Genomic DNA, 56,881 nt, shown 5'->3' with positions numbered 1-56,881 from the left:
AGGTTTGTTCCCCACGCCAGGTTAAGAGTGTAATGCCTGCTGGTGAAGGCTGTTCTGGCAGAGCCACATCAAACACACGACCTACAGCCTGGATGCGATCGGTTATGATATTGTCACTACGAAAGTGCCGTCCAATCAGCATTCCTTCACCTTGTAGATAAATATCTTCAAAACTGCTATTCGGAAGTTCTGTTAGTACAGTGATGAGGTAGGAAGGGATCAATTGTATTAGACTTCGTTGAAGTGCAGCACTTTCCTGTTCATTATCAGTGAAAGCAATGATATTCAGTATCAATGTATGAGGTTGATCGGGTTGAGGGTGCATTAACCCAATCATGATTTGAATTCGAGGATCCCAAGTTTGACCTTCAATTACTTCCAATAATATGCTTAGTGCATTATAAGGTAATTGATATACGTGGTTGGCAATTGCTTTTGGCATGGGGTGGCATTTAAGGTAAAAACGAACGACAACGAAAAAAGCATTAGGCCCTGCACCACGTGCAGCCCAAAAAAGATCAATGTTTTCTTCCGCGCTAGCATGACATAATTGCCCATCAGCGGTGATCAAATCCACCGCTTCAATATTAAACACGCTCATACCTCCCCAGGCTGTAGTGTTAATACCCATCCCACCGCCGAGGAGAAACCCACTAAGCGCGACCTGACCCGCATGCCCGGTGGGAAACGCCAATCCATAGCGTTTTAATTGATGGCTAAGTTCACGTGCAGTGACGCCAGGACCTATCTGAGCCAAAGAATTATCAGGGTCAACCTGGATTTCACGTAATGCTGAAATATCCAACAGAATACTATTATTACGTAGAAAGCAACCCGAATAGCTGTGCCCTCCTGCACTCACACTGAGCGGATGACGATGTTGATACGCAAAATTTATCGTATCAACGACATCTTCTACGGATTGGGCCCGTACAATCATTTCGGGCATACGTCCAAAATTTCGTTTATTCCAGGCCGATTGTCGCAACCACCCAGGATACTCAGGATGATAGCGTGAACGTACTCGTCCGGCCAGTTGGAGAGTAAAACTACGGTAGGAATCGGCATAACAGTTTGTCTCTTTCATAGATAGCTCCTGTCATGAATTAAATGGATCTTTTCAGCTATTACAATGGAATAGCTTTATTCAGCCGCCCGCTCGTGAGGGTATATAATCGTTCAGGTTGTAGTCCTAACCGTGTTTTGATTTTGGCATTGAGACGACCCGCTTCCAGGCGCTTTAACTGATGAGAAAAGGCATAGCGATAGGCATTGGCAAAAGCCAGTGTATAGGGACTAAACTCCACGTCGTCATAACGCATACCTGCCGACCATAAATGCAAAGTATCCTGTTGTTGGAAACAAATCATTCCCGCTATCAATTCTCCTTCCCGTTCAATCAAATTAAGACGGATAAGATCACCGCAGATTCGAATAAATCGGGCCAGGAGGTCAGCAGGAAAATACCCTGGAGTTCCATGACGAGCTGTTGTTTCCTGGCAAAGTACTGCAAGTTTTTCTAATCGTTTATCAAATGGTGGTGCCAACATCGACAAAGTAGCACCACTACTTTCAAACTTACGGATTTGTCGGCGCATTTCATTCCGGCCTTTATAGGGCAGGTTTTCAATAAAATTTTCAAAATCAATAAAATCAGAGAGTTCTGCATGCCAACGATCTAACATGAAATTGACATTTAAATCGAATGCCCCTGCATGCTGGATTAAAAATGGTTCTTGCACGTTTAGTAAGCCGAAATATCTGGCTCCCTCTATCATTGCCAGGTTGCGCCATCGACAAAATAATGCGTCATACAACTCCAATGAGAGTTTACTACTCGGAATAGTGCTATCAAAACAATGCATCGTATGACTGAAAATCCCATATTCATCACCATGGTCAATAATTCCTGAATTTTCAGCAAAGACTTTAAACGGATCTACAATTGATAACCTTTGTAAATAGGCAGGAACAACCGCGAGTAATTGTCCATGCGTACGAGCAACCAGATAATAAGTTTTTTTTACAGGTAATAACGATGCATTTTCAGAGGCGTTGAGAAATCGCCAATCATAAAATAGCGTTCCATTCCGGCATTGATGAAACTGGTCATATTCAGACTTTGATAACTGACTCAATGATGAATAAACTTCAATAGTTATTTCCATAGTCCTCCACACCATGTATGAATATTTAATGGTTGATTTTATTTCTTGTTGCCCGTGTAACGCCCCTCAACCAGCATCGTATGTGGCTTATCAATATATGATTTCAAATTCATTGTGGATGAAAAATTTTGCGGGTGAGGGACTGTCCATCGAATGTCGGTTAGCCCGGCCATTTCAAAGGCCTCATTCATGCTAGCTTGAGACCAATACCAGGCTGTAATCGTAGTTTTTTTATCACCTTGGGGTAAATGTAAGTAAACCTCACAACCATCTTGATAAGGAATGTCAGCAGAGAGGTTAAAACCATAAGGTACATAATAATCGTGATCGGTAGCATATTGTGGATTTAACGGCAATGTTATTAATCGCCCTTCGGGACGAACTAGCTTAACCATACTATTTGCCATAACATGCAATTGCTCACGATTGCAAGCATAAGGAAGAACATAAATCCCCAATACCAAATCAAACTGATGTTCTAACCCGGGCAATGTTGAAATGTATTCCACGCCTTGAGGATCCATTAATTCCCTTTCCCTCGCATGATCCAACATACCGCCAGCCACGTCGTATCCGACGACGCGTTTAGCCCCAAGAGACTTTAATAATCTGGCGTAATAGCCAGAACCACAACCGAAGTCAAGAACACTTAATCCGGATACATCACCAATATTTTCTAATACCGCAGGTATTTCGATTTCTTTTCTGAATGGCCAATTCATCATATCATCATACAAAGTGGCCAAAGCATCAAATTGGGATATGTGATTACTCATAGGATGTTTAGTACCTCTTACATTTAATCTTTTATCAGGTATAGGTAAAGAACAAAAAAAATACAAATATAAAATTAAATTAAGTATCTAACACGAGAAAAAATATCAAGGGAATTACTTTCATGATAACAGCTTCAATTGAATTAATATTTACTATAAACAATTAATATATAAACATTTAATGATGGCATTACTCTGCATCTTAGTCCACGGCGTGACGGGATGACCAAAAGGTCATTTTAGCAAGGGCGTTATTCCTTCACGGTGCAAGAGTCTGTGAGTAGAGGAGAGTTAAGAGCGTTTAATGAAGAGTAATTATTTGATTTTAAAATAAGTAGCCATTTAGATTGGCTATTTAACGGCGTTTTGAGTTCCGTTGCTCCTCAAACCCCCGTATTCGGCGCCTATTCAAACGGCAGGATCGTTGGGGTCATGGTATTCAAACAGGCCGAGGGCATTAAAGATGCGCATAAGGCCTCACTGACCGGGGTATTTGTTGAACCCGAATTCAGAGGCCAGGGGATCGCCAATGCGCTGCTAAAAGCGGTTATTGATCATGGCTCCAACCAGGTTGAGCAGATACTGCTTACCGTTGTAGCAGACAACGATGCCGCAATTAGCCTCTATAAGCGGTTCGGTTTCGAACCTTATGGCGTGGAGCCTCGTGCGTTGAAGACCGAGCAGGGCTATCTCGACGAAATGCTTATGGTACTTATTTTTCGCCGGTAACGAGCATTAAAACCCCTTGCCCTTCGCTCACCCAGAATTTGGGATCGTGCTATGGTGTTAACGGATTTCAGTAAGGAGTGGCCGATGCCGAGATTTCTCTCTTTGCGCGCAGTACGGCGCGTTGCCCTGACAGGAGTTGTTATGAGCCTTATGTTAAGCAGCACTACCTTGGCCAATTCACTGCCCCTGCTGGCCCCCTCTGCGCTAAAGGGCCACTGGCAATTGAATGACGCCGAAAACAAAGCCGCCGCCTGCGAGGTTGAGTTAAGCGATGAATTGATCGAAGGCACTAACGCCTACCGGTTTACCGCCTCTGCACAATGTCTGCAGCCGCTGGCCCTAGCCGAACTGCCGGTTGCCTGGCGCCCAACGCCGGACGGCATGACGCTGACCAACGCCGACGGCAGCATGGTCGCGTTCCTGGCGCTGACGGCCCCCAAACACTACGAAGTGATAAATCATCATGGCAAGCCGCGCTTTACGCTGACGCCACGCCAATAGTCGGCTTTTCTGGCGTGACGACAGCGTAAAAACCTGTCGTCACGCCACCAACAACCCCATTAACGCACCGCCCGCCAGCACCCACAACGGATGAATACGCTTGCTCATGCTCACCACCGTGGCCAGCAGAATAATCGCTGCCAACGGCCAGCTTGGCGCGGAAGCTTTGGCGATCAGCACTCCACTCGCCGCGACCAAACCGACGGTAACCGGCACCAGGCCACTCTGCACTCTGCGCCGCCAGGGTTTATCCTTGAAGCGTCGCCAGGCCCCCATCACCAGCAGGGTGACTATCGACGACGGGCCGAACTTGGCAACCGAAGAGACCAGCAGCCCGGACCAGCCGGCCACGTGCCAGCCTATCAGCGGCACGATCATCATATTCGGCCCCGGCGCGGCCTGAGCCATAGCGAACAGCGCACTGAACTCCTGCGCGTTCATCCATTGATGAACCTCCACCACCTGGCGCTGCATCTCCGGCAGAATGGTCATGCCGCCACCGAACGCCAGCAGCGACAACTCGGTGAAAATCAATGCCAGTGAGAGCAAGATGGCAATCATGATGGGTTCCTCCACCACAGCAACAGAATGCTCAGCGGTGCCAGCACCAGCATAGTCGGTAATAACGGCAGACGCAGCCAGGCGATGGCAATCAGACTGATCGCCACAATCGCCAGCGACAGCCATTTACCACGCAGCGGTAACAGCATTTTTATCCCGGTGGACAACAGCAAACCGGCCGCCGCCGCTGCCAGCCCGGCAAACACGTGTTGCACATGCGCATCGTTCTGAAAACGGGCGTAGACCACACCTAACCCAACCACAATCGCCGTTGGCGCGCTGATCAGCCCCAGCAACGCGCACAAGGCACCGCGTACCCCGCGAAACTCCATGCCCACGGCCACCGAAAGATTGATCACGTTACCACCTGGCAAAAACTGACACAGGCCCAGCAATTCGGTGAACTGTTCACCGCTTAACCAGCGACGGTCTTCGACCAGCATGTTACGTGCCAGCGGCAGCACGCCGCCAAAACCGATCAGCCCCAGCATCAGAAAGCCCCAAAATAGCTCACCGTTGCCCGGTGGGGACGCCAGTTCGCGGTTTTTTACTGCATCAGATTCAGACATTGCCGCTTCCACATTGCTTTTTATGATGGCTGGTATGATGCGCGCCGCTATGTCATGCTGTCTAATGCATTTCATAAGCAAAAAAGATACCTTTGAGGTATAGCTATGATCGAACTTCGTCGCCTGCGGGCATTCGTTATCGTGGTGGAAGAAGGCAATATCACCCGCGCCGCCGAACGGCTGTTTATTCAGCAGCCCCCGTTAACCCGCCTGTTGCAAGGGCTGGAAGATGAGCTGGGGGTAAAGCTGTTGCAGCGCCTGCCACGCGGCGTGCGCGTCACCGAAGCCGGCAATGTGCTGTTCAATGAAGCTCGTGCCCTGTTGGCACGGGCAGAACATCTGACCGAGGCGGTGCACCGTGCCGCACGGGGCGAACAAGGGCATATCGCCATCGGCTTCACCAGTTCTGCCGCTCTGCACCCGTTTGTGCCCAATCTGCTGCGCTGCTACCGCGAGATCCTGCCGGGTATTACCACCCAGTTGGAAGAGGCAGGCAGCGGTGAGCTATTGGAGGCATTGGTGGATGAGCGCCTTGACGTGGCCTTTGTGCGCTCACCGGTGGGTGGCATTCCAGGGTTGACGATTGAACCGGTGCTGCGTGAATCGATGCTGGTCGCCCTGCCTGTCGGCCACCCGCTGGCCGCCACCAGTGAGCCCCCCCTGCCGCTGGAGGCATTAATCCACGAAGCCTTTATCCTTTATCGTCGGCCTGCGGGTCAGGGTTTATACGACGCTATTCTGGCAGCCTGCCACCGTGCCGGTTTCAGCCCACGCGTGATTCAGGAAGCCCCGCGCCTGCCCGCGACCCTCAGCCTGGTGGGTGCCGGTTTAGGGTTGTCCATCGTGCCTGCCTCGATGCGCCGTTTGGGGGGCGACGGCATTGTCTACCGGGCGATTAACGATCGGGCCCAGCTCAGTGCGCCGCTTTATCTTGCGCTGCGCAACAACCGAACATCGGCCATCATCACGCGTTTTCGCGATTTGGTGGCTGAAGCGGTCAGTGAGCAGCCGTCCGGCTAATCGTTAATCCGCCCATTGAGCTGGCGATTTGATCATCCTCGGCGAAACTTTTTCGGCAAAGCGCTCGATATAAGACATCAGCCAGACGGTGAAAATAATCGGCAGCACCGAACCGGCATAGTCGACCATTCGCCCCACTTTAGCCCATTGATTGAATTAACCGATTAAAATAACACTGACAAAAAAACCTGCCTAAATAAATTAATTCTGTTTATTATTTATTGAACAAAAAACAAAATTAAATTGATACCGCCTGATTATTATTTAACAGTAAAACCAATAATTACAGCCTCTCTCAATTGGTAACAAAAACAAATAAATTATTCGCAACGATCGAAAACTAACAAACTATGATTTAACCGTCGCCAAACATTTTCAACGCGGCAATAACACACCTGCAGTCAATAAAACCAACAGATAAATCCTGCCGGCCTTGCGGCAGGTATTCTATATATTGGAGAAAGTTATATGTTATCGCGTCGTGATATATTAAAGGCCTCTGCGGTCAGCGCAGCAGCAGCCAGCGTAATGGGCGGTATGATTAAATCCGCCAGCGCTGACGATCATCGCAATATTGTCCCGTCCAGTACTTTCCAACCCGCCGCCGATGCACAAAACCTTTATAAATATGTCTTTGCCAACAGCAAAAAACGCAGTCTGCCCAGCGGCTGGGCCAGAGAGGCTACTGTCGAACAATTCCCGATTTCTGAAGGCGTTGCCGGGGTGGATATGACGCTGGAACCGGGCGGCGTACGCGAGCTGCACTGGCACGCCATTGCCGCCGAATGGGCATTTATGCTGGAAGGTCATGCCCGTATCACCATCATCGACCCGGAAGGAAAGTGCGAAATGGCGGACTTCGCCGCCGGGGACGTTTGGTATTTCCCCAAAGGCTACGGGCACTCGATCCAGGCATTGGCGGACGGCGCGCACTTTGTCTTGACCTTTGATAACGGCCATTTTTCCGAGTTTGGTACTTTCAGCATTACCGACTGGGTGGCGCACATGCCCAAAGAAGTGTTGGAAAAAAGCGTCAATATGCCTGCATCAGTATTTTCCAAAGCCAAACAGGGTGAGGCCTATATTGTCGGCGGTGCGGTTCCCCCGCCTCTGCCCCTGCCCAGCAACGACGGCGGTTTGAATAATGCCCCGCTGGCTCACCGTTATGAATTAATGAAACAAAAACCTTTTTTTGAAAATGATGCAGGCAGCGTTCATTTGGTTTCCTCAAAAGAATTCCCCATTTCAACCACCATGACCGGCATTATCGAAATCGTCAAACCCGGTGCCGTGCGGGAATTGCACTGGCATCCCAACGCCAATGAGTGGCAATACTATATTTCCGGTCAGGGCCGCATGACGGTATTCAGTTCACACGGCCATGCGCAGACATCAGAATATGCGCCGACAGACGTCGGTTATGTCCCGCAGGGGTTTGGTCATTACATTGAGAATATGGGCGATGAGGATCTCAAGGTGTTAATCGTACTGGACAACGGTATTTACCAGGATATTTCGCTGTCTGACTGGCTGGCGAAAACCCCGGCCTATCTGCTGGCAGATAACTTCAATAATCAGATTGCCGACTGGCAAGCTCGCCCCAGAGATAAACTGGTGATGTCCCGACGCAAAAGCTGATGGCTAGCGAGGGGGCGTTAACCCCCTCGCCAAAGGTTACTGCTTACGCTGCTCCGCCACCTGTTTGGCGGTCACCTTGCCCTGTTTTTCACCAAACTGGCCCACCACGTAGTTGGCTACCGCAGCCACTTCTTCGTCCGAGTATTGGCTACCAAAGTCCGGCATAAACTCGTGCTGCTCACCAATGCTGATACGCGTACCTTTGAGGATTGCCTGCACCACGCTACGGCCCTGCGGATCGTTAACTGCGGTGCTGCCGACCAGCGAAGCATATTTGCTCTGGCGGCCGGTGCCGTTCCACTGGTGACACCCGCTACAGTCTCCGGCGAACAGCCTGCGGCCCAGTGAGTCTTCCTGCCCACCCGGCAATATCGCACTGGATGACGCCGCACCTTTCGGTTGCAAATTCACCGCACTGGCACTGTCGGTGGCGATCGGCTCGATATTGCGCAGATATTTCACCAGCGCCTGATTGTCCTCCGGCGTCAGGTACTGCAGGCTGTTTTCCACCGCTTCCGCCATCGGGCCGGAAGCGCTGCTGCGCCCTTCCGCATGGCCGGTGGCCAGATATTGCGACAGTTGCTGCTCGCTCCAGCCACCAATACCGGTCTGAGAGTCCGGGGTAATATTGCCGGCGAACCAGCCCTGGATCACTTCACCGCTGAGGTTTTTACTCTGATTAATGCCGAAGCCCAAATTGCGCGGGGTATGGCACTCGCTGCAGTGGCCCAGTGCGGTCGCCAGATAGGCCCCACGGTTCCATTGCTCATCCTGATTGAGGTTCGGCTCGAAGCGTTTTTCGTTGAAGAACGCCAAATTCCAGAATTTCATGCCCCAGCGCTGGTTGAAAGGGAACGACAGGTCGTTTTCCAGATTGGCCTGCTTCACCGGCGGCAGGCTGAACAGGTAGGCCTTGATCGCCAATACGTCGTCACGGCTTAACGCAGTGTAGGAAGTATATGGCATTGCCGGATACAGATTCCCCTGTGGGCCGACGCCTTCACGCACCGCACTCACAAACTGATCGTCACTCCAGTCACCGATCCCGGTTTCCGGGTCGGCAGTAATGTTGGTGCCATAAATGGTTCCGAATGGCAGTTTAAAAGCAAAACCCCCGGCGAAAGGTTTACCGCCAGGTGCGGTGTGGCAGGCCACGCAGTCGGCGGCACGGGCTAGATATTCACCACGGGCCAGCTTATCGTTAATGCTCGCCGGGGCCCCGGCGATAGGGGCCGTCGGCTCGGGGCCGACCGGGCGTAACAGGGTATAAAGCGCGTAGCCTCCCGCTAACACCACTATTGCGACAATCAGCCATAACAGCCATCTCAGGGCGTAGTTCATGGGTTTCTCCCTTAATCCAACGCCTTGGCGGCCTGGTGAATGGCGGCGCGAATGCGCACGTAGGTAGCACAGCGGCAAACGTTGCCACTCATCGCCGCGTCAATATCTGCATCGCTCGGGTTTTTGCTCTGAGCCAGCAGCGCGCTGGCGCTCATGATCTGGCCTGACTGACAGTAGCCGCATTGCACCACGTCCAGATTGACCCAAGCCGCCTGCACCGCTTTGCCCGCCGGCGTCTCGCCAATCGCTTCAATGGTGGTGATTTTCTTGCCCTCGGCGGCAGAGACCGGCGTCATGCAAGAACGCACCGGCACGCCGTCCAGATGGACGGTACAAGCGCCGCACATCGCGATACCACAGCCAAATTTGGTGCCGGTCAGCCCGGCTTCATCACGCAGAAACCACAACAGCGGCATATGCGGGTCGCCATCAAACGTCAGCGGTTGGTCGTTCACGGTTAAAGTTATCATGCTGTTCTCCTTGTCAGACGCTGGCGTCACTGTTGGAACGGTGTAAAGGCAAGCTCAGCGAACTACGGGGCCGCCCGAGCAGTGCCAGAGCATTCCCGACCGCCGGGGCAATGGTCGGCACACCCAGTTCACCCACGCCGGTCGGGGCCTCGGTGGAAGGCACGATAATCACCTCTATTTCCGGCATTTCATCGATACGCAGTGGACGGAAATTGTTGAAGTTGGACTGCTCAACCACCCCGTCTTTTAGCGTAATGTTGCCGTACAGTGCGATGTTCAAACCATAGCCGATGCCGCCTTCAATCTGCGCACGTATCACATCCGGATTGACCGCTACGCCGCAGTCCACCGCACACCACACCTTGTGCACCCGCGGAATGCCCCCTTCGCCGAGCGAGACCTCGGCAATCTGCGCCACCCGGGTATTAAAGGCCTTGGCGACGCCAACCCCCCGCGCCCGGCCATCCACCACCTTCGCGCCCTGCCAGTTGGCCGCTTTCGCCACCGCCCGCAATACGCCGGCCTCACGCGGCGCATCCCCCATCAGGGCCAATCGCCCCTCTACCGGATCCTGCCCGGTTTCCTGCAACAGTTGGTCGATAAAGCTTTCCACCGCGTGACCGGTGTGGGTACTGGCGACCGATCTCAGTGAGGTAGTGGGTACCTTGCCCGGTACGATATGGGTGTCGCAGCGGAAGCTCTCAAAGGTATAAGGAACGTCGCTGGCGCCTTCGATCATCATCTGATCGACACCGTTGGCCACCAATGCCGTCATCGCACTGTTGAGCGCCCAGGAATGGCCGACGACGGTATCGCTCCAGCCTACCACCTTGCCGCCACGGATCGCCCCGCGTAGCCGGTGCAGGATCATCGGTCGATACCAGCCGTTGCGAATATCATCTTCACGCGTCCACACCACCTTAACCCCATGCCCTGGTCCAATCGCCTTGGCGGCCGCCGCCATGTCTGCGATCAGATCCGGCCCCAGCTTCGGGTTGCCAAGATCGATACGGCGACCAAAGCTGCCACCGGCTAAAATGGTTTCAATTTCTACCTTCTCCGGCGGCAATTGGAACAGGTTGCACAGTTGTTGGTGATCGAGGGTTTGGATCTGGCAGCCATAACGCGCCTTGACGCTTTCACCGTCCCAGAACAGATAGCCGTCCAACGGCTCCATCGGCGCATGGGCCACATACGGGAAGGTGTATTCCGCTTCGATCACTTTGTCGGCTTTATCAAAAACTTCGTCCGGCTGACCGTGGCTTTTCGCCACCGCACCGGGCTTTTGCGCCACCTGGCGGAACTCGGCGAAAATCTGCTCGGTGTTGCGCCGCTCGGCCTGCGAGTCGTCCCACTCCACCTGTAATTTTTCACGCCCCTGGATCGCCGCCCAGGTATTTTTGGCGTACACCGCCACGCCGGTATCGGTCTGCTTCACCGCCACCACGCCCGGCACCGTCAGCGCCCGGCTGGCATCAAATGACGCCACCTTGCCGCCGAAACGCGGCGGTTTTTTGATGGTCACGGTCAGCATATCCGGCTCATGAATGTCCTGAGTGAATTGCGCCGAGCCGTTAGTCTTTGCCAGTGAATCCACCCGGTGCAGGCCGCTGGCCTTACCGATCAGCGTAAAATTGGCGGGATCTTTCAGTGTCAGGGTCGCGGGGTCGGGCGGTGGCAACTGGCTGGCTAACACGGCAAACTCACCGAAGCCTGCTTCACGCCCACTGGCCGCGTGGCGGATCTTACCCGCCTGCACGGTAATTTCCTGCGCCGAGGTTTTCCAGCTTTGCGCGGCGGCCTGAACCAGCATCGCACGCGCCATGGCCCCCATACGACGCATCTGCTCATAGGCATTGGCCACCGAACTGGAACCACCGGTGCCCTGGAAACCGAACGACAGATTTTTATAGACGTTGGTATCAACCGGCGCGGCAACCACCCGCACCTGCAACCAATCGGCGTCCAGCTCTTCGGCGACCAAGGTCGCCATGCCGGTATACACCCCCTGGCCCACCTCGGTATGTTTACTGAGCACCGTGACAATGCCTTCCCGGTCAATCTGCACGAAGGCATTGGCTGCATGAGGATTGTTTTCAGGCGCAGTGGCGGTGTTTGCGCGGGCCAGCGCACCGGTGGACGGCAGATAGGCACCGATCACCAGCGCACTGGCGCCGACGATAAAACGCCGCCGGGTAAGCGGGACTTCGGGTAGATTCATTGCTTATAGCTCCAAAATGCCGATCAACTTTAATCAATGCGGCGAAATCATTCTTTTTATGCCCACCGTCTGCATACACCAGCGCGACGGGCTAATAGTTAGAGTAGCCTATTATTTTCTCTTTCTGGCATTCAGGCGAGGTTTTCCGTTACCGATTCGTGCGGTGTGGTTTGATAGGCAACCCTGGTCAAAGTTGCTCCGTCACGGCCCATAGATTGCACCAAATTGCATCAGGCGGCTGCCTGAACCCGCATCAGCGGCCGGTTTGCGGACTGGTATGGAAATTGCTTCTTCCGAGCATGGCTATAAGGGAGAAGCAGATGAAAGCAATTATTATTGGTGGGGGTATCGGCGGTCTGTGTAGCGCCATCGCATTGCAGCGGGTCGGTATCGACACCGAGGTTTTTGAAGCGGTCAAAACAATCAAACCGGTCGGGGCCGCGATTTCCATCTGGCCCAACGGCGTAAAATGTATTAATTATCTGGGGATGAAAGAACCGCTGCGCGCGCTTGGCGGCCCAATGAACTACATGGCCTATCAGGAATACCTGCACGGCCAGACACTGACCCGCTTTAGCCTGGATCCGCTGATTGCCAGCGTCGGCGAGCGGCCTTACCCGGTGGCCCGTGCCGAGCTACAGGCGATGTTGCTGGACACCTATGGCCGCGACCAGGTGCGCTTTGGCAAACGCGTCAGCGGCATTGAAGAAACGCCGCAAGGCGTGACCGCCTGGTTTGCAGATGGCAGCCAGGCCAGCGGTGATTTTCTGATCGCCGCCGACGGCACTCATTCCGCCATTCGCCCTTATGTGCTGGGCCATGGGGTAGATCGCCGCTACGCCGGTTACGTCAACTGGAACGGGCTAGTAACCATTGACGAGTCCATCGCCCCCGCCGACCAGTGGACCACCTTTGTGGGTGAAGGCAAGCGGGTGTCGTTGATGCCGGTTTCCGATAACCGTTTCTACTATTTCTTCGATGTCCCGCTGCCCACCGGGCTGGCGGAAGACCGCAACAGCGCCCGTGCCGATCTGCAACGTTACTTTGCCGGCTGGGCCGAACCGGTGCAAAAACTGATTGCCGCACTCGATCCCGAAACCATCAACCGCATTGAGATCCATGATATCGAACCTTTTGAACAGCTGGTGCGCGGGCGCGTGGCATTACTGGGCGATGCCGGGCACAGCACCACGCCAGATATTGGCCAGGGCGGCTGTGCGGCGATGGAGGACGCGGTAGTGCTGGCGATTGCCTTACAAACCAACTCGCTCGGCATTGAAGACGCGCTGTTGCGCTATCAGGAAAAACGCAGCCACCGGGTGAAGGATTTGGTGCTGAAGGCGCGCAAGCGCTGTGATGTCACCCACGGTAAAGAGATGGCGATCACCCATGGCTGGTACGAAGAACTGAAAAGTGAAACCGGCGAGCGAATTCTCTCCGGCATGAAAGAAACCATTATGGGCGGGCCGCTGGCCTGACTCTTCCCTTCTTCTGCGGCAAGGCCAGGCTTTGCCGTCAAACACTCAAAAAGAGGCGTAATTTCTTACGCCCCTTGCCATTGCAGTTAACACCGTAGCCTATTACTGGTCTTTGAGGCCGCGGTTAATCAGCATCGGTTCAATGCTTGGTGCTTTGCCACGCCAGTCGACGTACAGTTTTTCCAGATCCTGGCTGTTGCCACGCGACAGCACCATGTCGCGGAAGCGCTGGCCGTTCTCCGCCGTCAGGCCGCCATGTTCGGTAAACCACTGGAAGGCGTCATCCGCCAGCATTTCGGTCCACAGGTAGGCATAGTAACCGGCAGCATAGCCGTTACCCCAGATATGCTTGAAGTAGCTGGAGCGATAGCGCGGCGGTACATAGCTGAGGTCGATCTTGTCCTTCATCAGCGATTCGGCCTCGAACTTGTCCACGTCCTGCTGCGGCTGGTCGGCGCTCAACATATGCCAGTGCATATCCAACAGCGCGGCAGACAGCAGCTCGGTCATGTCATAACCTTTGTTGAACTTGTCGGCTTTTTTGATTTTGTCGACCAGTGCCTGCGGCATGGCTTCACCGGTTTTGTAATGCCTGGCGAAGTGGGCAAAGACTTTCGGATCGCTGGCCCAGTGTTCGTTGAACTGCGAGGGGAACTCAACAAAGTCGCGTGCGGTATTGGTGCCGGACAGACTTGGATACTCCTGATCGGCAAACATGCCGTGCAACGCATGACCAAATTCGTGGAACATGGTGATCACGTCGTCGTATGACAACAGCGCAGGCTGGCCCGCTGCCGGTTTGGTGAAGTTGGCGACGTTGTAAATCACCGGCTTGGTGCCTTTCAGCTTCGATTGTTCGACAAAGTTGCTCATCCAGGCACCACCGCCCTTGTTGTCGCGTTTAAAGAAGTCGGTATAGAACAGCGCCAACGATTTGCCGTCTTTATCGAAGACTTCATACACGCGAACGTCCGGTTGGTAGACCGGGATGTCCTTGCGCTCTTTAAAACTGATGCCATACAGCAGGTTGGCGGCATAAAACACGCCGTTGTTCAGCACGTTATCCAGCTCAAAGTAAGGTTTTATCTGCGATTCATCCAAATCGTATTTGGCTTTGCGCACCTGTTCGGCGTAGAACTGCCAGTCCCAGGCCTCAACCTTGAAACCGCCTTTCTGTTGATCAATCACCCCCTGAATGTCTTTGGCTTCGCGTTCGGCGCGCGCGGTGGCCGCCGGAACGATATTGCGCATAAAGCTCAGCGCCGCATCCGGGGTTTTGGCCATCTGGTTTTGTAGCTTCCAAGCGGCGTAGTTCGGGAAGCCGAGCAACCTGGCCTGCTCGGCGCGAATTTTGGCCAAGCGAGCAATGGTCTGGCGGGTGTCGTTAGCGTCGCCCTTTTCTGCACGGTTCCACGAGGCATCAAACAGCGCTTTGCGAGTTTCGCGGTCTTTCAGACTCTGCAATTCGGGTTGCTGGGTGGTATTTTGCAGCACCAGCAGCCACTGTTTGTCCAGCTTGCGCTCACTGGCCGCCTGGGCCGCCGCCGCCAGCTCACTTTCCGACAGGCCGTCCAGCTTGCCTTTGTCAGCGATCGCCAGTGCGCCATCTTTGGTCGCCGCCAACAGTTTGTTGGAGAACTGGGTGCTCAGCGTTGCCGCTTCCTGGTTCAGGGCCTTGAGTTTGGTTTTATCGGCGTCGGACAGATTGGCCCCCGCCAGCTCAAAGTTCTTATAGGTCACTTCTACCAGTCGGCGAGATTCCGCATCCAGTTTTAACGCATCGCGCTGTTGATAAACCGCCTTGATACGGGCAAACAGCTTGCTGTTGAGCATGATGGCGTCATCCAGCGCCGCCAGTTTCGGCGAGCTTTGCTCATCAAGTTTTTGCAACCCGTCGCTGGTATTGGCCGAGGTCATGGCGCCAAAGACGTTCATCACTCGCGACAGCAACGCGCCGCTTTGTTCCATGGCCACAAAGGTATTTTTAAAATCAGGCTTGGCCGGGTTATTGGCGATCTTCTCCACCTCCTCCAGCTTTTGCTTGATGCCGGCGTCGATCGCCGGGGCGTAGTCGCTTTCTTTGATCAGATTGAACGGCGGCGCCTGGAATGGCAGACGGCTCTGATAGAAGAATGGGTTCTCGTTCTTTTTGTTCTCGTGCTGGTTGGCTTCACCGGTCACGTTAGCCTCCTTAGCCTGGCCGCTTGGCAACGCGCTATGACTCGCGTGCGAGTTGGTTTCTGCTGCCTGTGCCTGCGTGCCCAGCGCCATGCCGATCGCCAGCACCAATGTAGATAAACGCATCAAATCGAAACTCCTCCATGTCCACAGAATAATGTCGCGGAGAGCTCATCTCCCCTTGAGTCACATCCTAGCTTAGGCGCAGTTGGCAGTTTGAGCAAAAACAAGTGATTAACCAGACTTAGTGCAACTCATAGATAAGATTAGCCGCCATAACAGGCAATGATCTCCCCGGCCACCGCTACCGCGATCTCCGCAGGCAGTTTGCCTTTCACGTCCGGCAAACCCAGCGGGCAGCGCATGGCGGCGATCGCCGCTTCGCTGATGCCGCGCTGGCCGAGTTTATATTCAAAACGTTTGCGCTTGGTCAGCGAGCCGATCAGGCCGAAGTAACCGGCATCGCCACGGCGCAAAATCCGTTCCGCCAGCACCAGATCCAGCGCGTGGTCGTGGGTCATGACGATGAAATAACTGCCCGGCGGCATCGCATCGACGATCTCCAGCGGCTCATCGCAAATCTCTTGCCGCACGCCCGGCGGCATCGCCGCAGGGAACTCCGCCGCACGCCCATCGACCCAACGTACCCGGCACGGCAGCGTAGCGAGGATATTCACCAGCGCACGGCCCACATGCCCGGCACCAAACAGGGCAATTTCCGGGCGTGGCGGGATCAAGGATTCGAACAGCACGCTGGTAGTACCGCCACAGCACTGGCCCAACCGCGCCGCCAGCGGGAAACGCTCCAACCGCAGCGTGGCGCTACCCTGTTGCAACATCTCACGCGCAATCGCCAGCGCCTGGAACTCCAGGTGACCGCCGCCAATGGTGTTAACTGCCCGTTCGACAGTCACCAACATTTTGGTGCCACGATTGCGCGGCGTGGAGCCCAACTCATCCACCAGCGTCACCAGTACGCAGGGCTCTCCGCGCCGTCGCAAGTCGGCAAGTGCCTCAATCCACTCGTCCATCGTCGTTCTCCCCCGCCACTTCAGTGACAATGTCACTTGATAGCATCTGCTGTACGCCCCACAGCACCCGCTCCGGCGTGGCCGGTGCATCGATATTGGGCTGCAAACGGTAGTCCGCCAGGCTGGCGACCGCATCCTTGATCGCGCACCAAACCGAAATCCCCAGCATAAACGGCGGCTCGCCCACCGCTTTGGAATGGAACACCGTATCTTCCGGGTTTTTGCGGTTCTCCAACAACGTGACACGCAGATCGGCAGGCACATCGCCAATCGCCGGGATTTTGTAGCTGGCCGGGCCGTTGGTCAGCAGCTTCCCCTGTTCATCCCACACCAGTTCTTCGCAGGTCAGCCAGCCCATGCCCTGCACAAAACCGCCCTCTACCTGGCCGATGTCGATTGCCGGGTTCAGCGAATCGCCCACGTCATGCAGAATATCGGCGCGCAGCAGTTTGTACTCACCGGTCAGGGTGTCGATCAACACTTCTGCGCAGGCTGCACCATAAGCGAAATAATAGAACGGATGACCGCTGGCCTTGTCGCGATCGTAAAAGATCTTCGGTGTGCGGTAGTAACCGGTACTGGCGAGTGAAATTTGGTTGAAATAGGCCTGTTCAACCACCTGTTCGAAGCTGAAATAGCGCTCACCCACCCTGACCTGGCCGTTACTGAAGACAATTTGATCGGCGCGGACCTGGTGCTGTTTGGAAAGCATGTCGATCAGCCGTTGTTTAATGATTAGCGCTGCATTCTCCGCCGCCTTGCCGTTCAAATCGGTGCCGGATGACGCCGCCGTCGGTGACGTGTTCGGCACCTTGCCGGTATCGGTGGCGGTGATCTGAATGCGTTCAATATCCACCTGGAACACTTCGGCGACTATCTGCGCCACCTTGGTGTTCAGCCCCTGGCCCATCTCGGTGCCGCCGTGGTTGAGCTGAATGCTGCCGTCGGTGTAAACCAGCACCAGCGCGCCGGCCTGGTTGAGGAAGCCGGCGGTAAAGGAGATGCCGAATTTCACCGGTGTCAGCGCCAGCCCTTTCTTCAGAATCGGGTTCTCGGCGTTGAAACGGCGGACAGCCTCGCGCCGAGCCGGATAATCCGCGCTGTGTTCCAATTCGGCGGTCATTTCCTGCAGCAGGTTCTGCTCCACCGGCTGATGGTAATGGGTGACGTTGCGTTGCTCCTTGCCGTAATAATTGGTCTTGCGCACCGCCAGCGGATCGAGCGCCAGATAACGCGCGATATGGTCCATTATCTGCTCGATCGCCATCATGCCCTGCGGCCCGCCAAAGCCACGATAAGCGGTGTTGGAAGCGATATGGGTTTTACAGCGGTGGCCGGTTATCAAGACATCTTGCAGGAAATAGGCATTATCGGCGTGAAACATGGCGCGATCGACAATCGAACCGGACAGATCGAGCGAGTAGCCACAGTTACCGGCCAGGCTGATTTTCACCCCATTCAACAGCCCCTGGTCATCAAAACCGACGTCATACTCAATATAAAACGGATGGCGTTTGCCGGTGATCAGCATATCGTCGCGGCGGTTAAGCCGCATTTTGACCGGTCGTCCGGTAAGATGCGCCACCACCGCACACAGGCACGCCGGGCCGGCGGCCTGAGTCTCTTTGCCACCAAAGCCACCGCCCATGCGCCGCGTGTCGATAGTTACCTTGTGCATCGGCAAATTAAGCACCGAGGCCACCAGCTTTTGAATCTCGGTGGGGTTCTGGGTCGATGAATACACCAGCATACCGCCGTCCTCGGCCGGTAGCACCGAGGCAATCTGGGTCTCCAGATAAAAATGCTCCTGGCCACCGACGTGCAGCTCGCCCTGAATGCGGTGCAACGCCTTCGCCAGTGCGCCGTCGGCGTCGCCGCGTCGATGGTAGTGCGCTTCCTGCACCACGAAGCCTTCCCGCAGCGATTGTGCGACGTCCAGCTGTACAGGCAGCTCCTGATAGCTCACTTTGACGGCCTGCGCGGCACGCCAGGCGATCTCCGGATCCGCCGCAGCCACCACCGCAATCACCTGCCCGACGTATTCCACTTGGTCTTTCGCCAGCAGCGGATCGCCGTAGGTTAACGGCGCAATATCCAGTTCACCCGGCACGTCCTGCCAGGTGATCACCCGTACCACACCAGGAAAAACGTAGCAGGCGGACAGATCAAGTTTTACGATGCGCGCATGCGCTTTCTCGCTCAGTTTTGCCGCCAAGTGCAACTGGTTGGGAAACTCCAGCCGGTCGTCGATGTATTGCGCTTCACCGCTGACGTGCTTATCGGCGCTTTCGTGTTTGCGGCTACGGCCCACACCGCTGGTTAGCGATTGACGAAAGCGTTCGGCCAACTGCTGCTGGGTGTATTCGGTGTGTTTGCCATTACTCATGCGTGGTCACCTCGATCGCCAGTTGTGGCGCGGTCAGCGCAATGAAATAGCGGCGCAACAGATTCTGCGCCACCAGCAGGCGATAAGCGCTGCTGGCACGGAAATCACTCAGCGGAGTAAAATCCTGCGCCAACGCCTGAACCGCAAGCTCAACGGTCGCCCGCCGCCACGGCCGCCCTACCAATAGCTGTTCACACAGCTTTGCGCGTTTAGGCGTCGCGGCCATGCCGCCAAAAGCCAAGCGGGCATCGCGGATCGTCCCTTGTTCGAGGGTCAGGTTGAAAGCACCACACACCGCAGAAATATCATCTTCCAGCCGCTTGGAGACTTTCCAGGCACGGAAATCCGCCGGTGCCTGGGCCGGCAGCACGATGTTTTCAATAAACTCCCCCGGCTGCAGCGCGGTCTGGCGATAGTCCAGGAAGAAGTCGCTTAGCGGCAGTTCACGCCGCACGGCACCACAACGCAGCATCAGGCACGCATCCAACGCCAGCAACAGCGGCGCTGCGTCACCAATCGGCGAGGCATTGGCGATATTGCCCCCCAGCGTGCCCTGATTGCGGATCTGCTGCGAAGCAAAACGCGCCAGTAATTCGCCAAAGGCCGGGTGGTAATTGGCCAGCAGCGGATAAAGATCGCTCAATATGACACCGGCCCCCATGATCAGACGGTCGCCTTGCCGGCTCACCTGCTTTAATGCCTCAATCTGGCCAATAGCGATCATCAAGGGTAAATCCTGATGGCGCTGAGTGACTTCCAGTGCCAAATCTGTTCCCCCGGCCAACAGTCTGGCCTGCGGATACTGTTGATAAAGCGCCGCCAGTTCCTCCAGGGTCTGTGGCAACAGACAGCGTTTGCCCGCCGCCGCTAACGGGGTGGCGGCAGGTATTGCCAGCAGGCGTTGGAGCGTTTGCTGTTGATGGTGGTCGAAACTGTCTGGCATTTTGCTGTCGCACGCCTGCTGCGCCGCTGCCAAAATCGGCCGGTAGCCGGTACAGCGGCACAGATTACCGGCCAGTGCCTGCTGTGCCTGTTCGCGATGATAGCTTTCGACGTTCTTTTGCAGGCAAAACATCGACATCACGAAGCCCGGAGTGCAAAAACCGCACTGCGAGCCGTGGCAGTCGACCACCGCCTGCTGTACGCTGTGCAATTCCCCCTGCTGTTTCAGGTCCTCTACGCTGATCAACTGCTTGCCATGCAGCGCGCTGACAAACGTCAGACAGGCATTAACACTGCGATAGCGCAACTGGTCGCCATCCGGCTCTGCCAGCACCACGGTGCAGGCGCCACAATCACCAGAAGCGCAGCCTTCTTTGGTGCCACAGCGACCAAGCTCGCGGCGCAGATAATTAAGCACCGTGGTATTGGGGTCGAGCGCACTTTCATTTTTCAGCGTTTGATTAAGCAGGAACTGGATCATGCGGCCTCCTGCTGCGTAGCCGGTCGATACACCACTTTGCCGTCGACGTAAGTTCGGTAAACGTTGCGGTCATCACCCAGCGTCATCAGCACAAACAGTTGCTCCGCCAGCTCACGGCTGTTTTCATGGCGCAGTTTCTGTAACGGCGATACCGCCGGATCCAGCACCACAAAATCCGCCTCTTTGCCGACCGCGAAATTACCGATTTTGTCATCCAGCGACAGCGCCCGCGCCCCACCCAATGTGGCGTGGTAGAAGGCTTCGCAGGCCGAAAGCTGATAGCGTTGCAGTTGAGCGACCTTGTAGGCCTCACCCAGCGTTTGCAGCATGTTGAAAGTAGTACCTGCGCCAACGTCGGTCCCAATGCCCAGCTTGACCTGCTTGTGCCAGGCCTTTTGCAGATTGAACAGACCGCTGCCAAGGAAAAGGTTGGAGGTCGGGCAAAAAGCGATGGCCGAACCGGAGTGGTGCAGGCAATCCCACTCTTGCTCTTCCAGATGCAGGCAGTGAGCAAACACGCTTCTCTCTCCGGTCAATCCATATTGGTGGTAGACATCCAGGTAACTGCGGTTGTCCGGGAACAGCTCTTTCACCCAGGCGACTTCTTCTAGGTTCTCGCTCAGGTGGGTGTGCAGATAGGTATCCGGAAACTCTTCACGCAACCTTTGTACCTGAGTCAACAGCGCCGGGGTGCAGGTGGGCGCAAAGCGCGGCGTGATGGCATAGCTGAGCCGCTTCCTGCCATGCCAGCGATCGATCAGTTCGCGGGTTTGGCGGTAGCTCTGCTCTGGGGTTTCCAACAGTTCGTCCGGCGCGTTGCGGTCCATCATCACCTTGCCAGCAATCAGTCGCATATTCAGCGCTGCCGCCTGAGCGAACAGTGCTTCAACCGACTGCGGATGTACGGTGCCGAACACCAGCGCCGTGGTGGTGCCGTTGCTTAACAGTTGCTGCAAAAAGAACGCCGACATCTTACCGGAGTGCTGCTCGCAGCAGAATTGGCTTTCCGTCGGGAAGGTGTAATGCTTCAGCCATGCCAGTAGCCGATCGCCGTAGGCACCGATCATTTCGGTTTGCGGATAGTGAATATGGGTATCGATAAAGCCCGGCACGATCAGCTTGTCTGGATAGTGGGTAACCTCAAAATCCGGTGGCAACCACGGTTCCCCCTGCTGCCAAGGGCCAAACCAGACAATGCGGCCTTCATCGAGCAGCAGCAATCCGTCAGGAATCTGTCGCAATTGCTGCTCCAACTGCTGCGGTTGATCGACGCAGGCAGCAATATCGAAAAAATGGCCACGGATAGCCGTGGTGAATGACAGGCTCATTTTGCTTTCCTTCTCTACCGGCCAGCGCACAGCCCCCGGCTGAGTTAATTCAGCCCGAGGAACCCTGGCGGTCTTTTATCGTTCGCAGGTATTAATTTAAGAATAGCAAGCAGCGTGCCAGTTGGTTTTTTATTGGTCATTTTCTTTTTAAAACAAAAATATAAAAACCAATCTCACAATAATCTTATTCAAGAAAAATAAGCAGCAAATAAGCAAACGGTTGCTTTTAAATAGCAACCGTTTGCTTATATTGCGTTAATTGTGAGCCTGCACCAATAGCGGGCAAGAATACAAATCGGGGGAATGAAATTTATTACTTCAATAACACTTCATAACGCGGGTTAAATTCATCAAACAGCGGTAACGCGGCCGCGCCTAATGCGGCGGTATCCGCACCGGTAGTCCCCAATCGAACCCGCAGGCCATCGAGGTATTTGCTGCGCACCGAGCGGTGCAATGGTGCCAGGCGCTTGATCAGCTGCTCTACGATACTTTCCGGCATCAGCCCGCCAATAATCACGGCCTCGGCATCGAACATACACTCGATGATGTTGATCGCCTGGCGTAATGCCGGCACCGCCGTATCAAGCCAGGTGTCGATCTGCGACTGCGGTAACGTCAGCAGGTCTTGCGGCATGGCGCGCATCGGATCCAGCCCACAGCTCTCGTAAGCCGCCTGCAACGAGACATAACGCTCCAGGCACCCCTGGTTGCCGCAGTAGCAGGCCCGTCCGTCCGGTTGCACAATCATGTGGCCGACTTCACCAGCATTGTGCGCATGGCCGGTATAAATTCGGCCATCGGTAAAAATCCCGGCTCCAAGCCCGGTACCGAGATACAAATAAATAAACGAATTAAGCTGCCTGGCCACGCCGTGCAAACGCTCGCCGATAGCGGCCACGGTGGCATCGTTCTCCAGCGTGACCGGCAGGCCACTTTGCGCGTTAAGCTCAGCCACCACATCGATATCTTCCCAACCGTTAAGCGTGGTCGGCCCGACCGATGAGATCCCTTCCACGCCAAACGGCCCCGGCATCACTACGCCGATGCCCAGCATTTTTCTCCAGCTCAGATCCGGCTGCTGGCGCATTTCTTGCAGTACATCACAAATCAGTTTCAAGGTAGCAGCAGGTTGCGGCTTTTGCACCATAATCAGCCGGTGGAAACGAACGCTGCCTGAGAGATCAACCACGATGATCAGCAGTGACTGGTGATCCAGATGGATACCGATGGAATACGCGCTATCTGGATTCAGGGTCAACGGCGTGGCCGGTTGACCTCGCCCGCCGGCACGACGCGGCAGGTGCGAGGAGAGAATACCGGCCTGTTCCAGTTCTGTTGCAATGTTTGAAACGGTTTGCGGCGTCAGTGAGGTCAGCCGGGCAATTTCGGCACGGGTCAGTTCACCGTGCAGGCGGATAGCCTCTATCACTACGCGCCGGTTGTGTGCACGAGCATGTTCAAGGTTAGTGCCGGAAGTCGTCATAACTGCCTATGCAGAAAGGGAAATCGTCTTTGCAGTATGGTGCCCTCCAATAAAGCAATCAAATTGATTTAAGAATCTTTTTAACACCGGAGAACGCACAATGAAAAGCCATACCCTTGCCGCTACGGCAGTCTGTACCCTGTCGCTCCTGGCGCTTAGCCTGTCATTTGCCTATGCCGCCCCGACGCAAATCAACGCGTTGTTTATGACCCAGGCGGCGTACAGCGAAAATGATATCCGTGCCATGACCGCCGATTTTAACAAACAGCACCCGGACATCAGCGTTAACCTGGAGTTCGTTCCTTATGAAGCGCTGCACGATAAAATCGTCGCGGCACGCGGTGCCGGCAGCAACGGCTACGATGTGGTGCTGTTCGACGCCATCTGGCCGGCGGAATTCACCAAGTTCGGCCTTTTGCAGGACGTGACCTCGCGCATCAGCGCCGACGACAGCGCCAATATCTTTGCCGGAGCCATGACCACCGTCACCTATAAGGACAAACGTTGGGGCATGCCGTGGATCCTCGACACCAAATACCTGTATTACAACAAAGCCATGCTGGCCAAGGCCGGGATTGCCGCTCCGCCGAAAACCTGGCAGGAACTGGCGCAGCAGGCAGAAATTATCAAGCAGAAGAACCTGGTCAAATATCCGCTGGTGTGGAGCTGGTCACAGGCCGAGGCACTGGTTTGCGACTACACCACCCTGGTGTCCGCCTATAAGGGCCAGTTTATCCAACAGGGGAAAATTACCTTCTCCAGCCCCGGTTCACTGCAGGCCGTCGACTATATGAAAGCGTCACTGGACAAGGGGCTGACCAATCCAAACTCCCGCGAGTATCTGGAAGAGGATGTGCGCAAAGCGTTTTCCAACGGTGACGCGGCCTTCGCGCTTAACTGGACCTATATGTACAACATGGCCAACGATCCCAAACAAAGCAAAGTGGCCGGTGACGTCGGGATCGTGCCAGCTCCGGGATCGGTGGCAGGTCAGGTCGCTGCGGTTAACGGTTCGATGGGGCTTGGTATCGCCAAGGCCAGCGCCCACCCCGATCAGGCCTGGCAATACATCAGCTATATAACCTCACAGCCGGTGCAGGACAAATACGCCAAACTGAGCCTGCCGATCTGGAAGTCGTCTTACGATGACCCATCGGTGCAGAAGGGTCAGGAGCCGTTGATTGCCGCCGCCAAACAGTCGTTGAACGTGATGCTCTCGCGCCCTGAAACTGCCGATTACTCTCGTTTGTCCAACGGTTTGCAACAGGACTTGCAGCAAATTCTCCAGGGCAAGGTGACGCCGCAGGCCGGGCTGGATGCGGCAACCCAAAGCGCTGCGCGGCTGCGTTAAGCGATGACAATGCTCACTTTACTTCAACGTGAGCGGCGTCAGGCATGGGTGCTGCTGGCACCCATGCTGCTGATGATGCTGCTGTTAACCGCCTGGCCGCTGGCTCGGACCCTGTGGCTGAGCTTTACCGATGCGGCGCTGGTGAGCGACGGCGTTACGCCGGCCTGGGTCGGTACGGATAACTTTTTCTACGCGCTGACCGACCCGGATTTCCAGGCCGCACTGGGGCGCACGCTGTATTTCACCCTGGTTTCGGTGGCGTTCGAAGGGGTGATCGGCGTACTGGTGGCGCTGCTGCTTAACCAAAAGTTCCACGGCCGTAATGTTCTGCGGGTATTGGTTATTTTGCCCTGGGCGCTTCCCACCATCGTCAACGCTACGATGTGGCGGCTGAACTTCAACCCGGATTACGGCAGCATCAACGCGCTGTTAACCCAGCTTGGGGTGATTGACCACTACCGCAGCTGGCTGGGCGACCCTGCCTCGGCGCTTAACGCAGTGATGCTGGCGGATATTTGGAAAAACTACCCGCTGATTACCCTGCTGACGCTGGCGGCGTTGCAATCAATCCCGGACGATTTGTACGAAGCCGCGCGACTGGACGGTGCCTCTGCCTGGCGACGCTTCCGGGCCATCACCCTGCCCGCCATTCTGGCCCCGCTGGCGGTGGCGCTGGTGCTGCGAACCATTGATGCCTTCAAGGTGTTCGACATCATTTACGTGATGACGCGCGGCGGGCCGATGGACAGTACCAAGACCCTCAGCTTCTTCGTTTACCAAGAGTCGTTCAGCTATCTGCGGGCCGGCAGCGGCGCAGCCTATGCGGTGTTGATGACCTTGCTATGCGGCCTGTTGATCGCGTTGTACATGCTGATGCTGTTCCGCCAGCGCAGAAGGAGCCTCGCCGATGAAGCGTAAAATCCGCCTGATATTGCGTTACAGTGCCGCGCTGCTGCTGGCTGTGTCGATCCTGGCGCCAATGCTATGGCTGTTTCTGATGAGCGTCAGTTCCTCGGCCGATCTGACCCGCGTGCCGCTGGAATGGTTGCCGCACCATTGGGACTTTTCGCGCTACGGCAGCCTGTTGTCACTGCAGCCCGGCCAGCCGGGGACATTGTTCTTGCATGCGCTGTTCAACAGCCTGCTGGTGGCCTGCGGCGCTACTCTGATTTCACTGTTGTTGGCGATCCCGGCGGCATTCAGCTTCTCGCGTTATCCGGGGCGTGACGGTTGGTTGTTCGCCAGCCTGGCGATTTATATGGTGCCCCCGGTGGCCTTTGTGCTGCCGCTGTACTTTATTTTGCAGCACTTGGCGCTGCTGAACACCCATATCGGTCTGGTACTGGTCTACTGCTCGCTGATCCTGCCGTTCCTCACCTGGATGCTGAAAAACCAGTTCGATGCCCTGCCGATAGATATTGAACAGGCCGCGCGGCTGGACGGACTGCGTCAGTGGCAGGTGCTGCTGCGCATTACCCTGCCCTTGGCCAAACCGGCACTGGGCGCTTCTGCGCTGTTTGGCTGGCTGCTGGCCTGGGACGAATTTTTCTACGCGCTGCTGTTCACCAGCAATATTCAGGCGCAGACGCTGCCGGTGACCATCGCCGGTTTCACCGCCGGGCGCGCCACCGATGACGGGTTGATCGCCGCCGTCGGCATCCTGGCCGCCATTCCACCACTTTTCATTGCCATCTGGCTGCAAAAAACGCTGGTTAGCGGCTTAACCAGCGGCGGCAGTAAAGGCTAATTTTATTCAGGGAAATTAACATGATGAGCACCAACACCCGGCCCACGCTGTACGTGGTGGGTAATATCAACGTCGATGTGATCATGAGTACTTTGCAGCAGTGGCCGCAAAAAGGCACCGAGGCGATGCTGGATCACAGCGAACTGCGTCCCGGCGGTTCGGCCGGTAACTGCGCGCTGGCACTGGCGGCGCTGGAAACCCCTTACCGGCTGGTGGCCAATCAGGGCAACGACTATTTCAGCCCGTGGCTGGCGCAGCTGTTCCCGGAAAGCTCGCTGTACTGGCCGACCTACAGTTGCGAAACCTCGCTGACCTTCGGTGTCACACACCCCGACAACGAGCGCACCTTTTTCAGCAATCAGGGCCATATCACCCGCCTGAGTCAGGACGATGTATTGCATCAAATCCCGCTGCTTGCGGGTAATGGTGACACCATTTTGCTATGCGGCACCTTCCTGTGTACTTCCCTGTTGGCGGAATACCCGGCACTGCTGCAAACCCTGCGCCAACGCGGCTATCGCATTGCGGTTGATACCGGCTGGCCACCGCAGGGCTGGAGCGATGAGCTGCGTGGGCAAATCGCCGACTGGCTGCCGTTCTGCGACATCCTGTTACTCAATGAAGTGGAAACCTGTGGCATGGCAGGTCATGAAGATTTGTACACCGCCGCCCGTACTCTGAACCGGCAACAACCGGCCGACGCCGCCTGCGTGGTGAAATGCGGCCCGGACGGCGCACGCATGTGGTGCGGCGAACGGCAGTTGCAGGCGGCGGCACACCCGATCAAGGTAGTCGACACCATAGGTGCCGGCGACAGTTTTAACGCCGGTTTCCTGAGCGCTTGCCTGCACGGTCATTCGGCTGCGGTAGCGCTGCGCTGGGGCATTCGCGCCGCCAGCCACGCCATCAGCAGTTCGCCACGCCAGTATTTGGACTGGAACACCCTGAAAACCTGCGCCGGAGAAATGCTCTGATGGCAAGTGTCGAACTGGTAAAAGTCGCCAAATACTATGGCAAGCAGCGGGTGCTGAATCCGTTGGATCTGACCATCCCCGACGGCAGCTTTACCGTGCTGGTTGGCCCGTCCGGCTGCGGCAAGTCCACGCTGCTGCGCCTGCTGGCTGGGCTCGATACGCTGTCCGAAGGAGCTATCCTGCTGGATAAGCAAAAAATTAACGATCTGGATCCGGCCGATCGCGATATTGCCATGGTGTTCCAGAGCTATGCGCTCTACCCACACCTGACGGTAGCGGAAAACATGGCGTTCCACATGCAGGTGATGAAGGTCGCCAAAAGCGAACAACAGGCCAAGGTCCTGCAGGCAGCGCGCATTTTGGCAATCGACCATCTTTTACAACGCTACCCGAAAGAATTGTCCGGTGGCCAACGCCAGCGAGTAGCAATGGGGCGTGCCATGGTGCGGAACCCGAAAGTGTTTTTATTCGATGAACCGCTGTCCAACCTCGACGCCCAGTTGCGGATGGAGCTGCGCGCCGAGATTAAATCACTTCATCAGCAGTTCAAAACCACCACGGTGTACGTTACCCATGACCAGATCGAAGCGATGACGCTGGCCAACCAGATCGTGGTGATGAAAGACGGCAATATCGTGCAACAAGGCAAGCCGCTGGAGATCTACGATGCGCCCGCCAACACCTTTGTGGCGCGTTTTATCGGCTCACCGCCAATGAATCTGTTGGAGGGTATCGTTACGCCACGCGACGACCGGCCCGGCGTGACCTGCGGTGAATTGTGGCTGCCGCTGCCGGCCAAATGGCGATTGGCGACGCCCGGCAGCCAGGTGATCCTCGGGCTGCGGCCGCACGATTTCTATTTGGTCGATGTCAGCGAACAACCTGTCGCCACCTTGCGCCTGATGGAGATCACCGGCGATGTCAGCCTGCTGCACCTGACCTGGGGCGGTTACCGCCTACATGTGCAACTCAGCGGACGGGTTAATGCCAAGAGCGGGCAGCCGCTGTGGCTGGCGCCCAACACGGAGGCCATCCACCTGTTCGATGCCGCAACAGGGCAACGACTGAATGAGAATTGAAGCCAGTAAACACCCCAGCGGGCGCCATCAGTGCGCCCGCTAATAATCACTCCCTTAACCTCTTTTTAACCTCTGTGTGATGCGCTATGCTCCAAAACTCTGCCAGCGTTAACATTTTTGAAACGAGGTTGCTGTCATGCCTGCCTGCTGTTTTTGCTCCACCCGGTGCGCTCTGTCATGAGCTTGCTTTCACGCGCCAGCGCGCTACCGCTTCTGGTGGCGGGTGCCTTCTTTATGGAAAACCTCGACGGTACGGTGATTGTTACCGCCATGCCGCAGATGGCGACGGCCTTCGGCGTGAGGCCGGTGGACATGAACATTGGTATCTCGGCTTACATTCTGACGCTGACGGTGTTTATTCCTGCCAGTGGCTGGATTGCCAACCGCTTCGGTGCCCGCAATATCTTTGCCGCCGCGGTGCTGATTTTTACCCTGGCATCGGTGCTGTGCGCCACCAGCGTTAACCTGCCCACCTTCACTGCCGCCCGTATTCTGCAAGGCTTCGGCGGTGCGCTGATGGTGCCGGTGGGTCGCCTGGTGGTGTTACGCAACACCGCCAAACCGGATCTGATCAAAGCTATTGCTACCATCACCTGGCCGGGATTGGTGGCCCCGATCCTCGGCCCGCCGGTCGGCGGTTTTATTACCACTTACGCCTCATGGCACTGGATCTTTCTTCTCAATGTGCCGCTGGGTATCGCCGCCTTGTGGTTGGCCTGGCGGCTGATCCCGCCGGAAGCGCCGCAGAAAGGTGTGCCTTTTGACGCACTCGGTTTTGTGCTAACCGGCATCGCCTGCTTTGGCCTGATGTTCGGTCTGGACTTGATCAACCACCCGCAACTGCCCTGGCTGGTGCCTGCGCTGTGTATTATTGGCAGTCTGGCATTAGGCGCACTGGCGGTTCGTCACGCCAAACGCACTGACTACCCGCTGATCAATCTGTGGGCGATGCGAATAAAAAGTTACGCCGTCACCATTTGGGGCGGCACGCTGTTCCGCATCGCCATTGGTGCCGTGCCCTTCCTGCTGCCGCTGTTGTTCCAGATCGGTTTTGGCCTGAACGCCTTCGATGCCGGGCTGCTGGTACTCGCGGTATTTGCCGGGAATCTGGTGATGAAGCCATTTACTTCGGCGGTGCTGTACCGTTTTCGCTTTCGCACCACGCTGGTGGTCAATGGCTTGTTAAACGCCGCCACTATTTTCGCCTGTGCGCTGTTGACGCCACAGACTCCGACCTGGCTGATTCTGGCGCTGCTGTTCGTCAGCGGGCTGACGCGCTCCATGCAGTTCACCGCGCTCAATACGCTGGCATTTTCCGAAGTGCCGCAGCCGCAGATGAACGGTGCCAATACCCTGTTCAATGTGTCGCAGCAAATGGGCAGCGGGTTGGGGATCGCCATTGGTGCGCTGGCGCTGCGGTTGGCGGAGATGTTGATGCCGCAATCGGGCGAACGCATCCCCTTGGTCGATTTCCAGTGGGCGTTTGTGGTCATCGGCGTGATTGCCCTGCTGGCCGTGGTTGACTGCTTTACCCTGAATGCCAATGCCGGCAGCGAGGTTCGCCAGAGAAAACCCGCCGCCACGCTGCCAAACTCACCCCAACGATTGCAGAAATAAGTCGCATCTGCCGCCAATCAACGTAATATCAATGATCCGCCCCGTTTCACCGGTGCGGATTTTTTGCCGTTTTGGCCTGAAAAGCGAGGTAATAATAATGATTCACAGTGACCTTTCTCAGTGCCGCGTTAACACCGACCGGTTGTTGATTGCCCCATTTACCGCAGCAGACGCCGACGATGTCTACCAGGCGATCACCCCTACCTTGACGCGCTTTATGAACTTTGAGCCAGAGGAGTCGCCGGAAGCCTTTGCCAACGTTTGGCAAACCTGGCTGCCGCTGATACGCGAAGGTGAGGAAATGATTTACATCGCCCGCCTGCGCGCTACCAAACAGTTTGTCGGTATGGGCGGCGTGCACGACTTGTACAACACCACGCCTGAACTGGGCATCTGGGTGAAAGAGAACCTGCACGGCAAAGGCTATGGGCGCGAGATCGTTCACGCCATGGCGGTGTGGGCAAGCGAACGTTACCATCCGCGCCACTTTATCTACCCGGTGGCGGAACAGAATATGCCTAGCCGACGTATCGCCGAATCTCTGGGCGGTGTAGTGGCCGGCCGACGCGAAAACACCAAATACGACTGCGTGGTCTATCACATCCCTTCGCAGTTATAACTGCAATTTCCAGGGCCGGATCTACCGGCCCACAGTTCGCCATCACCCATGTCAACTGTTCAAAAAACCGTCCACCTGGCAACAGCAATGGCGGTTTTTCGGCGTGGATGCCGATAACCACTGCCACTTGAAGTAGGATTATGCTAATGCTAGTAGCATTCAGGTTAAAAACAGTTGAGGAACAGCAACATGATCATTTTTGTCACGGGTGCCACATCCGGATTTGGTGAGGCCATTACACGGCGTTTTATCCGCGAAGGCCATCAGGTGATTGCCTCCGGCCGTCGTATCGAACGTCTGGAAGAGTTGAAAGACGAACTGGGTGAAGCACTGCATATCGTCCGCCTCGACGTGCGTAACCGCGCGGCCATTCAGCAGGTGATTGATGAGCTGCCTGCAGCACTGCGCCACATTGACATACTGGTCAATAACGCCGGGCTGGCGTTGGGTCTGGAGCCGGCGCACAAGGCCAACGCCGACGACTGGGAAACCATGATCGACACTAACACCAAAGGCCTGGTGAACATGACCCGCGCCCTGCTGCCGGACATGATCGAACGTAATATTGGCCATGTAATCAATATCGGCTCGGTCGCAGCCAACTGGCCGTATGCCGGTGGCAACGTTTATGGTGCGACCAAAGCCTTTGTCAAACAGTTCAGCCTCGGCCTGCGTGCCGACCTGCATGGTACCCGCATCCGTGTGACCGATATTGAACCGGGCCTGGTGGGCGGCACTGAATTTTCCAACGTGCGCTTCAAGGGCGACGACGGCAAGGTGGATAAGGTCTATGACGGTGCCAATGCGCTGACGCCGGAGGACATCGCCGAGTCGGTGTTCTGGGTGGCAACCCTGCCGGCCCACGTCAACATTAACTCGCTGGAAATCATGCCGGTCAGCCAATCCTTTGCCGGGTTGAATATCCACCGCGAGTCTTAATCCTGAGCGGCAGGGCCTGTCCCTGCCGTCGTTTCTCAGGCCGCACGCCAGCCGGAAACGATAATCAACATCCCCGCCAGGGCCACACCGGCCCCCAACCAGTCCAGCGCTGATAGTTTCACTCCGTCCACTACCCGCAGCCACAGTAACGCCGTCGCCACATAGACCCCACCATAGGCTGCGTAGACCCGCCCACTGGCCGCCGGGTGCAGCGTCAACAACCAGACAAACAGCATCAGACTGGCCGCTGCCGGTAACAGTAACCAGGCACTGGCGCTTTTTTTCAGCCACAAATAGGGCAAGAAACAGCCGATGATCTCGGCCAGTGCGGTGGCGAAAAATAACAGGGTGGTCTTTAACATGGGGGAAATTTTCTCTCCGTAAACTAAACAAAGCTGTGCTTGACTGGTGCAGTCCGACAGCGCGATGGTATATTTATTAACACGCCTGCGGGCGCGGCAAAGCCAGTGTTGCCGTTATCAGGCAACACTAACTCATAAGGATGAAACGATGAAAACACTTTCGACTCAACGACTGCTGCGCGGGATGCTGCCGGTCGCCATGCTGATGCTGATGGGGGCCTGGCAGGCTCCGGTGCTGGCCGCCAGCTGCACTCAGGGCAGCACTTGCGTTACCGTCGATGGCAGCAACAGCGGTGCCATGAGCACCGAAGCGGCGCGTCAGAGCAAACAGCAGTTTAACGATACCAAATCCCTGCGTAATAAGGTTAACACCCGCGTGGAGAAAGAGTTCGACAAAGTAGACAAGGCGATTGACAGCGAAGAGCGCTGCGATGATAGCCTGAACGTTAACGCTTATTGGGAACCCAACACCCGTAAATGTCTGGATCGCCAGACCGGTCGTCAGATTAATCCTTAATCTGGTCGCAGCAAGTCGGTGGCCGTGACTCTTCGCCACCGTTGCTGCTATCCTGACAAAGGAAGCTCATTTACAAATAAGGACGAATGGATGAAAAAAGCGTTTATCTTGGGGGCACTGCTGATGGCCACTGCGCCGTTGGCCGCCCTGGCCTCATGCGAAAGCGTGAAGGCAGACATTTCGCAGAAAATCGTCAAAAACGGCGTACCTGAGTCTGGTTTCAAACTGGATATCGTACCGAACGATCAGGCCCAACAGGCCGGCGGTCTGGTCGTTGGCCACTGCGAAAACGACACGCAGAAAATTGTTTATACTCGCCTTGGCAACGGCGATGACAACGGTGACGCGGCTCAGACCGGCACCAGCCAGGATACGAAAACCTCGCAATAATTACTGTTTAGGGCGCTCTGTGCGCCCTTCCCCTTTAAGCCTGTTCTGCCTCTTCTCCTTCACCCTGTGGTCTGTGCCGCGCAGGGATCAGCATCGCCGCCGCCAGTGCCAGCAATGACAACAGTGCGGAAACCAAAAACACCCAATGCAACGAAGCGGCAACCTGCTGCGTCATGTTCGCCAGTAGCTCTGGCGTCATCGCAGTACGCGCAGCCGGTTCCATCAATTGCTGTACCGGATCGGTCGTTTGCGGCAAACGAAGCTGCAGGTTGATATTCAGCGTCGCACCTAAAATAGCAGTACCAATGGCCGAGCCCATCATCCGGGTAAACACCGTGCAGGCGGTGGCAATGCCACGGATACTGTGGTGAGCCGCGTTCTGCACCGAAACCAGAAACGTGGTGTTGCATAACCCCATACCGGCACCGACCATAAACGCCGCTACCCGTCCCCACAATAAGCCGCTGGTCGGCTGCAGCAACAACAGAATCAGGCCGCCGGCCAGTAATAACAACGCCCCCAGTAGCGCCGTGGTGCGATAAGACGTCATCAGCATCAGTCGGCCGCTGAAGGTACTGGCCAACGGCCAGCCAATCGACATCAGCGCCAGCGTGGTACCGGCTTCCAAAGGGGTTCCGCCCATCACGCCCTGAATAAAGGTCGGCAGAAAGGCACTGATACCCATCATCGCCGCGCCAATCACCAGACCGCCAATATTACCGGCGACAATCACCCGGCTTTGCCATAACGCCAACGGAAACAGTGGCTCCGGCGCTCGCCGTTCCTGACGGATCAGCAACCTCAGCGAAACGGCCGCCAACGCCAACAACGGCAGCACCCACCAACCGAGGTTTTCGGCCTGCAGCAGTGACAGCAACAGCGCGGTAACAAACAGCGTCAGCCAGGCGGTCCCCGCCAGATCTAGCGCGTGTTTACGCACCTGTTGGCGAGAAGGCAGATAACGAGCCAGGAAAAACATCGCCAGCAGACCGATCGGCAAGTTGACCCAGAATACCAGCGCCCAGGGCAAGTGCTGGACGATAAACGCCCCCAGCAACGGCCCAATAATCGCTGATACACCCCAAACGCTGGAAATATAGCCCATCACCTTGGGCCGCTCGGTAGGGCTGTAGATATCACCAATAATGGTGGTCGCTGTTGGCATAATCGCCCCGGCCCCCAGCCCCTGCAACAGCCGAAAACCAATCAGCCAGTACATGTTCGGCGAGAAACCGCACAGTACCGACCCCAGTAAAAACAACGACGCGCCAAAGAAAAACACCCGTTTGCGCCCCAGCAGGTCCGCCAACCGACCATAAATGGGAATGGTGATGGCCTGCGCCAAAAGATAGACCGCGAATACCCAACCCAGCAGGGAAAAGCCGCCAAGATCGCCGATGATGGTTGGCATCGCCGTGGCGACAATGGTCGCCTCTATGGCCGACATGAACATCGCCAACATGCAGGCAATCAGGATTAAGGGGCGATGAGCGATTGGAGCAGGTGTGTCGTTATTTGTCATAGCGTTATTACAAACCGTGGATTCTTGTTTGCCTTAAATTATACCAGCCGAATTAGAGCTTTCCGTTACCGGTGTCTATTTCCCTGTTTTTACAGGCGATAAACGCACCATTTGAACTAAGCGTGACGGTGTAACAAAAATTCCACTCGTGGCTCGCCGCAACGAGCAAACCGCGATGCTGCTGGCGAATCTGTAAATATTCACTGGCCTTCGGCCGGGCCGGCAAGCACAATGTTCAGCTGAACCTTTCATTTTTCTCACGATTTTACTGACGCATGAAACGATTGGTCCACCTGCACCACTATCGCGCCCTGCTGCGCCGCCTGTTTATCGCCATCTTTCTTGGTATTGCCGCTGCGTTGGTGGTCTGGCTGTTTCACCGAGCGATGCTCGGGCTGGAATGGTTACTGCTCGATCACGAAGAAGGTAGCCTGGTGGCCGCCGCCGCTGCGTTACCTGGCTGGCGTAGAGCGTTAACCCCGGCGTTGGGTGGGCTGGCGGCCGGCCTGTTATTGTGGGTTTATCAGCGCTATCAGCACCAGCGACAGGTTGCCCCAACCGACTATATGGAAGCGATTGAAACCGGTGATGGCCGCCTGGACGTTAGCGCCAGCCTGGTGAAATGCCTGGCCTCACTGCTGGTGGTCTCCAGCGGCAGCGCTATCGGCCGCGAAGGCGCGATGATCCTGCTGGCGGCATTGGTAGGCTCCGTCTTTGCCCAGCGCTTCACCCATGAGAAAGAGTGGAAGCTGTGGGTGGCCTGCGGTGCCGCAGCCGGTATGGCCAGCGCTTATCATGCCCCATTGGCCGGCAGTCTGTTTATCGCCGAAATTCTGTTTGGCACCCTGATGCTGGCCTCATTGGGGCCGGTGGTGATTGCCGCCGTCAGCGCCCTGCTGGTGACCAATTTGCTCAACGGCGGTCAGGCGCCGCTGTATCTGGTAGAACCGCTGCCTGCCCCTTGGCCGGTGCAATATCTGTTGATGGCGCTACTCGGCGTTTTGGCCGGGGTCTGTGGCCCGTTGTTCCTGTGGGCAATGTCTTCTTCCGGTCGTGCATTCCGTTCGCTACGGCTAAAACCGCCGCTGCAATTGGCATTAGGTGGACTGATTGTCGGGCTGCTGTCGCTGCTGTTTCCTGAGGTATGGGGCAATGGCTACAGCGTGGTGCAGTCGCTGCTCAGTGCGCCGCCCGGCGTATTGCTGGTAGGCGCCATTCTGATCTGCAAGTTGCTGGCGGTGCTCGCCAGCAGTGGCTCCGGTGCGCCTGGCGGTGTGTTCACGCCAACGTTGTTTGTCGGGGCGGCGCTCGGCTCGCTAGTTGGGCAACTCTGCACCATCTGGCCGGAGCTGGGCAGTGCGGTACCGATTCTGATGGCGTTAACCGGCATGGCAACGCTGTTGGCGGCCACCACCCACGCGCCGATTATGGCAGCGCTGATGGTGTTCGAAATGACCGGGGAATATACCCTGCTACCGGGTATTTTGTTGGCCTGTGTGATCGCCACCACCGTCTCACGCGGCTTACGTTCGGTGTCGGTCTATCACAATGCCTAGCGGTTTAGCAGTGGCGAGATATCCAGATAGCGCGCCAGTTCACGCTGTTCGGCACGTGGCAGATAAGGGATTTCACCCAGCAGCGGCGCAGGAATGCGTTGCTGCATCGCATCGATAGTTTCGGCGTAGTGTGCCAGCCCCGGATTGATGCGGTTCGCAACCCAGCCCAGCAGCGGCAAACCGTCATTTATGATCGCCTGCGCCGTTAATAAAGCGTGGCTGACGCAGCCCAGTTTGATCCCCACCACCAGCACCACCGGCAGTTGTTCCTGAATGACCCATTCGGCGTAAGGCCGCATATCGTTCATCAATACGCGCCAGCCGCCGCTCCCTTCTACCACCACGGTATCGGCTTTGGTGAACAAATGTTGTAGCCCACTGCTCATCACGCCGTAGTCGGTATCCTTGGTAGATTGCGCGTGAAAGACCTCTTCCAGACAGGTAATGGGATTAATTTCCTGGTACGACAGCGCCATGGTCGAAGATGCCTGCAACACCAAAGCGTCTTTATTGCGAAGGCCTTCGCTGGTTTCCTGACAGCGCGTAGCGACAGGTTTGTAGCCGGCCACAGAACGGCCCTGCGCAGCAAGCGCCTGTAATAAAGCGCGGGAAACCACGGTTTTACCGACATCGGTATCCGTACCTGTAACAAATAAACGCGTTAACATGAATTAATTGCCCCGAGATGCACCGTTAACCAAAAAGTCGCCAAGAATGTGGCGAAAGCGACGAACGGGAAAAGTCTAGAGGATGCCGGGGAGACGGGGCTTGAGGTAGCTCAACCTTTTGTCGTTAAACGATAAGAATTACTGATTGGTGAAAGGCTGTGCCCCATGATTGACCGTGGCACCGTCGCAGCCCCAAAAAACCGTAATCAAGGCGGAGGATGCTGGGCATAGCGGGTCTACGTTCAAGGCCGACAACGCAGAGTACGGCTTTTTGGGGCGCAGCCTACCCTTGCAGCAACTGCACCAGCAGCGAACCATTGTATAACGCTTCTTTCACCAGTGCCGCGCCGGGCATGGTGCCTTTATTGAAGAACTGAGTGGGCTCCACCTGAATCTGCTCACTGTAGGCCGGTAGCGATTGCTGACGTATACAGGAGGCAATGGCCGGATGTAGAATTTCTGCCGCCCGGTTCAGCGGGGAACCGACCAGGATTTTTTCCGGATTGAACAGGTTAACCATGATCGCCAGGATGCGGCCCACGCTGTGCCCCACCCCAAGGATAATGTCTTTCGCCAGTTGGTCGCCCGCCAGCGCCGCATCACACAGAGACTCGACCGTCAACGGTGCCCCGTGCAGGCTGGAGCTCATTGAGCTTCCGAGGCGCGCACGAGCAATTTCCAGCATATTTTCGATGCTGGCGACGGTTTCCAAGCAACCGTGATTGCCGCAGTAACAGCGTTTGCCGTAAGGATCGACCTGGGTATGGCCAATCTCGACCACGCTGCGGCTACCGGCATGCAGCACCCTGCCACCGGTGATCACCCCAGCGCCAACGTTGTGGTCGATCACCACCTGAATCACGTTTTGGCTGCCGCGCGAAGCGCCGTATAAGGCTTCGGCCATGGTCCAGGCGCTGATGTCGTGTTGCAGGTAAACCGGCAGACCGGTACGCGTTTCCAACGCCGGGCCTAATGGCATATCTTCGACATCGTAAAACGGCATACGGTGTACCACGCCGGAAATCGCGTCAACCATGCCCGGCAGCGTAATGGCGATCGCCGTCAGGCGTTCAAGCTTGCTTTGATGGCGGATAAAGAACTGGTCGACTTCAGCAAGAATGCGTTTTAACAGTGGGTCGGGGTGTTCAGCGGCCAGTGGCAACAACTCCTCCACCACCAGTTTGCTGCTGATATCGCGCAGCGCCAGCGTAATGGTGCCACGGCTGATACGGGCGGAAAGGTAGTGCCAGGCTTCGGTGTCCAGCACCAGCCCAACCGCCGGACGACCACGGCTGCCGACTTCCTGGAACTCGGTTTCTTTAACCAGATGGGCTTCCAGCAGTTCACGGACGATTTTGGTGATACTGGCGGGAGCGAGCTGCGCCCGTTTTGACAGTTCGATGCGCGAAATTGGGCCCAGTTGATCGATTAGCCGATAAACTGCCCCTGCATTTGTTTGCTTGATTTGATCGATATGCCCAGGCTGCCCAACCGCAATCACAAACCTGCTCCTACTATTTTTCGCGCTTCTAAATAAAGACTATCGGCTATGGTGGGGCTTTTGTAATACAGCGTCAACTATTTGATTCGTTATGTGATTTGCTGCACAAATTCACCCTACTTTGCCTGCGGATTGCGTTTTATTTACCCAGTTGGCTTTCAGGGTAACAGTAACGCCATCAGGGACTTGGCCGCAGCTGTCAGGGGGCGTTGGCGATGATGTACCAACCAAACTTCGGTCGTCGCCTCAGGTTCCGCCAGCAGTAAATATTGCACCCCGTCGATTTTAACCCGTGCGAAAGACGCCGGCAGAATCGAGATGCCCAATCCGGAGGAAACCAGGCCGATAATGGTCATCGCCTCACCGACTTCCTGGGTGATATAAGGGGTGATCCCCGCTTTGGCCAACAGCGACAAAATCTCGTCATGCAGCGCGGTTCCCACTTCACGGGAGAAAAAAACAAAAGGTTCTTCCGCCAGATGGTGGAAGCGTAACGTACCGGGTGCCACATGGGTTAACGGATGCCCTTCCGGTACCACCGCCACCAGGGGTTCACACAGTAAAAGCTGATGCTTTAACACGTCCGGTAAGCGGGTGTTGCGCATCACGCCCAGATCCAGCTCGCCATTGAGTAAGGGTTCAATCTGCTGCTTGGTGTTCACTTCACGCATCTTGATATGCACCTGTGAGTGCTGCTGACGAAAAGCTCGCAGACTGCGCGATACCACGCTGATAAAGGGGGCCGACGAGGTGAAACCTATGGTCAATTCGCCCAGTTCGCCACGTTCCAACCGTGCTGCTTTCTCGGCAGCGCGATTCACCTGATCGAGCACCTGATAGGTCTCTTTCAGAAACAATTCCCCCGCCTGGGTCAGGCTGACATTGCGGTTGTTGCGCGCCAGCAGGCGTGCGCCGACCATTTCCTCCAGCGCCTGGATTTGCTGGCTGAGCGGCGGCTGAGAAATACGCAGACGTTCTGCGGCACGACCAAAATGCAACTCTTCCGCCACGGCGACAAAATAACGCAGATGCCTCAATTCGATATTCATACTTTAAACATCTCAATTTTAATTATTAATATATTAGACAAAAAACTGCCCTCTCCCTATGATTTTGTTAATTCATAATGTGTTGATATATACCCGATGTTCGGTAAGGAAAGACTGTGACAACCCCTGTGCGCTCTGCGGCCGATATGCCGTCGACGCGGGCCGCCAACGATAACGCGGCCACTGCGCCAAAAACCCAACGTTCCACCCTTAACAAACTTCCCTACATCGAACGCGGAACACCGCAGTTTATGCGCGTCACTCTGGCGTTATTTTCCGCCGGCCTTGCCACTTTCGCCTTGCTGTATTGCGTGCAACCTATCCTGCCAGTTCTGTCTCAGGACTTCGGCATCTCCCCGGCACAAAGCAGTCTGTCGCTGTCGGTTTCTACCGGGCTATTGGCGATCGGTCTGATGTTTACCGGCCCGCTGTCCGACGCCATCGGCCGTAAATCAGTGATGGTAGTGGCGCTGCTGCTGGCGGCTATTTGCACCCTGATTTGCGCCTTTATGACCAGTTGGCATGGCATTCTGCTGATGCGCGCACTGATTGGCCTTTCGTTAAGTGGCGTCGCCGCCGTTGGCATGACCTACCTGAGCGAAGAGATCCATCCCAGTTTTGTCGCCTTTTCGATGGGACTGTATATCAGCGGTAACTCCATCGGCGGTATGAGCGGCCGCCTGGTGACGGGGGTGCTAACCGACTTCTTCTCCTGGCGGGTATCGCTGGCGGTGATCGGTCTGTTCGCGCTGGCCGCGGCCTGCATGTTTTGGCGCATTTTGCCCGAATCAAAACATTTTCGTGCCAGTTCATTGCGTCCGCGCACCCTGCTTATAAACTTCCGCCTGCATTGGCACGACAAAGGCTTACCGCTGCTGTTTGCCGAAGGTTTTCTGCTGATGGGCAGTTTTGTCACCATGTTCAACTATATTGGCTACCGCCTGCTGTCGGAGCCTTATCACCTCAGCCAGGCGATAGTAGGTCTGCTGTCGGTGGTATACCTGACCGGTTCTTACAGTTCGCCGAAAGCCGGTGCTATGACCTCACGTTTCGGCCGCGGGCCGGTGCTGTTGGCGTCGACCCTGATAATGCTGATCGGGATCCTGATTACCGCACTGGCACCGGTAGCGGTTATTTTTATCGGCATGATGCTGTTCACCGCCGGTTTCTTTGCTGCCCACTCGGTTGCCAGCAGTTGGATTGGTCGCCGCGCGCGCCGCGCCAAGGGCCAGGCATCTTCACTTTACCTGTTCTGTTATTACGTGGGTTCCAGCGTCGCCGGTACCCTCGGTGGCGTGTTCTGGCACAGTTTCGGCTGGAATGGCGTGGTGGCCTTTATCAGCGTGATGCTGTTGCTGGCCCTGTTGGTGGTGCATTACCTGAAGAAACTGCCGGAAGCGACCCGCGTTTAATCCCTGCCTTACCGCCTGCACGAGAGGCAGGCGGTAACACCCCTAAAAACGCTGCCTGGCTGGACAGCTCGGTATTGCCGTTAACACCGTTGCTGATGTTGCCCTTTCGTTTATTACCCTCTTATTGTATGTTGTAACTAAAATAGGAACGCGTGATGGATAAATACGATTTAATCGGTAGGATGAATGCTTGCTTCAGCGAACTGGAACAGGCGCTAACGGGTCTCCACCAGCAGATCCAGCCATTGCACTTGCTGGCTGGGCGGGTGTTTAGCCTGCCCGAAATCGAGAAAGGCAAGGAACATGACACGGTGGCGCAGATTGCCGTCGAACAGCATGTTGGCCTGGCCGCTCGCGATTTGGCGCTGGAACACTATCAGCGGCTGTTTATCCATCACAACAAGCACAACATCAGTAGCAAAGCGGCTGTGCGCCTGCCCGGTGTGATTTGTCTGGCGGTGGAACAACCTGAATACCTGGCGCTGCAACAGCAAATTGCCCTGATTAACCAGCTGAAGGCCGAACTGGAACAGATCATCACCGTCGACTCTGGCCTGGCACCAGAGCAACGTTTTGACTTTGTCCACACTCATCTACATGGCTTAATCACCCTTAGTGCCTATCGTACCCTCACCCTTTTAACCAATCCGGACTCGGTGCGTTTTGGCTGGGCAAACAAGCACATTATCAAGAACGTGAAACGCGACGACATTCTGGCTCAATTGGAAAAGAGCCTGAAGGCCGGACGCGCCGTGCCCCCCTATAATCGCGAGCAATGGGCCGAACTGGTCAGCCGTGAGATCGACGACGTCAGCCGCCTGCCACAGCAGGCCGTGTTGAAAATCAAACGGCCGGTAAAAGTGCAACCCATCGCCCGGGTGTGGTATCAGCCGCAGCAAAAACAGGTGCAACACCCCTGCCCACTGCCGCTGATTGCCCTGTGCCAGGTAGAAAACGGTGCTCAGGTACCGAAGATTGGCGAATTACTCAATTACGACGTCGCGGCGGTCAAACATAAATACAAGCCGGATGCCAGACCGCTGCGGCTGCTGGTCAAACGGCTGCATTTATATACCGACGTTCCTACTCGCTGAGGCTGTATACCCGCAGACGATGGCCATCCGGATCGCAGGCAACGAAGCTATAGCCGAAGTCCAGCATCACTGGCGGCTGAATCACCTTCAGCCCCTGTTCGCACCACCGCTGATAGAGCACGTCCACCTGCTGCGGCAATTCGCACATAAAGCCGATTTCGCCGCCCCCACCGGTCGCCGCTGCGGCAGGTTCGACGCTATGTTTCGACCACATAGCCAGTTTTAGGCCGTTGCTCAAGACGAACAGCGCGAAAGTGGGCGAAAGCTCCACCGGTGGCTGCCCCAATAATCGACGGTAGAAAGCGGCGCTGTTTTCTGGGTTATCAACATAAAGAAGGGTCATGTTTGGAGTTGTCATCGCTGTAACCTCTTGGCTGAGGGGAACCGGCCGGCTCCCGATAACCCAAGGCTAAAGCGCTCTACTGACAGTTTTTGGCAGCAGCGAAGAATTATTGTGGCGCAATGTCCTGAACCTCATGCCACTCTTTCATCAGCGAACGGCGGCCACGGGGATAACGTTGCGCCAACGGCGTCGCCAGACGGATACGGTCGAGGCGGAAATGGCGAAATGACTGGCGCAGCTCACACCAGGCAACCAACATCCGTGCCTGTTCAAAATAACCCAGAGCAAAGGGCCAGAGAATACGTTCGCTAGGGTTACCGTCTCGATCGCAATAATCCACCACCAGTTTGCGTTCCTGGCGGATCACCTCGCGGATCAGCACCAGCGTTTCGTCTGCCACCTTCACCAGATCTACCGGGCCAATCAGCAGCGTGCTGGCCTCCAACTCATTGCGTAGTGCAGCAGGCAGAACGTCGGCGATTTTGGCCAGAGCATTATTGGCCGCACCGGCCAATTGGCTGTCACCACGACGCCCCACCCAACGCATTCCCAACACCAGCGCTTCTATTTCATGCTGCGAGAACATCAGTGGCGGCAACATAAACCCGGGCCGCAGTACATAACCGACCCCCGCCTCGCCGACAATCTCAGCCCCTTGCTGTTGCAGCGTGGCGATATCGCGGTACAGCGTACGCATGCTGATATTCATTTCTTGCGCCAACGCATGGCCGGCAACCGGGTAGCGATGCCGTCGCAGGATCTGCATCAGGTCGAGTAAACGCTCGGTACGTGACATTTATTTTTTTCCAAAAAAAGGGCTTACCCAAGTAAGCCCACAGACTGATGACAAACCTCATTCCTGCCCAGAGCGAGTAGAGGTCGATAAATAAAAAGCAGGAAAAACCACGCTTTTTCCTGCTTTGTCAGCAACCTAAGGGCTTACCCAAGTAAGCCCATTGCCGCTGACGCAATCAATTACTTTTTCATGCTACCGACCATGTCTTCCGGGCGTACCCACAGGTCGAATTCTTCTTCGGTCAGGTAGCCCAGCTTCAGCGCCGAGGCTTTCAGCGTCAGGCCTTCCTTGTGTGCTTTCTTGGCGATTTCTGCCGCTTTGTCATAACCAATATGGGTATTGAGCGCGGTCACCAGCATCAAGGACTCATTCAGTAACTGGCTGATGCGGTCACGGTTAGGTTCGATGCCCACCGCACAATGCTCATTAAAGCCCTGCATACCGTCAGCCAGCAGACGAATGGATTGCAAATAGTTGTGGATCACCATCGGCCGGAACACGTTTAACTCAAAGTTGCCGGAAGCGCCGCCGATGTTCACCGCTACGTCATTGCCCAGCACCTGTGCGCACAGCATGGTCATCGCTTCGCACTGGGTTGGGTTGACCTTTCCCGGCATGATGGAACTGCCCGGTTCGTTTTCCGGAATAGAAATTTCCCCGATTCCACAACGCGGGCCGGAGGATAACCAGCGTACATCGTTGGCAATTTTCATCAGCGAAGCCGCCAGCCCTTTCAGCGTACCGTGGCCGTGCACCAATGCGTCGCAGGTGGCCAGCGCTTCAAATTTGTTGGGCGCGGTAACGAACGGCTGCCCGGTCAGGTCAGCCAGCGCTTTGGCAACGCGAACCGCGTATTCCGGATGGGTGTTCAAACCGGTACCCACGGCGGTACCGCCCAGCGCCAGTTCACAGATATGCGGGATGCTGGCTTCAATATGCTGCAGGTTATGCGCCAACATGGCTGCCCAACCGGAAATCTCCTGGCCGAGGGTCAGCGGGGTCGCGTCCTGCAAATGGGTACGGCCAATTTTGACGATATCGCGATAAGCCTCTGCCTTGTCGCTCAGGGTTTTATGCAGCACTTTCAGTTCGGGGATCAAATGCTCACGCACCGCGATCACCGCGGCCACGTGCATCGCGGTCGGGAACACGTCGTTGGAACTCTGGCTCTTGTTGACGTCGTCGTTCGGGTGCACCCGACGCTCTTCGCCCCGCAGCCCGCCCAACAGCTCACTGGCGCGGTTGGCCAGCACTTCATTCATGTTCATGTTGGTCTGGGTACCGGAGCCGGTTTGCCAAATCGACAACGGGAATTCTTCAGTATGCAGGTTCGCCAGCACTTCATCGGCGGCGCTGATAATGGCATTGGCACGCTCGGCGGGCAGCAACCCCAGGTCCATATTCACATTGGCCGCCGCGCGTTTGGTCAACGCCAGCGCATGGATCAAGGCGGTCGGCATCTTTTCAGTAGAAATACGGAAGTGCTCCAAAGAACGCTGAGTTTGCGCTCCCCATAGCCGATCGGCCGGCACTTCAATCGGTCCCATAGAGTCTTTTTCAATACGAACGGCTGCCATCACGATCTCCTTAGTACAATTCCTAAAAATGTACGATTACGCCAACGCACCCATGCCCGCCGGCACACCCCAAACAGTATAGTGACATAATAACTATTCGCATTAAGAGAGTTGGCTCACAGCATTTTTCCTCCGTATGCCCCGTTTATTGTACGGCCATTATTGGTTGGTGAATTTTCTGGTCTACCCGATGTACGTCGGTAATAAAAAAGCGCCGTCTGGCGCTCTGATTATTTATTTTCAGTCAGAAGATTAATGGTGATGTTGATTATATGCATTAATTCTCTGGTCCTGTAGATGATTGATTTCATCATAAGCGTCCTGACGTTCATTGTGGCGATAGACACCTGCCCCTACAGCAACCGGGTGAGCAACCTATGTTGCCACCACCGACGCAGCAGACACCACCACTGGCACCGGCGTGACTACCACCACCGGACGTGGCGCTATGATCACCGGCCGGGCAATCCCATAACCATAGGCATGAGTCACCATCACGGCCGCATTGGCACCGGAAGTACAGAGCAACAGGGCCAGTAACAATTTTTTCATCATCGCCTCATCATTAATAATATTCAAATGGGTTTATAGACGAGCCCTGTATAGCGGCACTGCCTATTAAATTTAGCTAGCCGTGTGGTTGCCCATAGAAACGGAATAATTATGATAAGAAATATATTCAGCCGGTAATAATTAAATGCAAAAAACACAGTTTGAAATATACGGTAGTGATATGGGCCAAAATATTCAGACCTGCACTTTCCTCCAGAAGATATATTCAACAGCAAACGCATTGGCGTTTTTTTAAACTCCGTTTGCTCTGTTGTAACCGAGGGCACAATTGTGACGCCGGTTGCTATCACGTTATACTTTGCCGGCCTTGGGCCACTTGTTTGTTCGCGTCCGGCGTATACGCCACAGTTCGCGTGTAGGATAAGGCGCACAAGGTTTTTAACAGTCAGCTACTACCGCCCCTGGCGGCGAACGCAAAGGATGTTTATCAAGATGCAAAAAATGACCAACGCAGTGCAAAACTACGCATGGGGCAGCCACGACGCGTTAACCCGGCTTTATGGCATCGCCAACCCACAAGGGCAGCCAATGGCGGAGCTGTGGATGGGCGCTCATCCGAAAAGCAGCTCCCGCGTGGCCGGTGCCGATGGCAATTTGCGCTCGTTGCGCGACGTCATTGATGAAGATCAGCCCAAACATCTGGGTGCCGACGTTTCCCGCCGCTTCGGTGAGTTGCCGTTTCTGTTCAAGGTGCTGTGTGCCGATCAACCGCTATCGATTCAGGTGCACCCGAGCAAATCGGCAGCAGAAACGGGTTTTGCCAAAGAAAACGCCGCCGGTATTCCGCTGGACGCAGCTGAACGCAACTATAAAGATCCTAACCACAAGCCGGAGTTGGTGTTCGCCCTGACGCCTTTCCTGGCGATGAATGGCTTCCGCGAACTGTCAGACATTGTTTCCCTGCTGCAGCCGATCGCCGGTGCCCATCATGATATCGCCGCCTTCCTGCAACAGCCGGATGTCAGCCATCTGTCTTCCCTGTTTGCCAGCCTGCTGGCGATGAACGGCGAGCAGAAATCGCTGGCGCTGGGCGTGCTGAAAGCCGCGCTGAATAACCAACAGGGCGAAACCTGGGACACCATCCGCTTTATCGCCGGTTTTTATCCGGACGACAGCGGCCTGTTCTCACCGCTGCTGCTGAACGTGGTGCAGCTCCAACCGGGTGAAGCGATGTTCCTGTACGCCGAAACACCGCATGCCTACCTGAAGGGCGTGGCGCTGGAAGTGATGGCCAACTCGGACAACGTGCTGCGTGCCGGTCTGACACCTAAATTCATCGATATTCCGGAACTGTTAGCCAACCTGCAGTTCCGTCCACAGCCGGCATCCGGCCTGCTGACCCAGCCGCAAAAGCGCGGTGACGAACTGTTCTTCCCGATCCCGGTGGAAGACTTCGCTTTCTCACTGCATGACCTTTCCGCCGCCCCACAGGCGCTGACGCAAAATAGCGCAGCCATTGTGTTCTGCGTTGAGGGTGAAGCGGTATTAACCAAACAGGACCAGCAACTGGTGCTCAAGCCAGGTGAATCCTGCTTTATCGGCGCGTTCGAATCGCCGGTCAGCGTCAGTGGCAGCGGTCGAATCGCTCGCGTTTATAACCAGTTGTCGTAAACACTCGGTAAATTTCCGCAAATTGGTTGCTGAAAGAGTGGCTTACCTTCACAATTAAACGCCTGCGGGCGTTTTTTTATTGGCCCAAATTTGCCCATCCATCTGTTTGAGACAGATGGCTTAATAAGGATGAACAGAACTATGAAAAAATCGTTAGTCGCTGTTGGCGTCATTGTGGTTATTGGCGCAGCATGGACTGGGGCTTCCTGGTACACCGGCAAACTGATCGAACAACGGATGGGTGAAGTGGTTGATAACGCCAACAGCCAACTGAAAGCCTATCTGCCGAAAGCCGGCGTCAAACTGGGTTATGAAAATTACCAACGCGGTATTTTCAGCAGTAAAATTCGCTATGTCCTGCGCGCCGATGGCAGCGTCACCACCGACGATGCTCCGCTGAAAGCCGGTGATGAAGTGGCGTTTATGGAAACCATCGACCATGGTCCCTTCCCGTTTGCCCAGTTGAAAAAATTCAACCTGCTGCCAAGCATGGCGTCGGTGCATACCGAACTGGAAAATACCCCAGCCACCAAGGGCCTGTTTGAAATCACCAAGGGCAAAGCGCTGTTCACCGCCGATTCCCGCATCTCCTACAGTGGTGATACTTCGTCAGCCATTAACGTGATCCCGCTGGAATACCAGAAAGACAAGTCCTCGCTGAAATTTAGCGGTGCGACCATCAATGCCGACGTGTCCCGCGATATGAAAGCCATCACTCTGGACGCCAACAGCGACAACGCGGTGATCAGCGGCCCGAACCAGTTTGGTCAGACCGAGCAGGTTCAGTTGCAGGGCTTCTCGCTGAAAAGCCAGTCCCACGCCGGGCAGTTCGATCTCAGCCTGGGCAACCAGAACATGGAGATAAAACAGATCAAGGTTGCCGTTGACGGTAAAGAGACCCTGACGCTGGAAGGCTTCAAGCTGGCGAGCCAATTCGGTGAGAAAGACACTAACCTGAATGGCCAGATTGATTACACCATGGACGCGCTGAAGATCCAGAACAGCGACTTCGGTTCTGGCAAACTGTCACTGAAAATCAACAAGCTGGACGCCAAATCGCTGAAAGAGTTTGCCGACCGTTACAACCAGCAGGCTATGCAGATGCTGCAACAGGCGCAGACCATGGATCCGGTTGCCTACCAGCAACAAACCACCGATATCCTGCTGCAGAACCTGCCGCTGCTGTTGAAGGGTAACCCAAGCATCAGCATTGCACCGCTGAGCTGGAAAAACAGTAAAGGCGAAAGTACCTTTACCCTGAACCTGGACCTGACCGATCCTGCGCAAGTCGGTTCCCCGGCAGAATCACCGGATCAGCTGATTGCCCGTTCAGTGAAAAAACTGGACGCTAATCTGAGCATTCCAGTGGCGATGGCGACCGAAACCACTTCGCAAACCGCGTTACTGCAAGGCTATAGCGCCGAAGAAGCACAGAAACTGGCACAGCAGCAGGTGCAGGGTCTGGCGGCCATGGGTCAGATGTTCAAACTGACTACCCTGAAAGACGGGGTGATCGGCAGCAGCTTCCATTACGCCGACAACCAGGTTGATCTGAACGGTAACAAGATGTCGCTGCAAGAGTTCATCGGCACCTTCGGCCTGTTGGGGGCACCTGGCCCGGTCGAAACGCCGGCTCCGGACGCAGCCCCTGCTCCAGCACCAGCCCAGTAATATTTCCCCTCGGGGCCCGCTTGCCGGGCCCCTTTTTTATCCCTGAACGCCGTACACCGCATCGCGTATCTGCTGTGGATAGATCCCGCTCATGCCTTCAAACGCCGTATTGGTCAGCGCCACCACGCTTAATGCCGCCTGCGGATCGTAAAACCAACTGTGTCCATAAACACCTCCCCACTGCAGGGTGCCTTTGTGCTGTGGCGTCGCCGCCAATTGAGCATCTACCAGCACCGCACCGCCGAAACCAAAGCCCCAGCCCGGCCCCTGAGTTTCAGCTTCGGCCCCGACATGCGCCTGCCGCATCAGTTCGACGGTGGCCGGTTGCAACATTCCCTCTCCACCATTGCGCAACGTTTCGACCAGTCGCAGCACGTCATCGGCATCACCGACCATACCGGCCCCGCCGGAGGCATAGGCATGAGGGTCAAATGCACGTGATGGGGATAATGCTATGTCAAAACCAAAACCTTCAGGTAGCTTCAACTGCATACCGTCATAAATCGGTTCCGGCCGGGCAGTGGTATCCTGATAAGCCGTCGACATGTTTTCGCTGTCGGTGGTGTAAAAACCGGTATTCCCCAACCCCAAAGGCTGCGCAACCCAACGATTGAACAACTGCGGCAAGGGTTCACCCGCCGCCACCTCCAGCACCGCACCCAGCACGTCGATCGCCAGTGAATAATGAAACTCTCTGCCCGGTTCCACGAGCAGCTCCGCCTGTGCCAGCAGACGCAAATTCTGCTCCAGCGTCAGCGACGACGATGTCATCCCGTCTTGAATCCCTAACCGCTGATACGGCCCATCCTCAGGCTGGGTAAAGCGATAATCCAGCCCGGCAGTATGGCTCAGCAAGTGGCGGATTTTAATTTCTGGCTGGCGGCCATCGGCCAGTACCGGGGTAAACCAGGGGAGCCAGCGACTGACCTCATCATCCAGCCCCAGCTTGTGCTGTTCTACCATGCGCATCGCCGCCAGTGTGATATAGGGTTTGGACACCGATGACAGCCGGAACTGCGTCTCGCGCCGCATCGGCCGCTGTTGCTCACGGTCGGCGTAACCACTGGCCTCGGCATAAATCACCTTGCCGTGCTGGGCCACCAGCACCACGCTGCCGACAATACGTTCTTCGCTAATCGCCTGCCGGCTGACCGCCTGTATTCTTTCTGCTAATGACTGATTCAGTGTCGTCATGCTTTGATACTCTCTGAAGGGGTATCAAAACACTTTAAAGCGATTATTATAAAATTAAATACCCGATAACTTAACGAATCATTAAGCAGGGGTTACTGATAGATGAGTTCACTATTACAGTTACTGCCGTTCTTCGAAGCCGTCGCCCGCCTGGGCAGTTTTACCCAGGCGGCAAATCAGCTGGGCGTTACCCCCCCTGCGGTGTCGCAAAACATTCAGGCATTGGAAACCCGCTTGGGTGTACGGCTGTTCAACCGTACCAGCCGATCGGTACGACTGAGCGATGAAGGCCGCCTCTTTTTCCAACGGGTAGCACCGGCGATGGGCCAGATCGACATGGCAGCAGAGGATCTTCGAACCCTGCACGGCCACCCTTCTGGTCTGTTGCGCATCACCCTGCCGCAGTTAGCGGCTTCGCTGTTGGTGATGCCTTATCTGGCCGAATTTCAGGCGCTTTATCCCGAGGTGCAGCTTGAGCTGTTTACCGACGACCATTTTTCCGATCTGGTATTGGACAGTTTCGATGCCGGTATTCGCATGCGTGCCATGGTGCAAAAAGACATGGTTGCGGTGCCGATCGACAACGACCAACAGCGGGTGATTATCGCCACTCCCGCTTATCTGGCGCAGCACGGCACGCCATTAACGCCACAGGCACTGAGCGCGCACAACTGCCTGCGCTATCGTTTCCCCGGCAGCGGCAAGTTTGAACCCTGGTATTTTCGGCAGGAAGGCGGGCAACTCACGCTGGAAGTCAGCGGTAACCTGATATTCAACGAAGACAGGCTGATTAAGGATGCAGCGTTGATGGGGCTGGGGCTCACCCAACGTTTTGTCAGCACGGTACAACGCGAGCTGGACACTGGGCAACTGGTGGAAATACTGGCGGAATATCGCTGTAATTTTCCCGGTTTTTTCATCTACTTCCCGGCCAGCCGGCATATGCCACTCAAACTGCGAGTGTTTGTTGATTTCATACGGGAAAAACGGGCACTACAGTTATCTTCTCAGGACGCCATTACAGCGCCCTGAGAAAGCATGAATTAACGCTTATCCAACGCCTGTACCAACTGGTAGGTTGCCGCGACCCGATCGTCGTTCGGGAACCATTTGTTGGCCAGCATCACCACGGCGATTTTCTTCGATGGGATGAATACTGCGTAGGTGGAGAACCCTCCGGTCGAGCCGGTTTTATTGTACCAGGCAGCGCTTTGCTCTTGCTGCGGCGGCGTGATGACGGTGGCCGGAGTGCCGTTCATGATCATCCCGGCGTTGTTGCCTTCCGTCAGCTTGGGCAATGCCACCGGATAAGCGTAGCTTTCCCACATCAGATCCTGGGTGAACACCCCGGCCCGGTAGTAACCGGTATGGGTAGCCGCCAGTGCCTTGCGCCACTTATCCCCCACTTTGGCTACCTGCATGTTGGCTTCAAGGTAACGGATCAGATCTTCGGCATTGGATTTGATGCCGTAGGATTCTGCGTCCAACGGGCCAGGCGTGACTCGCACCGGTTGGTCTTTCTTGTTGTAGCCCTGAGCGTAATTATCCATCTGCGCAACCGGAACATTAACGTAGCTGTGGTTCATACCCAAAGCCGGCAGCAGCTGTTTTTCCATCGCCTGCGCAAAGGGTTGGTTCAGGCTTTTGGCGGTGATCATCCCCAGCATGCCAATACCCAGGTTGGAATAAACCCGATAGGTCCCCACGGCATGTGGCGGCTGCCATTTTTTGTAATACGCCATCAATTGCGCGTCATTGGTCACGTCGTCCGGGACAAATAGTGGCAAGCCGGAGGTATGCGTCGCCAGGTTCAGCAAGCTGACATGGTCAAAGGCGCTGCCACGCAGTTCAGGCAGGTAATGGCTGGCCGGTTCGGCGAACGACAGTTTGCCCTCATTTTGCGCGTAGGCCGCCAGCGTGGCGGTGAAGGTTTTGCTCAATGAGCCCACTTCAAACAAGGTTTGATTGGTGATTGGCTTGCCGGTCTGTTTGGACGCCACGCCATAATCATAAAACTGCTGTTTCCCATCCACAGACACGGCGATAGCCATGCCGGGCACGCCATATTTTTGCATCAGCGGCTGAATAATAGCGTCAATATCGGCTTTGTCGGCGGCCTGGCCTGCCGGCAGGATCATTGCGGCCAACAACGCGGCCGCCAGGCGATTTATTTTGGTCATGTGAAAGCTCTTGGGTTGCAGGGTATCGGCCGATGGCAAAAGATTTTATTGCCTGTCGACGCGAGGATATCCTTGGATGATGGTGTTATTCCTTTTCTGACTGCGTTGATTTCGCACCAGCAGGCTAAATATCAGGGTTTATCCTTGGGTTGACAAGCGATAAGAATTTCAGCCAGCATAAAGAAAAACTTATGGCTAACTTTATGCGTAATCGACTTCCCCTCAATGCCCTGCGGGCGTTTGAATCCTCCGCCCGTCACCTGAACTTTACCCGCGCCGGGCTGGAGTTGAGCGTCACCCAAGCTGCCGTCAGTCAGCAGGTGCGTATGCTGGAACAGCAACTGGGCATTCAGCTGTTCCGCCGTCTGCCGCGTGGGTTGGATTTGACCGAAGAAGGACAGGCACTGTTGCCGATATTGACCGACGCTTTCGACCGCATTGAATCGGTATTGCAACAGTTTGAGGGGGGGCATTTCCATGAGGTGCTGACGGTCGCGGTGGTCGGTACCTTTGCCGTCGGCTGGCTGATGCCCCGTCTGGCAGACTTCAGAGAATCGCATCCGTTTATCGATCTGCGGGTGTTAACCAACAATAACCTGGTTAATTTGTCCGCCGACGGAATGGACTTTGCTATCCGTTTTGGCGAAGGCCGCTGGCCGGCGACCCACAACCTCAAACTGTTTGATGCCCCGCTGACGGTGCTCTGCCCGCCGGAAGTGGCCAGGCAGCTGCGCACGCCGCAAGATCTGCAACACCAACGGCTGATGCGCAGCTACCGTAAAGACGAATGGGAACGCTGGTTTGCCGCCGCCCAGGTAACCCCATGGCGCATCAACGGCCCGGTGTTCGACTCTTCCCGACTGATGGTGGAAGGAGCGATCCACAGCGGCGGTGTCGCGCTGGCCCCTGCGCGCATGTTTGCTCGGGAGCTGCGTGAAGGTCTGTTGCAGCGCCCGTTCAGCGCTGAAGCGGATCTCGGTGGCTACTGGCTGACCCATCTGAAATCACGTGATATGACCCCGGCAATGAAAGTGTTTGTCAGTTGGATCCAGCAACAGGTCACTGATGAACAACATTGATGAACAACAATGAGGTCAGGCCGAGCCGCGCTTGATCAACAAGGGCGGCAGAATCACGTTTTGCGGTGGTAAGTCGGCGTCGGCAATCCGTTGCAGCAGGCGTGAGGCGGCGCTGCGCCCCACTTCGCGCGCGGAACTGGAGACCAGCGTCAGCGGCGGCTCGGTCAGTTCGGCCTCTGGCACGTCGCCGAAACCAATCAACGCCACCTGTTGCCCGTAGTAGGTATCCACACCATCAGAACCGATGCTGCGCCCACTGCGGACAATGCCAAAATAGGCCCCCAGCGCCACCGAAGCCTTGTGGCAAACCAGCGCGCTGATATTGGGATGTTGCCGTAGCAGGTTTTCCGCCGCCTCCGCCGCCGCACGTTGATGGCAGTCACATTCGACAATCCAGTCGGAGCGGAAAGGCAGACCATATTGCACCAGCGTGGCACAAAAGCCCCCCAGCCGTTCGGCGCGGGTCAACGAACTGCTTTGTCCTCCCAGATAAGCAATTTGGCTGTGGCCGCGTTTGATCAAAAATTCGGTGGCCATTTTAGCCGCCTGCATATTGTCCGGCCGCACCACATCAACCCCTTCCAACCCATTCGAGCGCGCTGCACACACCAATGGCACCCCCTGTTCGGCGGCTTTTTCCTTCAGGCCCTCGGCCGAGCGTACGCCGCCCGCCAGCACCATGCCGTCGACCCCGTGCTCCAGCAGCGTATCGAAACAGCGCATCAGCCCTTTGCCTTCACGACCGCTTTGGGTCAGGAACAGCACTTTGCCGTGCGCCTCCAGCACCTCGCTCAGACCCGCGGTCATTTCCGCATAAAACGGCTCGCAAATATCACGCAGGATCAAACCAATCACGCCCGACTCCCCGCCACGCAACGTTGCCGCCTGACGGTTACGTACGTAGCCAAGGCGCTCAATCGCCTGGTTCACCCGTTCCACGGTGGTGGGTGAAATACGCCCTTTGCCGCTCAGCACCAGCGAAACGGTAGTGACGGAGACGCCGGCCTGTTGTGCGACATCGGTGATGGTGATCTTTTTGATGGTCATAACCTCTGCTAGCCCGATCCTGGGCATTGAGCACCTTGCAGCAAATGGTATACCGAATCGGTTTGACCAGTAAAACGTTTTACTGGCATCAGCATTGTCGCCGCAAAGTGCAGGCTGAAATTGTGATTAGCGGCGCATTTTTGCTAGGTAAAACGTTTTATCTTATTTTTACCTAACAGGGGTACACACCACTTTCGCACGTTTTTTCGCCAGGAGCCGCCGGTTATGCCAGCATCTAAAAAACAAAAAATCACGCTTTGGGAGTTTTTCCAGAGCCTGGGCAAAACATTCATGCTGCCCGTCGCCTTGTTGTCGTTCTGCGGCATCATGCTGGGCATCGGCAGTTCGCTAAGCAGCCGTGATGTCATCACCCTGTTACCGTTTATCGGTCACCCGGCCTTCCAGTTGCTGTTCACCTGGATGAGCAAGATCGGTTCCTTTGCCTTTAGTTTCCTGCCGGTGATGTTCGCCATCGCCATTCCGTTGGGCATGGCGCGTGAAAACAAAGGGGTCGCCGCGTTCTCCGGCTTTGTCGGCTTTGCGGTGCTGAATCTGGCCACCAACTTCTATCTGACCACCACCGGCATTTTACCCACCACCGATCCGCTGGTGCTAAAAGCCAACAATATCCAGAACATCCTCGGTATTCAGTCGATTGATACCGGCATTCTGGGGGCGGTGATCGTCGGGATTATCGTTTATAAATTGCATGAGCGTTTTCATACCATTCGCCTGCCGGATGCGCTGGCATTTTTCGGCGGTACCCGCTTTGTGCCGATCGTCACCACGGTGGTGCTGGGCCTGTGTGGTCTGGTGATCCCGCTGATCTGGCCGTGGTTCGCCGCCGGTATTACCGGTCTGGGCTGGGTAATTAACAGCGCCGGCGCCTTTGGCCCGATGCTGTTTGGCACCGGTGAACGTCTGCTGCTGCCCTTTGGCTTGCAGCATATTCTGGTGGCACTGATCCGCTTTACCGAAGCGGGCGGCACGCTGGACGTTTGCGGCCATAGCGTGAGCGGCGCGCTGACCATTTTCCAAGCACAACTCTCTTGCCCGACCACCACCGGCTTTGCCGAAAGCGCCACCCGCTTCCTGTCCCAGGGCAAGATGCCGGCATTCCTCGGCGGCCTGCCAGGGGCGGCGCTGGCGATGTACCACTGCGCCAAGCCGGAAAATCGCCATAAGATTAAGGGGCTGTTGATCTCCGGCGTGGTGGCTTGCGTGGTCGGTGGCACCACCGAACCGATCGAATTCCTGTTCCTGTTTGTCGCGCCTTTCCTGTACCTGATTCACGCTGTCCTGACCGGGCTGGGCTTCACCGTGATGGCGCTACTGGGCGTGACCATCGGCAATACCGACGGCAATATCATCGACTTCGTGGTGTTCGGCATCCTGCATGGCACCGCCACCAAGTGGTATCTGGTACCCGTCGTCGCGGCCATTTGGTTCGCCGCTTACTACGCTATTTTCCGCTTCTCCATCCAACGCTTTAATATCAAAACGCCGGGCCGTGAGAGCGAAACTGCTGCCAGCCAGAGCGCATCTGCAGGCCCGGTCGGCAAATCCGGCTATAACGTACCGGCCATTTTGGCGGCGCTGGGCGGCAGTGAGAATATTGTTTCGCTGGATAACTGCATCACCCGTCTGCGTCTGTCGGTCGACGACATGAGCAAGGTTGATGACGCCGCACTGAAGGCCAATCGCGCCATCGGCGTGGTACACCTCAACGAACACAATCTGCAGGTGGTTATCGGTCCGCAGGTGCAATCGGTGAAAGATGAATTAGACTCACTGATAGCGGCAGCGCCTCCTGCTGCGGCCCTGCAGGGAGCGTCAAATGTTTGATTTTTCCACCCCGGTCGATCGGCACGGCACCTGGTGCACGCAATGGGATTATATCGCTGACCGCTTTGGCAGCGATGACCTACTGCCGTTCACCATTTCCGATATGGACTTCGCCACCGCCCCCTGCATTCTCGAAGCGCTGCAACAGCGCCTGCAGCACGGTGTGCTGGGTTATAGCCGCTGGCAACATGAGGATTTCCTCGGTGCGGTGCGCCAATGGTATCAACAACGCTTTGATACCCTCATCAACACCCAAATGGCGGTGTATGGTCCGTCGGTGATTTACATGGTAGCGCAGTTAATCCGCCTGTGGTCAGCACCGGGGGAATACGTGGTCACCCACACCCCGGCGTATGACGCTTTTTATAAGGTGATCCTTGGTAATCAGCGCCAACTGCTGGCCTGCCCGTTGCAAAAACACGGCAACGACTGGCGTTGTGATATGGCCCATCTGGAGGCATTACTGGCGCGGCCGCAGACCAAAATTCTGTTGCTGTGCAGTCCGCACAACCCGACCGGTAAAGTGTGGCGCACCGAGGAATTGCAGCAAATGGCCGAGCTGTGTGAACGCCACGACGTGCGGGTAATCAGCGATGAGATCCATATGGATATGGTGTGGGGTGAACAGCAACATACGCCGTGGAGCCAGGTTGCTACCACCTCCTGGGCACTTCTGACTTCCGGTTCCAAAACCTTCAATATCCCGGCGCTGACCGGGGCCTACGGTTTTATCAGCGACGATGCGACGCGCGATGCCTACAGCCAGCAACTCAAGGCGCGCGATGGGCTGTCTTCCCCGGCGGTGCTAGCGGTAGTGGCACATATTGCCGCTTATCGCCACGGTGAACCCTGGCTGGACGCGCTGCGCGATTACCTGCAGGACAACCTGACCTACGTCGCTGAAAGGCTCCATCAGGCATTCCCGCAACTGGGCTGGCAACCGCCGCAATCCACCTACCTGGCCTGGATTGATCTGCGCCCGTTGGGCATTGACGACCAACAGTTGCAACAGGTGCTGATCGAGCGGGAGAAGGTCGCCATCATGCCAGGCTTCACCTATGGCGAAGAAGGCCGTGGCTTCCTGCGGCTGAACGTCGGTTGTCCACGCAGCAAGGTGGAGGCCGGCATGGATAAGCTGATTAGCGGGCTGCAATTTGTGCTGAACTCGGCTTAATAACTTCAACAGTGTGAACGCCCTCTCTCCAGAGAGGGAGTCAGACTGATGACAAACCTCATTCCTGCCCAGAGCGAGTAGAGGCCGATA

At 55.8% G+C, this 56,881-nt stretch carries 51 protein-coding genes (1 of these 51 cut by a window edge); 24 read left to right on the top strand and 27 right to left on the bottom strand.

Translation table 11 applies throughout. The features are described from left to right. The 3 genes in view from ACUTQ5_RS12560 to ACUTQ5_RS12550 are tightly spaced (at most 40 nt apart) and all read right to left on the bottom strand, a layout consistent with a single transcriptional unit that may run on beyond the window. On the bottom strand, positions 1-1,087 hold the 5' portion of the coding sequence (locus tag ACUTQ5_RS12560) for an FAD-binding oxidoreductase (protein ID WP_445651518.1). It extends 287 nt beyond the left edge of the window; the window shows 1,087 of its 1,374 coding nt (coding positions 1-1,087); its start codon is at positions 1,085-1,087; its stop codon lies beyond the left edge, outside the window. Between the two features lie 40 nt (positions 1,088-1,127). Beyond that, positions 1,128-2,168: a GNAT family N-acetyltransferase gene (locus tag ACUTQ5_RS12555; protein ID WP_445651517.1), complete on the bottom strand. Its 1,041-nt coding sequence runs from the start codon at positions 2,166-2,168 to the stop codon at positions 1,128-1,130. Positions 2,169-2,206: 38 nt separating this feature from the next. Beyond that, entirely contained in the window at positions 2,207-2,944 is a 738-nt protein-coding gene (locus ACUTQ5_RS12550) for a class I SAM-dependent methyltransferase (protein ID WP_445651516.1), read from the bottom strand. Between the two features lie 366 nt (positions 2,945-3,310). Here ACUTQ5_RS12550 and ACUTQ5_RS12545 point away from each other — a divergent pair, with 366 nt between their 5' ends. Together ACUTQ5_RS12545 and ACUTQ5_RS12540 are read left to right on the top strand one after the other, a co-directional pair. Then, the gene (locus tag ACUTQ5_RS12545; protein WP_445651515.1) at positions 3,311-3,673 is read left to right on the top strand and encodes a GNAT family N-acetyltransferase; all 363 of its coding nucleotides are present in this window, start codon (positions 3,311-3,313) and stop codon (positions 3,671-3,673) included. Positions 3,674-3,814: 141 nt separating this feature from the next. Then, positions 3,815-4,174 carry an AprI/Inh family metalloprotease inhibitor gene (locus ACUTQ5_RS12540; RefSeq protein ID WP_445651514.1) on the top strand — a complete coding sequence of 120 codons (360 nt, stop codon included), beginning with the start codon at positions 3,815-3,817 and terminating at the stop codon, positions 4,172-4,174. Positions 4,175-4,213: 39 nt separating this feature from the next. Here ACUTQ5_RS12540 and ACUTQ5_RS12535 read toward each other — a convergent pair whose 3' ends face one another. Both ACUTQ5_RS12535 and ACUTQ5_RS12530 read right to left on the bottom strand, forming a co-directional pair. After that, positions 4,214-4,735: a chromate transporter gene (locus ACUTQ5_RS12535; RefSeq protein WP_445651513.1), complete on the bottom strand. Its 522-nt coding sequence runs from the start codon at positions 4,733-4,735 to the stop codon at positions 4,214-4,216. Further along, the gene (locus tag ACUTQ5_RS12530; RefSeq protein ID WP_445651512.1) at positions 4,732-5,304 is read right to left on the bottom strand and encodes a chromate transporter; all 573 of its coding nucleotides are present in this window, start codon (positions 5,302-5,304) and stop codon (positions 4,732-4,734) included. The genes ACUTQ5_RS12535 and ACUTQ5_RS12530 overlap by 4 nt, the downstream gene beginning before the upstream one ends. Before the next feature lie 99 nt (positions 5,305-5,403). Between ACUTQ5_RS12530 and ACUTQ5_RS12525 the strand changes: the two genes are divergently transcribed. Next, complete coding sequence (locus ACUTQ5_RS12525) at positions 5,404-6,324, top strand: LysR family transcriptional regulator (RefSeq protein ID WP_445651682.1); 921 nt, start codon at positions 5,404-5,406, stop codon at positions 6,322-6,324. A 3-nt stretch (positions 6,325-6,327) separates the two neighbouring features. On the opposite strand, the gene ACUTQ5_RS12520 is transcribed toward ACUTQ5_RS12525, so the two are convergent. Beyond that, positions 6,328-6,453, bottom strand: coding sequence for a hypothetical protein (locus ACUTQ5_RS12520; protein WP_445651689.1), 126 nt, complete (start codon positions 6,451-6,453; stop codon positions 6,328-6,330). 339 nt (positions 6,454-6,792) lie between these two features. Between ACUTQ5_RS12520 and ACUTQ5_RS12515 the strand changes: the two genes are divergently transcribed. After that, a complete protein-coding gene (locus ACUTQ5_RS12515; protein ID WP_445651511.1) occupies positions 6,793-7,962 on the top strand; it encodes a cupin domain-containing protein in 1,170 nt (389 codons plus the stop codon). Positions 7,963-7,998: 36 nt separating this feature from the next. On the opposite strand, the gene ACUTQ5_RS12510 is transcribed toward ACUTQ5_RS12515, so the two are convergent. Genes ACUTQ5_RS12510 through ACUTQ5_RS12500 form a run of 3 tightly spaced genes read right to left on the bottom strand, consistent with a single transcriptional unit; the run spans position 7,999 to position 11,994 of the window. Continuing rightward, complete coding sequence (locus ACUTQ5_RS12510) at positions 7,999-9,303, bottom strand: c-type cytochrome (protein ID WP_445651510.1); 1,305 nt, start codon at positions 9,301-9,303, stop codon at positions 7,999-8,001. 11 nt (positions 9,304-9,314) lie between these two features. Further along, positions 9,315-9,773, bottom strand: coding sequence for a (2Fe-2S)-binding protein (locus ACUTQ5_RS12505; RefSeq protein ID WP_020826797.1), 459 nt, complete (start codon positions 9,771-9,773; stop codon positions 9,315-9,317). Positions 9,774-9,786: 13 nt separating this feature from the next. Further along, complete coding sequence (locus tag ACUTQ5_RS12500; RefSeq protein ID WP_445651509.1) at positions 9,787-11,994, bottom strand: molybdopterin cofactor-binding domain-containing protein; 2,208 nt, start codon at positions 11,992-11,994, stop codon at positions 9,787-9,789. 320 nt (positions 11,995-12,314) lie between these two features. Between ACUTQ5_RS12500 and hpxO the strand changes: the two genes are divergently transcribed. Further along, positions 12,315-13,472: an FAD-dependent urate hydroxylase HpxO gene (gene hpxO / locus ACUTQ5_RS12495; protein WP_445651508.1), complete on the top strand. Its 1,158-nt coding sequence runs from the start codon at positions 12,315-12,317 to the stop codon at positions 13,470-13,472. 102 nt (positions 13,473-13,574) lie between these two features. Here hpxO and dcp read toward each other — a convergent pair whose 3' ends face one another. The 6 genes from dcp to ACUTQ5_RS12465 form a co-directional block, all read right to left on the bottom strand. Beyond that, positions 13,575-15,776, bottom strand: a complete 2,202-nt coding sequence (gene dcp, locus ACUTQ5_RS12490; RefSeq protein WP_445651507.1) for a peptidyl-dipeptidase Dcp — start codon at positions 15,774-15,776, stop codon at positions 13,575-13,577. Between the two features lie 140 nt (positions 15,777-15,916). Further along, positions 15,917-16,681 carry a xanthine dehydrogenase accessory protein XdhC gene (gene xdhC / locus ACUTQ5_RS12485; RefSeq protein ID WP_445651506.1) on the bottom strand — a complete coding sequence of 255 codons (765 nt, stop codon included), beginning with the start codon at positions 16,679-16,681 and terminating at the stop codon, positions 15,917-15,919. Beyond that, on the bottom strand, positions 16,665-19,067 hold the full coding sequence (gene xdhB / locus ACUTQ5_RS12480) for a xanthine dehydrogenase molybdopterin binding subunit (protein ID WP_445651505.1): 2,403 nt from the start codon (positions 19,065-19,067) through the stop codon (positions 16,665-16,667). The genes xdhC and xdhB overlap by 17 nt, the downstream gene beginning before the upstream one ends. After that, a complete protein-coding gene (gene xdhA, locus ACUTQ5_RS12475; protein ID WP_445651504.1) occupies positions 19,060-20,490 on the bottom strand; it encodes a xanthine dehydrogenase small subunit in 1,431 nt (476 codons plus the stop codon). Before xdhA ends, xdhB begins: the two co-directional genes overlap by 8 nt. Continuing rightward, positions 20,487-21,818, bottom strand: coding sequence for a guanine deaminase (guaD, locus tag ACUTQ5_RS12470; protein ID WP_445651503.1), 1,332 nt, complete (start codon positions 21,816-21,818; stop codon positions 20,487-20,489). Before guaD ends, xdhA begins: the two co-directional genes overlap by 4 nt. Before the next feature lie 313 nt (positions 21,819-22,131). Continuing rightward, positions 22,132-23,304: an ROK family transcriptional regulator gene (locus ACUTQ5_RS12465; RefSeq protein WP_445651502.1), complete on the bottom strand. Its 1,173-nt coding sequence runs from the start codon at positions 23,302-23,304 to the stop codon at positions 22,132-22,134. 100 nt (positions 23,305-23,404) lie between these two features. Between ACUTQ5_RS12465 and ACUTQ5_RS12460 the strand changes: the two genes are divergently transcribed. The 8 genes from ACUTQ5_RS12460 (at position 23,405) to ydfG (ending at position 31,630) form a co-directional block, all read left to right on the top strand. Next, positions 23,405-24,655 carry an extracellular solute-binding protein gene (locus ACUTQ5_RS12460; protein ID WP_445651501.1) on the top strand — a complete coding sequence of 417 codons (1,251 nt, stop codon included), beginning with the start codon at positions 23,405-23,407 and terminating at the stop codon, positions 24,653-24,655. A 9-nt stretch (positions 24,656-24,664) separates the two neighbouring features. Next, positions 24,665-25,573, top strand: coding sequence for a carbohydrate ABC transporter permease (locus tag ACUTQ5_RS12455; RefSeq protein WP_445651500.1), 909 nt, complete (start codon positions 24,665-24,667; stop codon positions 25,571-25,573). Continuing rightward, complete coding sequence (locus ACUTQ5_RS12450) at positions 25,563-26,402, top strand: carbohydrate ABC transporter permease (protein WP_445651499.1); 840 nt, start codon at positions 25,563-25,565, stop codon at positions 26,400-26,402. Before ACUTQ5_RS12455 ends, ACUTQ5_RS12450 begins: the two co-directional genes overlap by 11 nt. 20 nt (positions 26,403-26,422) lie before the next feature. Continuing rightward, complete coding sequence (locus ACUTQ5_RS12445) at positions 26,423-27,376, top strand: carbohydrate kinase family protein (protein WP_445651498.1); 954 nt, start codon at positions 26,423-26,425, stop codon at positions 27,374-27,376. Continuing rightward, a complete protein-coding gene (locus tag ACUTQ5_RS12440; RefSeq protein WP_445651497.1) occupies positions 27,376-28,455 on the top strand; it encodes an ABC transporter ATP-binding protein in 1,080 nt (359 codons plus the stop codon). Before ACUTQ5_RS12445 ends, ACUTQ5_RS12440 begins: the two co-directional genes overlap by 1 nt. A gap of 177 nt (positions 28,456-28,632) precedes the next feature. Then, a complete protein-coding gene (locus tag ACUTQ5_RS12435; RefSeq protein ID WP_445651496.1) occupies positions 28,633-30,072 on the top strand; it encodes an MFS transporter in 1,440 nt (479 codons plus the stop codon). A gap of 97 nt (positions 30,073-30,169) precedes the next feature. Continuing rightward, positions 30,170-30,691, top strand: a complete 522-nt coding sequence (locus ACUTQ5_RS12430; protein ID WP_445651495.1) for a GNAT family N-acetyltransferase — start codon at positions 30,170-30,172, stop codon at positions 30,689-30,691. Positions 30,692-30,880: 189 nt separating this feature from the next. Beyond that, positions 30,881-31,630, top strand: a complete 750-nt coding sequence (ydfG, locus tag ACUTQ5_RS12425) for a bifunctional NADP-dependent 3-hydroxy acid dehydrogenase/3-hydroxypropionate dehydrogenase YdfG (protein ID WP_445651494.1) — start codon at positions 30,881-30,883, stop codon at positions 31,628-31,630. A 35-nt stretch (positions 31,631-31,665) separates the two neighbouring features. Here the strand turns inward: ydfG and ACUTQ5_RS12420 are convergent, their stop codons facing one another. After that, a complete protein-coding gene (locus ACUTQ5_RS12420) occupies positions 31,666-31,992 on the bottom strand; it encodes a YnfA family protein (RefSeq protein WP_012145017.1) in 327 nt (108 codons plus the stop codon). Between the two features lie 148 nt (positions 31,993-32,140). Between ACUTQ5_RS12420 and ACUTQ5_RS12415 the strand changes: the two genes are divergently transcribed. Together ACUTQ5_RS12415 and ACUTQ5_RS12410 are read left to right on the top strand one after the other, a co-directional pair. Further along, on the top strand, positions 32,141-32,509 hold the full coding sequence (locus tag ACUTQ5_RS12415) for a DUF1283 family protein (RefSeq protein ID WP_445651493.1): 369 nt from the start codon (positions 32,141-32,143) through the stop codon (positions 32,507-32,509). A gap of 90 nt (positions 32,510-32,599) precedes the next feature. After that, positions 32,600-32,899 carry a DUF1161 domain-containing protein gene (locus ACUTQ5_RS12410; RefSeq protein WP_445651492.1) on the top strand — a complete coding sequence of 100 codons (300 nt, stop codon included), beginning with the start codon at positions 32,600-32,602 and terminating at the stop codon, positions 32,897-32,899. A gap of 34 nt (positions 32,900-32,933) precedes the next feature. On the opposite strand, the gene ACUTQ5_RS12405 is transcribed toward ACUTQ5_RS12410, so the two are convergent. Further along, positions 32,934-34,421, bottom strand: a complete 1,488-nt coding sequence (locus tag ACUTQ5_RS12405) for an MDR family MFS transporter (RefSeq protein WP_445651491.1) — start codon at positions 34,419-34,421, stop codon at positions 32,934-32,936. Between the two features lie 275 nt (positions 34,422-34,696). Between ACUTQ5_RS12405 and clcB the strand changes: the two genes are divergently transcribed. Further along, on the top strand, positions 34,697-35,977 hold the full coding sequence (clcB, locus tag ACUTQ5_RS12400; RefSeq protein WP_445651490.1) for a voltage-gated ClC-type chloride channel ClcB: 1,281 nt from the start codon (positions 34,697-34,699) through the stop codon (positions 35,975-35,977). Here the strand turns inward: clcB and bioD are convergent. The 3 genes from bioD to ACUTQ5_RS12385 form a co-directional block, all read right to left on the bottom strand. Then, on the bottom strand, positions 35,974-36,645 hold the full coding sequence (bioD, locus tag ACUTQ5_RS12395) for a dethiobiotin synthase (protein WP_445651489.1): 672 nt from the start codon (positions 36,643-36,645) through the stop codon (positions 35,974-35,976). The two genes, clcB and bioD, sit on opposite strands and share 4 nt — an antisense overlap. A gap of 283 nt (positions 36,646-36,928) precedes the next feature. After that, positions 36,929-38,146 (bottom strand): sugar metabolism global transcriptional regulator Mlc, encoded by a 1,218-nt coding sequence (gene mlc, locus ACUTQ5_RS12390; protein WP_445651488.1) that lies wholly within the window; start codon positions 38,144-38,146, stop codon positions 36,929-36,931. 158 nt (positions 38,147-38,304) lie between these two features. After that, on the bottom strand, positions 38,305-39,195 hold the full coding sequence (locus ACUTQ5_RS12385; protein ID WP_445651487.1) for a LysR substrate-binding domain-containing protein: 891 nt from the start codon (positions 39,193-39,195) through the stop codon (positions 38,305-38,307). Positions 39,196-39,341: 146 nt separating this feature from the next. Here ACUTQ5_RS12385 and ACUTQ5_RS12380 point away from each other — a divergent pair, with 146 nt between their 5' ends. Next, complete coding sequence (locus tag ACUTQ5_RS12380) at positions 39,342-40,607, top strand: MFS transporter (protein WP_445651681.1); 1,266 nt, start codon at positions 39,342-39,344, stop codon at positions 40,605-40,607. A gap of 155 nt (positions 40,608-40,762) precedes the next feature. Next, positions 40,763-41,701, top strand: a complete 939-nt coding sequence (gene tus / locus ACUTQ5_RS12375) for a DNA replication terminus site-binding protein (RefSeq protein ID WP_445651486.1) — start codon at positions 40,763-40,765, stop codon at positions 41,699-41,701. On the opposite strand, the gene ACUTQ5_RS12370 is transcribed toward tus, so the two are convergent. The 4 genes from ACUTQ5_RS12370 to ACUTQ5_RS12355 all read right to left on the bottom strand — a co-directional run bounded on the left by ACUTQ5_RS12370 (position 41,691) and on the right by ACUTQ5_RS12355 (position 44,972). Then, positions 41,691-42,059: a VOC family protein gene (locus tag ACUTQ5_RS12370; protein WP_445651485.1), complete on the bottom strand. Its 369-nt coding sequence runs from the start codon at positions 42,057-42,059 to the stop codon at positions 41,691-41,693. The two genes, tus and ACUTQ5_RS12370, sit on opposite strands and share 11 nt — an antisense overlap. Before the next feature lie 91 nt (positions 42,060-42,150). Then, positions 42,151-42,840 carry a helix-turn-helix transcriptional regulator gene (locus ACUTQ5_RS12365; protein WP_445651484.1) on the bottom strand — a complete coding sequence of 230 codons (690 nt, stop codon included), beginning with the start codon at positions 42,838-42,840 and terminating at the stop codon, positions 42,151-42,153. A 179-nt stretch (positions 42,841-43,019) separates the two neighbouring features. Next, on the bottom strand, positions 43,020-44,417 hold the full coding sequence (gene fumC, locus ACUTQ5_RS12360; protein ID WP_445651483.1) for a class II fumarate hydratase: 1,398 nt from the start codon (positions 44,415-44,417) through the stop codon (positions 43,020-43,022). A 375-nt stretch (positions 44,418-44,792) separates the two neighbouring features. Continuing rightward, a complete protein-coding gene (locus ACUTQ5_RS12355) occupies positions 44,793-44,972 on the bottom strand; it encodes a hypothetical protein (protein WP_445651482.1) in 180 nt (59 codons plus the stop codon). Positions 44,973-45,422: 450 nt separating this feature from the next. Between ACUTQ5_RS12355 and manA the strand changes: the two genes are divergently transcribed. Next, on the top strand, positions 45,423-46,601 hold the full coding sequence (gene manA / locus ACUTQ5_RS12350) for a mannose-6-phosphate isomerase (protein WP_445651481.1): 1,179 nt from the start codon (positions 45,423-45,425) through the stop codon (positions 46,599-46,601). 141 nt (positions 46,602-46,742) lie between these two features. After that, on the top strand, positions 46,743-48,272 hold the full coding sequence (locus tag ACUTQ5_RS12345) for a YdgA family protein (RefSeq protein WP_445651480.1): 1,530 nt from the start codon (positions 46,743-46,745) through the stop codon (positions 48,270-48,272). Positions 48,273-48,308: 36 nt separating this feature from the next. Here ACUTQ5_RS12345 and ACUTQ5_RS12340 read toward each other — a convergent pair whose 3' ends face one another. Further along, a complete protein-coding gene (locus ACUTQ5_RS12340) occupies positions 48,309-49,466 on the bottom strand; it encodes a serine hydrolase domain-containing protein (RefSeq protein WP_445651479.1) in 1,158 nt (385 codons plus the stop codon). A gap of 102 nt (positions 49,467-49,568) precedes the next feature. On the opposite strand from ACUTQ5_RS12340, the gene ACUTQ5_RS12335 reads away from it, so the two are divergent. Further along, complete coding sequence (locus ACUTQ5_RS12335) at positions 49,569-50,498, top strand: LysR family transcriptional regulator (protein WP_445651478.1); 930 nt, start codon at positions 49,569-49,571, stop codon at positions 50,496-50,498. Positions 50,499-50,509: 11 nt separating this feature from the next. On the opposite strand, the gene ampC is transcribed toward ACUTQ5_RS12335, so the two are convergent. Then, complete coding sequence (gene ampC, locus ACUTQ5_RS12330; protein ID WP_445651477.1) at positions 50,510-51,646, bottom strand: class C beta-lactamase; 1,137 nt, start codon at positions 51,644-51,646, stop codon at positions 50,510-50,512. Positions 51,647-51,837: 191 nt separating this feature from the next. On the opposite strand from ampC, the gene ACUTQ5_RS12325 reads away from it, so the two are divergent. Beyond that, positions 51,838-52,725: a LysR substrate-binding domain-containing protein gene (locus ACUTQ5_RS12325; RefSeq protein WP_445651476.1), complete on the top strand. Its 888-nt coding sequence runs from the start codon at positions 51,838-51,840 to the stop codon at positions 52,723-52,725. A 15-nt stretch (positions 52,726-52,740) separates the two neighbouring features. Here the strand turns inward: ACUTQ5_RS12325 and ACUTQ5_RS12320 are convergent, their stop codons facing one another. Further along, complete coding sequence (locus ACUTQ5_RS12320; protein WP_445651475.1) at positions 52,741-53,772, bottom strand: Mal regulon transcriptional regulator MalI; 1,032 nt, start codon at positions 53,770-53,772, stop codon at positions 52,741-52,743. A gap of 225 nt (positions 53,773-53,997) precedes the next feature. Between ACUTQ5_RS12320 and malX the strand changes: the two genes are divergently transcribed. Beyond that, a complete protein-coding gene (gene malX, locus ACUTQ5_RS12315) occupies positions 53,998-55,617 on the top strand; it encodes a maltose/glucose-specific PTS transporter subunit IIBC (RefSeq protein WP_445651474.1) in 1,620 nt (539 codons plus the stop codon). After that, positions 55,610-56,791: a MalY/PatB family protein gene (locus tag ACUTQ5_RS12310; RefSeq protein ID WP_445651473.1), complete on the top strand. Its 1,182-nt coding sequence runs from the start codon at positions 55,610-55,612 to the stop codon at positions 56,789-56,791. Before malX ends, ACUTQ5_RS12310 begins: the two co-directional genes overlap by 8 nt. Positions 56,792-56,881: the final 90 nt, after the last annotated feature.

This window comes from Serratia sp. NA_112.1 (assembly GCF_052691715.1).
Note: the sequence above shows the minus strand (reverse complement) of the source record. Positions and strands in the feature narration are given on the sequence as shown.

Excerpts from the sequence above, each read along its gene's own strand:
- ACUTQ5_RS12540 (WP_445651514.1), top strand. The coding sequence starts at position 3,815 with ATGAGCCTTATGTTAAGCAGCACTACCTTGGCCAATTCACTGCCCCTG.
- ACUTQ5_RS12500 (WP_445651509.1), bottom strand. The coding sequence starts at position 11,994 with ATGAATCTACCCGAAGTCCCGCTTACCCGGCGGCGTTTTATCGTCGGC.
- clcB (WP_445651490.1), top strand. The coding sequence starts at position 34,697 with ATGAAACGATTGGTCCACCTGCACCACTATCGCGCCCTGCTGCGCCGC.
- dcp (WP_445651507.1), bottom strand. The coding sequence starts at position 15,776 with ATGCGTTTATCTACATTGGTGCTGGCGATCGGCATGGCGCTGGGCACG.
- ACUTQ5_RS12555 (WP_445651517.1), bottom strand. The coding sequence starts at position 2,168 with ATGGAAATAACTATTGAAGTTTATTCATCATTGAGTCAGTTATCAAAG.
- ACUTQ5_RS12310 (WP_445651473.1), top strand. The coding sequence starts at position 55,610 with ATGTTTGATTTTTCCACCCCGGTCGATCGGCACGGCACCTGGTGCACG.
- malX (WP_445651474.1), top strand. The coding sequence starts at position 53,998 with ATGCCAGCATCTAAAAAACAAAAAATCACGCTTTGGGAGTTTTTCCAG.
- ACUTQ5_RS12530 (WP_445651512.1), bottom strand. The coding sequence starts at position 5,304 with ATGTCTGAATCTGATGCAGTAAAAAACCGCGAACTGGCGTCCCCACCG.
- ACUTQ5_RS12370 (WP_445651485.1), bottom strand. The coding sequence starts at position 42,059 with ATGACAACTCCAAACATGACCCTTCTTTATGTTGATAACCCAGAAAAC.
- ACUTQ5_RS12455 (WP_445651500.1), top strand. The coding sequence starts at position 24,665 with ATGCTCACTTTACTTCAACGTGAGCGGCGTCAGGCATGGGTGCTGCTG.
- ampC (WP_445651477.1), bottom strand. The coding sequence starts at position 51,646 with ATGACCAAAATAAATCGCCTGGCGGCCGCGTTGTTGGCCGCAATGATC.
- xdhC (WP_445651506.1), bottom strand. The coding sequence starts at position 16,681 with ATGGACGAGTGGATTGAGGCACTTGCCGACTTGCGACGGCGCGGAGAG.
- ACUTQ5_RS12410 (WP_445651492.1), top strand. The coding sequence starts at position 32,600 with ATGAAAAAAGCGTTTATCTTGGGGGCACTGCTGATGGCCACTGCGCCG.
- ACUTQ5_RS12430 (WP_445651495.1), top strand. The coding sequence starts at position 30,170 with ATGATTCACAGTGACCTTTCTCAGTGCCGCGTTAACACCGACCGGTTG.
- bioD (WP_445651489.1), bottom strand. The coding sequence starts at position 36,645 with ATGTTAACGCGTTTATTTGTTACAGGTACGGATACCGATGTCGGTAAA.
- ydfG (WP_445651494.1), top strand. The coding sequence starts at position 30,881 with ATGATCATTTTTGTCACGGGTGCCACATCCGGATTTGGTGAGGCCATT.
- ACUTQ5_RS12405 (WP_445651491.1), bottom strand. The coding sequence starts at position 34,421 with ATGACAAATAACGACACACCTGCTCCAATCGCTCATCGCCCCTTAATC.
- ACUTQ5_RS12460 (WP_445651501.1), top strand. The coding sequence starts at position 23,405 with ATGAAAAGCCATACCCTTGCCGCTACGGCAGTCTGTACCCTGTCGCTC.
- ACUTQ5_RS12450 (WP_445651499.1), top strand. The coding sequence starts at position 25,563 with ATGAAGCGTAAAATCCGCCTGATATTGCGTTACAGTGCCGCGCTGCTG.
- ACUTQ5_RS12355 (WP_445651482.1), bottom strand. The coding sequence starts at position 44,972 with ATGATGAAAAAATTGTTACTGGCCCTGTTGCTCTGTACTTCCGGTGCC.
- ACUTQ5_RS12320 (WP_445651475.1), bottom strand. The coding sequence starts at position 53,772 with ATGACCATCAAAAAGATCACCATCACCGATGTCGCACAACAGGCCGGC.
- ACUTQ5_RS12435 (WP_445651496.1), top strand. The coding sequence starts at position 28,633 with ATGAGCTTGCTTTCACGCGCCAGCGCGCTACCGCTTCTGGTGGCGGGT.
- ACUTQ5_RS12535 (WP_445651513.1), bottom strand. The coding sequence starts at position 4,735 with ATGATTGCCATCTTGCTCTCACTGGCATTGATTTTCACCGAGTTGTCG.
- xdhA (WP_445651504.1), bottom strand. The coding sequence starts at position 20,490 with ATGATCCAGTTCCTGCTTAATCAAACGCTGAAAAATGAAAGTGCGCTC.
- ACUTQ5_RS12445 (WP_445651498.1), top strand. The coding sequence starts at position 26,423 with ATGATGAGCACCAACACCCGGCCCACGCTGTACGTGGTGGGTAATATC.
- ACUTQ5_RS12510 (WP_445651510.1), bottom strand. The coding sequence starts at position 9,303 with ATGAACTACGCCCTGAGATGGCTGTTATGGCTGATTGTCGCAATAGTG.
- ACUTQ5_RS12440 (WP_445651497.1), top strand. The coding sequence starts at position 27,376 with ATGGCAAGTGTCGAACTGGTAAAAGTCGCCAAATACTATGGCAAGCAG.
- fumC (WP_445651483.1), bottom strand. The coding sequence starts at position 44,417 with ATGGCAGCCGTTCGTATTGAAAAAGACTCTATGGGACCGATTGAAGTG.
- ACUTQ5_RS12345 (WP_445651480.1), top strand. The coding sequence starts at position 46,743 with ATGAAAAAATCGTTAGTCGCTGTTGGCGTCATTGTGGTTATTGGCGCA.
- ACUTQ5_RS12325 (WP_445651476.1), top strand. The coding sequence starts at position 51,838 with ATGGCTAACTTTATGCGTAATCGACTTCCCCTCAATGCCCTGCGGGCG.
- ACUTQ5_RS12415 (WP_445651493.1), top strand. The coding sequence starts at position 32,141 with ATGAAAACACTTTCGACTCAACGACTGCTGCGCGGGATGCTGCCGGTC.
- ACUTQ5_RS12420 (WP_012145017.1), bottom strand. The coding sequence starts at position 31,992 with ATGTTAAAGACCACCCTGTTATTTTTCGCCACCGCACTGGCCGAGATC.
- ACUTQ5_RS12365 (WP_445651484.1), bottom strand. The coding sequence starts at position 42,840 with ATGTCACGTACCGAGCGTTTACTCGACCTGATGCAGATCCTGCGACGG.
- ACUTQ5_RS12380 (WP_445651681.1), top strand. The coding sequence starts at position 39,342 with ATGCCGTCGACGCGGGCCGCCAACGATAACGCGGCCACTGCGCCAAAA.
- ACUTQ5_RS12520 (WP_445651689.1), bottom strand. The coding sequence starts at position 6,453 with ATGGTCGACTATGCCGGTTCGGTGCTGCCGATTATTTTCACCGTCTGG.
- guaD (WP_445651503.1), bottom strand. The coding sequence starts at position 21,818 with ATGAGCCTGTCATTCACCACGGCTATCCGTGGCCATTTTTTCGATATT.
- hpxO (WP_445651508.1), top strand. The coding sequence starts at position 12,315 with ATGAAAGCAATTATTATTGGTGGGGGTATCGGCGGTCTGTGTAGCGCC.
- ACUTQ5_RS12385 (WP_445651487.1), bottom strand. The coding sequence starts at position 39,195 with ATGAATATCGAATTGAGGCATCTGCGTTATTTTGTCGCCGTGGCGGAA.
- tus (WP_445651486.1), top strand. The coding sequence starts at position 40,763 with ATGGATAAATACGATTTAATCGGTAGGATGAATGCTTGCTTCAGCGAA.
- ACUTQ5_RS12340 (WP_445651479.1), bottom strand. The coding sequence starts at position 49,466 with ATGACGACACTGAATCAGTCATTAGCAGAAAGAATACAGGCGGTCAGC.
- manA (WP_445651481.1), top strand. The coding sequence starts at position 45,423 with ATGCAAAAAATGACCAACGCAGTGCAAAACTACGCATGGGGCAGCCAC.
- ACUTQ5_RS12550 (WP_445651516.1), bottom strand. The coding sequence starts at position 2,944 with ATGAGTAATCACATATCCCAATTTGATGCTTTGGCCACTTTGTATGAT.
- ACUTQ5_RS12515 (WP_445651511.1), top strand. The coding sequence starts at position 6,793 with ATGTTATCGCGTCGTGATATATTAAAGGCCTCTGCGGTCAGCGCAGCA.
- xdhB (WP_445651505.1), bottom strand. The coding sequence starts at position 19,067 with ATGAGTAATGGCAAACACACCGAATACACCCAGCAGCAGTTGGCCGAA.
- ACUTQ5_RS12465 (WP_445651502.1), bottom strand. The coding sequence starts at position 23,304 with ATGACGACTTCCGGCACTAACCTTGAACATGCTCGTGCACACAACCGG.
- ACUTQ5_RS12505 (WP_020826797.1), bottom strand. The coding sequence starts at position 9,773 with ATGATAACTTTAACCGTGAACGACCAACCGCTGACGTTTGATGGCGAC.
- ACUTQ5_RS12335 (WP_445651478.1), top strand. The coding sequence starts at position 49,569 with ATGAGTTCACTATTACAGTTACTGCCGTTCTTCGAAGCCGTCGCCCGC.